Annotated in this window: 45 protein-coding genes (2 of these 45 cut by a window edge); 31 read left to right on the forward strand and 14 right to left on the reverse strand. The window is 63.7% G+C overall.

The window, feature by feature from the left end; genetic code table 11:
- Nucleotides 1-1,503 carry the 5' portion of a catalase gene (locus tag RT460_RS00455; RefSeq protein ID WP_313316502.1) on the reverse strand. Its footprint begins 882 nt before the window's first position, so the window shows 1,503 of its 2,385 coding nt (coding positions 1-1,503); its start codon is at nucleotides 1,501-1,503; the stop codon falls past the left edge of the window.
- Nucleotides 1,504-1,642: 139 nt separating this feature from the next.
- On the opposite strand from RT460_RS00455, the gene RT460_RS00460 reads away from it, so the two are divergent.
- Nucleotides 1,643-2,803: a zinc-dependent alcohol dehydrogenase gene (locus RT460_RS00460; protein ID WP_313316503.1), complete on the forward strand. Its 1,161-nt coding sequence runs from the start codon at nucleotides 1,643-1,645 to the stop codon at nucleotides 2,801-2,803.
- A gap of 36 nt (nucleotides 2,804-2,839) precedes the next feature.
- Here RT460_RS00460 and RT460_RS00465 read toward each other — a convergent pair whose 3' ends face one another.
- The 5 genes from RT460_RS00465 to RT460_RS00485 all read right to left on the reverse strand — a co-directional run bounded on the left by RT460_RS00465 (nucleotide 2,840) and on the right by RT460_RS00485 (nucleotide 9,062).
- Entirely contained in the window at nucleotides 2,840-3,085 is a 246-nt protein-coding gene (locus RT460_RS00465; RefSeq protein ID WP_313316504.1) for a hypothetical protein, read from the reverse strand.
- A 263-nt stretch (nucleotides 3,086-3,348) separates the two neighbouring features.
- Nucleotides 3,349-3,987, reverse strand: a complete 639-nt coding sequence (pdeM, locus tag RT460_RS00470; RefSeq protein WP_313316505.1) for a ligase-associated DNA damage response endonuclease PdeM — start codon at nucleotides 3,985-3,987, stop codon at nucleotides 3,349-3,351.
- Nucleotides 3,980-6,463 carry a ligase-associated DNA damage response DEXH box helicase gene (locus tag RT460_RS00475; RefSeq protein WP_313316507.1) on the reverse strand — a complete coding sequence of 828 codons (2,484 nt, stop codon included), beginning with the start codon at nucleotides 6,461-6,463 and terminating at the stop codon, nucleotides 3,980-3,982. The genes pdeM and RT460_RS00475 overlap by 8 nt, the downstream gene beginning before the upstream one ends.
- A complete protein-coding gene (locus tag RT460_RS00480) occupies nucleotides 6,463-8,067 on the reverse strand; it encodes an ATP-dependent DNA ligase (protein ID WP_313316509.1) in 1,605 nt (534 codons plus the stop codon). The genes RT460_RS00475 and RT460_RS00480 overlap by 1 nt, the downstream gene beginning before the upstream one ends.
- Nucleotides 8,067-9,062: a ligase-associated DNA damage response exonuclease gene (locus tag RT460_RS00485; protein ID WP_313316510.1), complete on the reverse strand. Its 996-nt coding sequence runs from the start codon at nucleotides 9,060-9,062 to the stop codon at nucleotides 8,067-8,069. The genes RT460_RS00480 and RT460_RS00485 overlap by 1 nt, the downstream gene beginning before the upstream one ends.
- A gap of 375 nt (nucleotides 9,063-9,437) precedes the next feature.
- On the opposite strand from RT460_RS00485, the gene RT460_RS00490 reads away from it, so the two are divergent.
- The 20 genes from RT460_RS00490 (at nucleotide 9,438) to RT460_RS00585 (ending at nucleotide 34,904) form a co-directional block, all read left to right on the forward strand.
- Nucleotides 9,438-9,707: a flagellar biosynthetic protein FliQ gene (locus RT460_RS00490; RefSeq protein WP_313316513.1), complete on the forward strand. Its 270-nt coding sequence runs from the start codon at nucleotides 9,438-9,440 to the stop codon at nucleotides 9,705-9,707.
- Nucleotides 9,708-9,711: 4 nt separating this feature from the next.
- Complete coding sequence (gene fliR / locus RT460_RS00495; protein WP_313316515.1) at nucleotides 9,712-10,503, forward strand: flagellar biosynthetic protein FliR; 792 nt, start codon at nucleotides 9,712-9,714, stop codon at nucleotides 10,501-10,503.
- A 167-nt stretch (nucleotides 10,504-10,670) separates the two neighbouring features.
- The gene (locus RT460_RS00500; RefSeq protein WP_313316516.1) at nucleotides 10,671-12,797 is read left to right on the forward strand and encodes an EAL domain-containing protein; all 2,127 of its coding nucleotides are present in this window, start codon (nucleotides 10,671-10,673) and stop codon (nucleotides 12,795-12,797) included.
- Nucleotides 12,798-13,150: 353 nt separating this feature from the next.
- On the forward strand, nucleotides 13,151-14,281 hold the full coding sequence (gene flhB, locus RT460_RS00505; RefSeq protein WP_313316517.1) for a flagellar biosynthesis protein FlhB: 1,131 nt from the start codon (nucleotides 13,151-13,153) through the stop codon (nucleotides 14,279-14,281).
- Nucleotides 14,282-14,298: 17 nt separating this feature from the next.
- A complete protein-coding gene (flhA, locus tag RT460_RS00510) occupies nucleotides 14,299-16,380 on the forward strand; it encodes a flagellar biosynthesis protein FlhA (RefSeq protein WP_313316664.1) in 2,082 nt (693 codons plus the stop codon).
- Nucleotides 16,381-16,519: 139 nt separating this feature from the next.
- Nucleotides 16,520-18,223, forward strand: coding sequence for an AAA family ATPase (locus RT460_RS00515; RefSeq protein WP_313316518.1), 1,704 nt, complete (start codon nucleotides 16,520-16,522; stop codon nucleotides 18,221-18,223).
- Complete coding sequence (locus tag RT460_RS00520) at nucleotides 18,210-19,094, forward strand: MinD/ParA family protein (protein WP_313316519.1); 885 nt, start codon at nucleotides 18,210-18,212, stop codon at nucleotides 19,092-19,094. The genes RT460_RS00515 and RT460_RS00520 overlap by 14 nt, the downstream gene beginning before the upstream one ends.
- On the forward strand, nucleotides 19,091-19,840 hold the full coding sequence (locus RT460_RS00525) for an RNA polymerase sigma factor FliA (protein ID WP_313316520.1): 750 nt from the start codon (nucleotides 19,091-19,093) through the stop codon (nucleotides 19,838-19,840). Before RT460_RS00520 ends, RT460_RS00525 begins: the two co-directional genes overlap by 4 nt.
- A gap of 12 nt (nucleotides 19,841-19,852) precedes the next feature.
- Nucleotides 19,853-20,245 (forward strand): chemotaxis response regulator CheY, encoded by a 393-nt coding sequence (gene cheY, locus RT460_RS00530; RefSeq protein WP_293717281.1) that lies wholly within the window; start codon nucleotides 19,853-19,855, stop codon nucleotides 20,243-20,245.
- Nucleotides 20,245-20,865 carry a protein phosphatase CheZ gene (locus RT460_RS00535; protein ID WP_313316521.1) on the forward strand — a complete coding sequence of 207 codons (621 nt, stop codon included), beginning with the start codon at nucleotides 20,245-20,247 and terminating at the stop codon, nucleotides 20,863-20,865. The genes cheY and RT460_RS00535 overlap by 1 nt, the downstream gene beginning before the upstream one ends.
- 3 nt (nucleotides 20,866-20,868) lie before the next feature.
- Nucleotides 20,869-22,725, forward strand: a complete 1,857-nt coding sequence (locus RT460_RS00540; RefSeq protein ID WP_313316522.1) for a chemotaxis protein CheA — start codon at nucleotides 20,869-20,871, stop codon at nucleotides 22,723-22,725.
- Nucleotides 22,726-22,870: 145 nt separating this feature from the next.
- Nucleotides 22,871-23,611, forward strand: a complete 741-nt coding sequence (locus tag RT460_RS00545) for a flagellar motor protein (protein ID WP_313316523.1) — start codon at nucleotides 22,871-22,873, stop codon at nucleotides 23,609-23,611.
- Between the two features lie 3 nt (nucleotides 23,612-23,614).
- Nucleotides 23,615-24,547: a flagellar motor protein MotD gene (motD, locus tag RT460_RS00550; RefSeq protein WP_313316524.1), complete on the forward strand. Its 933-nt coding sequence runs from the start codon at nucleotides 23,615-23,617 to the stop codon at nucleotides 24,545-24,547.
- Nucleotides 24,547-25,329 (forward strand): ParA family protein, encoded by a 783-nt coding sequence (locus RT460_RS00555; RefSeq protein ID WP_313316525.1) that lies wholly within the window; start codon nucleotides 24,547-24,549, stop codon nucleotides 25,327-25,329. The genes motD and RT460_RS00555 overlap by 1 nt, the downstream gene beginning before the upstream one ends.
- Nucleotides 25,326-26,285 carry a chemotaxis protein CheW gene (locus RT460_RS00560; protein WP_313316526.1) on the forward strand — a complete coding sequence of 320 codons (960 nt, stop codon included), beginning with the start codon at nucleotides 25,326-25,328 and terminating at the stop codon, nucleotides 26,283-26,285. The genes RT460_RS00555 and RT460_RS00560 overlap by 4 nt, the downstream gene beginning before the upstream one ends.
- A gap of 198 nt (nucleotides 26,286-26,483) precedes the next feature.
- Nucleotides 26,484-26,792 (forward strand): STAS domain-containing protein, encoded by a 309-nt coding sequence (locus RT460_RS00565; RefSeq protein ID WP_313316527.1) that lies wholly within the window; start codon nucleotides 26,484-26,486, stop codon nucleotides 26,790-26,792.
- Nucleotides 26,789-27,154: a response regulator gene (locus RT460_RS00570; RefSeq protein ID WP_293717289.1), complete on the forward strand. Its 366-nt coding sequence runs from the start codon at nucleotides 26,789-26,791 to the stop codon at nucleotides 27,152-27,154. The genes RT460_RS00565 and RT460_RS00570 overlap by 4 nt, the downstream gene beginning before the upstream one ends.
- 36 nt (nucleotides 27,155-27,190) lie before the next feature.
- Nucleotides 27,191-29,155 (forward strand): chemotaxis protein CheA, encoded by a 1,965-nt coding sequence (locus tag RT460_RS00575; protein WP_313316528.1) that lies wholly within the window; start codon nucleotides 27,191-27,193, stop codon nucleotides 29,153-29,155.
- A gap of 506 nt (nucleotides 29,156-29,661) precedes the next feature.
- On the forward strand, nucleotides 29,662-31,902 hold the full coding sequence (locus RT460_RS00580; RefSeq protein ID WP_313316529.1) for a methyl-accepting chemotaxis protein: 2,241 nt from the start codon (nucleotides 29,662-29,664) through the stop codon (nucleotides 31,900-31,902).
- Between the two features lie 770 nt (nucleotides 31,903-32,672).
- Nucleotides 32,673-34,904 (forward strand): methyl-accepting chemotaxis protein, encoded by a 2,232-nt coding sequence (locus RT460_RS00585; protein ID WP_313316530.1) that lies wholly within the window; start codon nucleotides 32,673-32,675, stop codon nucleotides 34,902-34,904.
- Between the two features lie 197 nt (nucleotides 34,905-35,101).
- Here RT460_RS00585 and RT460_RS00590 read toward each other — a convergent pair whose 3' ends face one another.
- The 3 genes from RT460_RS00590 to RT460_RS00600 form a co-directional block, all read right to left on the reverse strand.
- Complete coding sequence (locus RT460_RS00590; protein ID WP_313316531.1) at nucleotides 35,102-36,481, reverse strand: FAD-binding oxidoreductase; 1,380 nt, start codon at nucleotides 36,479-36,481, stop codon at nucleotides 35,102-35,104.
- 24 nt (nucleotides 36,482-36,505) lie between these two features.
- Nucleotides 36,506-37,540 carry a GNAT family N-acetyltransferase gene (locus RT460_RS00595; protein ID WP_313316532.1) on the reverse strand — a complete coding sequence of 345 codons (1,035 nt, stop codon included), beginning with the start codon at nucleotides 37,538-37,540 and terminating at the stop codon, nucleotides 36,506-36,508.
- A gap of 114 nt (nucleotides 37,541-37,654) precedes the next feature.
- Nucleotides 37,655-38,407, reverse strand: a complete 753-nt coding sequence (locus RT460_RS00600) for a class I SAM-dependent methyltransferase (RefSeq protein ID WP_313316533.1) — start codon at nucleotides 38,405-38,407, stop codon at nucleotides 37,655-37,657.
- A 348-nt stretch (nucleotides 38,408-38,755) separates the two neighbouring features.
- Here RT460_RS00600 and RT460_RS00605 point away from each other — a divergent pair, with 348 nt between their 5' ends.
- The 8 genes from RT460_RS00605 (at nucleotide 38,756) to RT460_RS00640 (ending at nucleotide 47,905) form a co-directional block, all read left to right on the forward strand.
- Nucleotides 38,756-39,523 carry a flagellar brake protein gene (locus RT460_RS00605; RefSeq protein WP_313316534.1) on the forward strand — a complete coding sequence of 256 codons (768 nt, stop codon included), beginning with the start codon at nucleotides 38,756-38,758 and terminating at the stop codon, nucleotides 39,521-39,523.
- Between the two features lie 141 nt (nucleotides 39,524-39,664).
- Entirely contained in the window at nucleotides 39,665-40,159 is a 495-nt protein-coding gene (locus RT460_RS00610; RefSeq protein ID WP_313316535.1) for a chemotaxis protein CheW, read from the forward strand.
- A gap of 201 nt (nucleotides 40,160-40,360) precedes the next feature.
- Entirely contained in the window at nucleotides 40,361-40,666 is a 306-nt protein-coding gene (locus RT460_RS00615) for a hypothetical protein (protein ID WP_313316665.1), read from the forward strand.
- A gap of 82 nt (nucleotides 40,667-40,748) precedes the next feature.
- Nucleotides 40,749-43,124, forward strand: a complete 2,376-nt coding sequence (locus RT460_RS00620; protein WP_313316536.1) for a methyl-accepting chemotaxis protein — start codon at nucleotides 40,749-40,751, stop codon at nucleotides 43,122-43,124.
- 119 nt (nucleotides 43,125-43,243) lie between these two features.
- On the forward strand, nucleotides 43,244-45,400 hold the full coding sequence (locus tag RT460_RS00625; protein ID WP_313316537.1) for a methyl-accepting chemotaxis protein: 2,157 nt from the start codon (nucleotides 43,244-43,246) through the stop codon (nucleotides 45,398-45,400).
- Nucleotides 45,401-45,411: 11 nt separating this feature from the next.
- Complete coding sequence (locus RT460_RS00630) at nucleotides 45,412-46,257, forward strand: CheR family methyltransferase (RefSeq protein ID WP_313316538.1); 846 nt, start codon at nucleotides 45,412-45,414, stop codon at nucleotides 46,255-46,257.
- A complete protein-coding gene (gene cheD, locus RT460_RS00635; protein WP_313316539.1) occupies nucleotides 46,254-46,853 on the forward strand; it encodes a chemoreceptor glutamine deamidase CheD in 600 nt (199 codons plus the stop codon). Before RT460_RS00630 ends, cheD begins: the two co-directional genes overlap by 4 nt.
- On the forward strand, nucleotides 46,850-47,905 hold the full coding sequence (locus RT460_RS00640; protein ID WP_313316540.1) for a chemotaxis response regulator protein-glutamate methylesterase: 1,056 nt from the start codon (nucleotides 46,850-46,852) through the stop codon (nucleotides 47,903-47,905). The genes cheD and RT460_RS00640 overlap by 4 nt, the downstream gene beginning before the upstream one ends.
- Nucleotides 47,906-47,917: 12 nt before the next feature.
- On the opposite strand, the gene RT460_RS00645 is transcribed toward RT460_RS00640, so the two are convergent.
- Entirely contained in the window at nucleotides 47,918-51,466 is a 3,549-nt protein-coding gene (locus RT460_RS00645) for a transporter substrate-binding domain-containing protein (RefSeq protein ID WP_313316541.1), read from the reverse strand.
- A 121-nt stretch (nucleotides 51,467-51,587) separates the two neighbouring features.
- Nucleotides 51,588-52,274 (reverse strand): response regulator transcription factor, encoded by a 687-nt coding sequence (locus tag RT460_RS00650; protein WP_313316542.1) that lies wholly within the window; start codon nucleotides 52,272-52,274, stop codon nucleotides 51,588-51,590.
- A gap of 169 nt (nucleotides 52,275-52,443) precedes the next feature.
- Here RT460_RS00650 and RT460_RS00655 point away from each other — a divergent pair, with 169 nt between their 5' ends.
- On the forward strand, nucleotides 52,444-52,761 hold the full coding sequence (locus tag RT460_RS00655) for a hypothetical protein (protein ID WP_313316543.1): 318 nt from the start codon (nucleotides 52,444-52,446) through the stop codon (nucleotides 52,759-52,761).
- Between the two features lie 289 nt (nucleotides 52,762-53,050).
- Here the strand turns inward: RT460_RS00655 and acnB are convergent, their stop codons facing one another.
- Genes acnB through RT460_RS00670 form a run of 3 tightly spaced genes read right to left on the reverse strand, consistent with a single transcriptional unit; the run spans nucleotide 53,051 to nucleotide 56,321 of the window.
- Nucleotides 53,051-55,654 (reverse strand): bifunctional aconitate hydratase 2/2-methylisocitrate dehydratase, encoded by a 2,604-nt coding sequence (acnB, locus tag RT460_RS00660; RefSeq protein ID WP_313316545.1) that lies wholly within the window; start codon nucleotides 55,652-55,654, stop codon nucleotides 53,051-53,053.
- A gap of 38 nt (nucleotides 55,655-55,692) precedes the next feature.
- Complete coding sequence (locus tag RT460_RS00665; protein WP_057628412.1) at nucleotides 55,693-56,091, reverse strand: type II toxin-antitoxin system VapC family toxin; 399 nt, start codon at nucleotides 56,089-56,091, stop codon at nucleotides 55,693-55,695.
- Nucleotides 56,088-56,321: an AbrB/MazE/SpoVT family DNA-binding domain-containing protein gene (locus tag RT460_RS00670; RefSeq protein WP_313316546.1), complete on the reverse strand. Its 234-nt coding sequence runs from the start codon at nucleotides 56,319-56,321 to the stop codon at nucleotides 56,088-56,090. The genes RT460_RS00665 and RT460_RS00670 overlap by 4 nt, the downstream gene beginning before the upstream one ends.
- A gap of 474 nt (nucleotides 56,322-56,795) precedes the next feature.
- Here RT460_RS00670 and acnA point away from each other — a divergent pair, with 474 nt between their 5' ends.
- Nucleotides 56,796-57,671, forward strand: the beginning of a protein-coding gene (acnA, locus tag RT460_RS00675; protein ID WP_313316547.1) for an aconitate hydratase AcnA. The gene runs 1,890 nt beyond the window's last position; the window shows 876 of its 2,766 coding nt (coding positions 1-876); its start codon is at nucleotides 56,796-56,798; its stop codon lies off the right edge, out of view.

Genomic DNA, 57,671 nt, shown 5'->3' on the forward strand with positions numbered 1-57,671 from the left:
CGAAACCCTGCCCCGGTGCACGGCCTGGCGATGCATTCCGTCGCGCTGGTTGTTGTGCACGCTGGCCACAGGTGCATTGATGGGTATCTCATGGAAATTGGGGCCGCCCAGCCGACTGATCTGCGTGTCGACGTAGGAATGGATACGCCCGGCCAGCAATGGGTCGTTGCTGAAATCAATGCCCGGGATCACATGCGCAGCGCAGAACGCGGCCTGCTCGGTTTCGGCGAAGAAATTGTCGGGGTTTCGGTTCAGTACCATGCGCCCAATGGCCTGGACCGGAACCAGCTCCTCGGGCACAAGCTTGGTGGAATCAAGCACATCGAAGCTGAAGCGGTCGGCCTGTTCTTCGGTGAATACCTGGATGCCAAGCTCGTACTCCGGGTACTCGCCGGCTTCGATGGCTTCCCACAGGTCCCGCCGATGGAAGTCAGGGTCGGCGCCTGAAATCTTGACCGCCTCGTCCCACACCAGCGAATGGGTGCCCAGCTTGGGCGTCCAATGGAACTTGCAGAACACCGACTGCCCTTGCGCATTCACCAACCGGAAGGTGTGCACGCCGAAGCCTTGCATCATTCGGTAACTTCGGGGAATCGCCCGGTCGGACATCTGCCACAGCAACATATGCGTGGATTCGGGCATCAGCGACACGAAATCCCAGAAGGTATCGTGCGCGGAAGCAGCCTGCGGCATCCCATGGTGCGGCTCCGGCTTTACCCCATGCACCAGGTCGGGGAACTTCATCGCATCCTGGATGAAGAACACTGGCATGTTGTTGCCAACCAGATCCCAGTTTCCCTCGTCGGTGTAGAACTTGACGGCAAAGCCGCGCACATCTCGGGCCGTGTCCTTGGACCCGCGCTCACCAGCCACGGTTGAAAACCGGGCGAACACCGGGGTTATCTTGCCTGCCTGTTGGAATGGCGCGGCACGGGTGAGCTCGGACAGATCCTCATAAGCCTCGAAGTAACCATGCGCCCCGGATCCTCGTGCGTGCACGATGCGCTCTGGAATCCGCTCGTGGTCGAAATGGGTGATCTTCTCCCGAAGGATGAAATCCTTCAGCAGCGCCGGCCCACGCAAACCTGCCTTCAGGCTGTTCTGATTGTCAGCGACAGGAACGCCCTGGTTGGTGGTAAGCCGCTGTGCCATCGCGTCGTTGCGAACCCGCGACAACGGGCCCGTGGTCGCATCCTGGCCGGGAGCGGCGGCCAGGCCTGACTTGTCGGTGATATTGGCTTCGCTGGTGGTGCTGCCACCCGCTGCGGTGGATGGCGCCTGCGCATGTTCGCCTTCGGGTGGCGTGATGGCGCCTTCGCGGCCATGTTCGGCTGCTTTCTGAGTATTGTATGGCCGCTGCGAGGACCACGCATTCACCTGTGCCGCGATGCTGTCCACCTCACGCAGCGGCGTACGCGAGCCCGGGTCTGCCGGGCCGCTGTCCGAGCGCGCTGCGGATGCTTCGGCGGGAGCGCTGCTTGCTGTTTTTCGCTTGCTGGCCATCGTTGGATTCCCTTGTGGAGGAATTTCTCACCTTAGTCAGCAGCGGTGAAACAGGTGTGATCCATATGCGCGTCTGGCTCACGATGAGTTGACCGCCAAGCGTGCAGGTTCGGAGCTCCGCCCAAGCCAAAGGATTCCGATGAAAGCCCTCACCTACCAGAGCGCCAACCAGGTAAGCGTAGAGACCGTACCCGATCCCATGCTTGTGGCGCCCGATGACATGATCCTGCGTGTGACGGCCACCGCGATCTGTGGTTCGGACCTGCATATCTTCCACGGCAAAATCCCCGGCATGCAGAACGGCGATGTGCTTGGTCATGAGTTCATGGGCATCGTCGAAGAGGTCGGCAAGGACGTGACCCGGGTCAAACCCGGTGATCGCGTGGTCATCCCGTTCGTGATTGCCTGTGGCCACTGCTTCCATTGCCTGTTGAGCGAGTACTCCGCCTGCGAGACCACCAACAGCGGCCCGGGCGCCTCGCTCAACCGCAAGGGCATCAAACCGCCGGCAGCCTTGTTCGGCTACAGCCATCTCTATGGCGGCGTAGCCGGTGGCCAGGCAGAGCTGGTGCGGGTACCCAAGGCAAATGTGGGGCCGTTGCCGATCCCGTCCATCCTGAGCGATGAACAGGTCCTGTTCCTGTCCGACATCCTGCCTACCGGCTATCAGGCCGTGGTCAACGCTGGCGTGAAGCCCGGCTCGACCCTGGCGATCTTCGGCGCAGGCCCGGTTGGCTGCATGGCAGCGGCGTGCGCGCGCATGCTCGGTGCCGAAACGATATTCATGGTGGATCACAACGCTTACCGCCTGGCGTTTGCCCAGGCAAGTTACGGGGCCATCCCGGTCAACTTCGACGAGGTTGATGCCGCCGAAGTAATCATCGAGTCCACTGCAGGTCGCGGGGTAGATGCCAGTATCGACGCGGTCGGGTTCGAAGCCAAAGGCAGTGCCACCGAGACGTTGTTGACTGCCTTGAAGCTGGAGGGGTCCAGCGGCAAGGCGCTTCGACAATGCATTGCCGCAACCCGCCGGTGCGGCACGGTCAGCGTACCCGGCGTCTACGCCGGATTCATCCACGGCTTCCTGTTCGGAGATGCCTTCGACAAGGGCCTGACTTTCAAGATGGGGCAGACCCATGTACAGGGCCTGATGCCGGAATTGCTGGAGGCTATCGGCGAAGGCCAGCTGTCCCCCGAGATGATCATCTCCCACCGAATGAAACTGGCCGATGCGGCCCGCGCATACGAGATTTTCGATCAGCGCCTGGAGGAATGCCGCAAGGTTGTACTGACGCCATGACAACGAAGCGGGCCCCCTTGCGGGGGCCGGCCAGAATCAACCGACGATCAACGACCAAGGCAAGCCAGACCCGTTGAACCGGTACCTGAAGCCCTCGCAATCAATCTGCTGTGCAAGGTTTCCCTCTTCATCCATCAAGGTATTCACCTCGACCATGCGATCCATCCCGCCGCCGGGGCGTTTGCCCGGGATGTCCAGCACGGTTCTCAAGCTTCGTTGCTCCGTCGAAACGACCTTGACGGGACGTCGCTCGCGCCCGGGCCCTTCCAGATAGAGTTTCATGCTTTTCACAGCCTAGTCTCCTGATGTTGCCCCCTTCTTCCGGCAGATCGTATATAGGACCGGGGATGTGAAGATCGGGCCAAAATCACCGGGAAAAGCCGTGTTTTGTGATTGCCTGCAAAAAAACCCGACCGCTTTCCAGCATTCGCGCCGTGACACCAATGCAGGCCAAAGCGCTGAGTCTCCATTCATCGTTCGCAAGCTTCCGCGAGCCGAAGCCGCAGCGCTACCCGCGACCCTCGGGCATCCGCCACTGCGCGCAGTCAATCAAGCTGCACAAGCTCGCGTCCGTTGCAGAGCACGCTGCCTCGCGCTTGCCGATAGTCCACTCGAAGACCACCGGTGAACAGGGAGAATGCCGGCAACACGGTGCGCTCCTGGCCGATCCAGAACAAGGGGTGCGCTGGCAATGCAGGCAACTTCAGTACAGGGTGCAGATGGCCGCAAAGCACATGCCCTGATGCACCAGCGCGTGTCGCAGGCGCATGGCGGAATACGAAAGGGCCTTCATGCGTGCCGTCCGCAATCAACCGCGCCCCCGCAACATCAGCATCCAACGCCCGGTCGTGGTTGCCTGGCACCACGCACACGTTAACCTGCCCATGCGCCTGGCGGAATGCCTGCCAAGCGGCATCACTGGCAGCTGAGCGCTGGCCGTGCAGAAAGTCGCCCAGTATCCACAGTGAAGCCGCCGCGGTCATATCCAGCAAGCCGGCCAAACGGGCCAGGTCGGCACGCGTGCCACCGCTCGGAACCGCGATGCCGGCCCGGCGCATCACCGCGCCCTTGCCCAGGTGCAGGTCGGCCACGATCAGCCTTTGCCGTGCAGGCCAGTAGAGCGCCCTGTCGGCCAACAAGATCATCGGCTCACCGCCCAGCAGCAGCTGCAGGCTTTCAGCCATGGCGTTGCTCCAGGCGCTGTGCCGCGCGTTGCACCCGCTGTTTCCAGTCCTCGCTGCTCAAGCTGCCACGCCGGGATTCGGCCCACAGGGGAAAAGACAGTGGCGTCAGCGTTCGCGGCCGGGTCAGCAGCAGCTGGCGACCCGCGCATTCGTGCACAACGCGCTGCAAGGTGGCCACGTCCAAGCGTTGCTCCAGCACCTCACGCTCGGCCTGACGCAGAAGGATATGGCCTGGGTCATATTGGCGTAGAACGTCGTAGAGCAGACTGCTGGACGCCTGTAGCTGGCGGAGACTGCGCAATGCGCGGCCTGGCAACGAGGGTGGCAACAGCCCGGCTACGCGCGCGATCTCGCGGAACTGGCGCCGTGCCAGCTCGCTCATGTTCACCGCCGCGCGCAGATCGCGCAGCAGCGCTTCCGGGGACAACATGGCAGCTAGTGTCTGTTCGTCCAGTTCCAATGCGGATGTCGTCGAGATGGCCAGGCCATAGTCGTTCACCGAAAAGCCGAAGGTGCTGGCAACGCGTTGACTCCAGCGCAGCGACAGCACCGCTGCCAGGCCTTCGTGAACGGCACGGCCGGCGAATGGGTACAGGAACAGATGCCAGCCGTCACGCGTCTTCAGCCACTCGGCCAGCAGCTGTCCCTGTGCAGGCAATGCGGACAGCTTGGACTGCAACGCCAGCAAGGGACGCAACGCCCTCAGTTCGGGCGTAGCCGGCGGGTCGGCCAGCACCTGCGCAACATGTGCGGCCAGGTCCGTGGACATCGGCATGCGCCCTCCCTGCCACCGCGGCACCACACCGCTGCCTTGCTTGGCAGGCCGCACGTACGCGGTCATGTCCTGCAATCGCAGCAAACGCAGGGTGCGACCCGCGAACTGGAATACATCACCCGGGCGCAGGCGCGACAGAAAGCTTTCTTCGACACTGCCCAGTGCCCCCCCCCGCGCCATCCGCACCAACAGCGCACCGTCGCTGGTGATGGTGCCGATCGACAGCCGGTGGCGGAACGCCACCCGACGTTCGGTGACCTTGTAGACCCCTTCCTCGTCGCGACTGACGCGACAGAATTCCGGGTAGTGCTGAAGGGCGTTGCCGCCCTGGGTGATGAACTGCAACACCTGCGTCCAATCTTCGGCGGACAGGTCCGCATAGGCATGGGTGGTGCGCACCTGCGCAAGCAACTGGTCTGCATCGAAACCACCGGCCAGGGCCAGCGTTACGCAATGCTGGGCAAGCACATCCAGCGACAAGGTCAACGGCTGCCGCGACTCCACCTCGCCCGCACGCAGCGCCTGCCGTGCTGCTGCATACTCGGCCAGCTCCAGCGCATGGGTGGGCACGCAGATGATGTCGCCGGCCTGCCCCGGCCGATGCCGCGCCCGTCCAGCGCGTTGCAGCAAACGTGCCATGCCCTTGGGACTGCCCAGTTGGATCACCTGGTCCACGGTCGGGAAATCAACACCAAGGTCCAGGCTGGAGGTCGCCACCACGCAACGGATACGGTCTTCGCGCAGCCCCTGCTCCACCAGCCGCCGCAACGTGGGATCCAGTGAGCCATGGTGCAGCGCCAGCGCTTCCGCGTTCTCCAGCCACACCGCTTGCAGCGCCTCGTACCACAGCTCGGCCTGGGCCCGGGTATTGGTGAACAGCAGGGTCGTGCGGGCCTGCGCGATCTGCTCCACCACCGCCTGCATCTGCGACAGGCCAAGATGGCCCGCCCAAGGAAAACGCTCGCCCTGCTGTGGCAGCAGCGTCTTCATGTGCAAGCCGCGCGGCGTGGCTGCACGTATCAGCGCGGTATCGGCCAGATGCGGCAGCAGCACCTGCCGTGCCTGCTCAAGGTTGCCCAAGGTCGCCGACAAGCCCCAGATGCGCACCGCCGGCAACCAGCCGCGCAGCCTTGCCAGGCACAGCTGCAGCAGCACCCCGCGTTTGTTGTCCAGCAGCGCGTGCCATTCGTCGACGACGATGGCCTGCAGCGATGCAAGTTGCGCCTGGGTGTCGGGGTAGCTCAACAGCAGCGCCAAGGATTCGGGCGTGATCACCAGCACGTCCGCCTTCCCTTGCCGGGCCAGGCGCTTGTCGCGGGCGCTGGCGTCACCGGTGCGCATGGCCACCGTCCACGGCAAGCCCAGCCCGTCGATGGGTTCGTGCAGGGCGCGCACGGTGTCACTGGCCAGCGCACGCAAGGGCGTAATCCACAGCACCCGCGCGCGCGCGGTGCCGGGGTTGCGCCGTTTCGCAGGCTTGGTCGGCGGCGGCGGCAGCTCCGCCAGTGCCTGCAGCAAGGGGCCGCCGATCATCGCCAGGGTCTTGCCGCTGCCAGTGGGTGTGACCAGCAGACCGGACTGACCATCGCGGTAACGTCGCCACACTTCCCGCTGGAACGGGGCGGGCTTCCACCCGCGTAGTGCAAACCACTCGGTCAGTGCCTGCTCGAAGCGCTTGACCCCGGCAGCGCGTCCGGCCATCACTGCGCCACCTTGCGCAGGGTCTCCAGCACATCGGCTTCGCTGGCGGGCTTGTCCCGCCGCCAGCGCAGGATGCGTGGAAAGCGTACGGCCACCCCGGACTTGTGCCGCGCCGAGAGGTTGACTGCCTCGAAACCCAGCTCGAATACCTGCTGCGGTTCGACCGCCCGCACCGGGCCGAAACGCTCGGTGGTGTGGGCGCGTATCCAGCGGTCAAGTTCGGTGATTTCCTTGTCGTCCAGCCCCGAGTACGCCTTGGCGATCGGCACCAGCTTGTCGCCATCCCAGACACCGAAGGTGTAGTCGGTATACAAGGTGCTGCGGCGCCCGTGACCGCTTTGCGCGTAGAGCATCACTGCGTCGATGGTGAGCGGATCAACTTTCCACTTCCACCAATCACCACGTTTTCGCCCATGTCGATAAGGTGATTGGCGGCGCTTCAGCATGAAGCCCTCGACCCCGCGCTGCCTTGCCTCGTTGCGCAGTGCGGCGGCGGCCTGCCAATCCGCCAGCTGCACCTGCGGCGACAGCTGCAGTAGCGGCGAGTCGTGGGCCTTGAGCAGGTTGGCCAGCTGCTGCCGGCGCTGCTGTAGGTCCTGTCCACGCAGATCGTGGCCGTCGAGCTCCAGCAGGTCATAGGCCAGCACCCGCACCGGCGTCTGCGCCAGCACCTTGGGCCCGGGCTTGCGCCGTTGTATGCGCGTCTGCAGCGCGGTGAATGGCAGCGGCTTCTCGTCTTCGCTACGCCAGGCCAGCAGTTCGCCATCAATCACGGCATCGTGGGCGAGCCGGGCCAGATCAGCCTCGATCTCCGGGAAGCGCCCATCCATGCGTTCCTCGCCACGCGACCACAACACGATATCGTTGCCACGGCGGATCAGCTGCACGCGGATGCCATCCCACTTCCATTCCAGCAACCAGTCATCGATTGCGCCTAATGCCGCCGGATCGCCCTCCAACGCCGACGCCAGGAAGAACGGATACGGCAAGGCCGTGTCCCCCGGTTGCGGCCCCTGTGCCAGCAAGGTCTGCATGAAGCCCGGCGTGGGTGAGGTGAAGCCGAGCATGCGCTGTGCCAATACCGACACGTCCAGTCCCGAGAGCTCCGATAAGGCTTTCTGCACCAAACCCTGCGATACCCCAACCCGCAATGCGCCGGTCAGCAGTTTGTTGAACACGAAGCGCTCGCGCATCGGCAGTTGCCGCCAGGCCGCGACGATCACCGCCCGGCGCTGCTCCGGCGGCGCATTGGCCACAGGCAGCAAGCGCTGCTGGATCCATTGCGCAAGACCGACGTCCTCCGCTGCATCGGGCGAATCATCCAACAGCAGCGCCAGCGTTTCCGCCAGGTCACCCACCTGGTCGTAGCTGGCCTCAACCAACCAATCGGGCAGCCCGCTCTCCTGCGCCACCCATTGGCGCAGCTCGCTGCTGTTTGCGATGCGCGCCTTGGCGCCGCCCACCTTTCCGCCGGTCAGCAACCACAGCGCCCAGACCGCATCTTCGGCGGGCACGTGACGGAAGTAGTCGACCAAAGCGGCACGCTTTTCCAACAGCGACGTGCTGCGGTCCAGTCGCTGGTACAACGCGGCGAACGCCCGCATCAGTCCTCCTCGCCCCGCAGCAAGGCAAAGGTGGTGGCGTGTAGCCCGCCCTCGTTGAGCGTGCGTACCAGCGCATCGGTATTGCCATGGGTAGCCACCACGCGCTGCGCTCCGGATTGTCTTACCGTCTGCAGCAATGCCGGCCAATCCGCATGATCGGACAGCACGAAGCCACGATCGTAGTTGCCCCGACGGCGGTTGCCGCGCAATTGCATCCACCCGGAGGCGAAGCCTTGCTGTGCCCGGCGGAACCGTCGCAACCAACTGCTGCCTGCCGCAGACGGCGGTGCGATGATGAGGCGGCCGGCGAAGTCCGCGCCCCGCGCTTCGTCGGCCACGCGCTGGGTTTCAATCATGGCGATGCCGGCGCCCCGGTAGACCTGCACCCCGTTATCGACCGCACCGTGCAGCCAAACCGGCGCGGTCTCGCCCAGCGCAAGCAGTTCGGCAAGCACACGCTGCGCCTTGCCCAGGGCGTAGCAATAAAGGATGGCGGCCTCTCCCTGCGTTCCGCATTCGTCACGCCATGCGGCGATCTCGGCAACAACGGATGGCGTATCGGGCCAGCGATAGATCGGCAGCCCGAACGTGCATTCGGTGATGAAGGTGTCACAGCGCACCGGCTCGAAGGCTTCGCAGGTGGGATCGGGCTGGCGCTTGTAGTCGCCCGATGCGACCCAGACCTGCCCGTCGACCTCGATCCTCACCTGTGCCGATCCCAGCACATGCCCCGCCGGATACAGGGATACGGTCGCCGCGCCCAACCTGAAAGGCTCACCATAGGCATGGCAGACATAGCGCTGCGCACCAAGACGCCACTCCAGGATGGGCAGGCTGGCATCGCTGAGGTGGTAACAGCCCATGCCAACGCGCGCGTGATCGCCGTGACCGTGGGTGATCACCGCCCGCGCCACCGGCCTGCCAGGATCGATGTAGAAGTCACCGGCGGGGCAGTACATGCCTTCGGGCCGCAATACGACCAGGTCACCACTCATCCGCTGCCTTCCTACGCGAATCGATGACCAGACCATGTCACGACGCACGTGTAGGGACCGTGGGCTCCCATTAACGGAATGTCGATGCCGTATCCCGGGAAACACGTTGCTGGCACATGGCCGGACCGCGCCTGCCGGGCACCCGATTCGCCCTGTATCGGGACTGGCTCATTCATGGATACCCCGTCGTCCTTCCCTGTTTCGCGCTGGCGGGCCTGCACGCCAGCGGCGAGCACTACCGGGCCAGCCGCGCAAGCTGAGCCCCGCCCAGCTGCAAGCGGGGCCGGGGCGCGTTCCGGCATGCGCACCCTCCCCCTGCCGGGCGGCGGAAAACCGGCGCCGGTGGACTGGCACCGCTCTTGCATCTGCTGGGCCATGAGCCCCGAACTTGCCCTGACCGAACTGCGTGGAGGCCTGGTAGCCACCTTGTGGGTTGCCGGCCCCTTGTTGCTGGTTGTCCTTGTCGTCGGCGTAGTCGTCGGCATCATCCAGGCAGCCACCCAGCTCAACGAGCCCACTATTGCCTTCGTGGCCAAGGCCGGCGCGTTGACTGCCGCGCTGTTCGCGCTTGGCAGCCTGCTGCTGGGCCATCTGGTCGAATTCACCATCCTGCTGTTCCAGCGCATACCGCATCTGATCGGTTAGCCGGATGGACGCCGTTACCCGGATGGCCATCGACGGCCAGCAGGCCTTCGCCATCATCGGCACCACCTTGTGGGTGATGCTGCGTATCGGCGCCATGCTGATGGCGATGCCGATGGTCGGCACCCATGCCGTGCCGGCGCGGGTGCGGGCGATGCTGGCGATCGCGCTGGCCGTGGCATTGGCACCCGTGCTGCCGCCGGTGCCACTGTTCGAGGGCTTCAACTCGACCATCGTGCTCAGCATCCTGCGCGAGCTCGCGGTTGGGGTGAGTATCGGCTTTCTCTTACGCTTGATCTTCGAAGCCGGCGCCATGGCCGGCGAAATGATCGCGCAAAGCACCGGCCTGGCCTTCGCCCAGATGGCCGATCCCATGCGTGGCGGTAGCTCGGGCGTGATCGGCCAATGGTTCTACCTGATGTTCGGCTTGCTCTTTTTTGCCGGCAACGGCCACCTGGCGCTCATTTCGCTGCTGGTGGACAGCTACAAGGCGCTCCCCATCGGCACCGCCCTACCCGACCCGCACGCCATGCTGGCATTGGCACCTACGCTGGCCTTGCAGATTTTCCGTGGTGCGCTTTCCCTTGCGCTGCCGCTGGTGGTGGCCATGCTGGCGATCAACCTCGCATTTGGTGTGCTGGCGCGCGCCGCCCCCGCACTCAACCCGATGCAGTTGGGCCTGCCAGTCGCGCTGTTATTGGGCATGGCGTTGTTGACCCTGCTTGCGGGGGAAATGGGGGCTCCCGTGCAGCGCCTGTTCGATCAGGCATTTGATGCAGCCCGTCAAGTGACAATGTGACGCCCGGCACAGCTCGGCGTCGCAGCGGTTGCATTCGTCGACAGCCCTCTTGCTGCCAAACTGTTACCCGAGGATAGTCCTACAGTAGCCATGGGCGGCAGGGGACAGAAAGCCGCACGGCACTTCGCTACCGCGTTCGTGGAGCGAACACCAAAAGGAGGGGTTTGATGCTTGAAGGCAGCTACAACCCGCTGTTTGTGGTTCTGTCCATCCTGGTTGCCATCCTCGCCTCTTTCACGGCATTGGACATGGCCTCGCGGGTTACAGCCACGCAACCGCGACGCACGGCTGCACGCTGGCTGATTGCCGGCGGCGTGGCGATGGGCGCAGGTATCTGGTCCATGCATTTCGTCGGCATGCTTGCCTTCCGCCTGCCGATCCCATTGGGCTACGACCTCTGGCTGACGGTGCAGTCATTGCTGGTTGCCATCGGCGCATCGCTGTTTGCGCTCTGGCTGGTATCGCGCCCCACCCTGCCGCACCTGCGCCTGGCACTGGGCGCCCTGCTGATGGGGCTGGGCATCGCCTGGATGCATTACGTCGGCATGGCCGCACTGCGCATGCAGCCGGATATCGACTACGACCACCGCTGGTTCGCACTTTCCATTGTCATCGCGGTGGCCGCCTCCTGGAGCGCGCTGTACATCGCCTTCCGCCTGCGCACCGCCGAATATGCACTGCCACCGCGGCTGATTGCCTCGGCGGTTATGGGCCTGGCCATCGTAGGCATGCATTACACCGGCATGGCGGCCGCGCGCTTCCCCGAGGGGGCCGTCTGCGGCGCCGCCCGTAGTGGCGGCATTCCCACCGAATGGCTGGCGGCCTGCGTGGTACTGCTGACGGTCGGCGTGATGGGGGTGGTGCTGACCATTTCGCTGTTTGAACAGCGTATGCAGGCAAGGCTGTTGCACCTGCGCAACTCGATGCTGGCCGCGTCGCTGGACGATGCGCGCAAGGAGCTGTTCCACGCCAGCCAACATGACGCCCTGACCCGCCTGCCCAATCGCCAACTGGTGCACGATCGCATCACCCAGATGATCGAGGCCGGCGAACCGTTCGTGGTGATGTCGATCGACATGGATGGCTTCCGCCACATCAACGGCACGTTCGGCACCCAGACCGGCGATGCCGTGCTGGTCGAGATCAGCGAACGCCTGCGCCAGCTGTTGCCAGCCGAAGACCTGGTGGGCCGCATGGGCGGTGACCAGTTTGTCATCGCCAGCCCGCTGTCCAGGACCACGGACATCGACGCGCAGGCAGAGCGCATCATCCTGGCCGTCAATTCCGTGCGGATAGCCGGTCGCGACATGCGCATGACCGGCAGCCTGGGGGTGGCCAGCAACGAAGGTGCGACGGTGTCCGCACCGCAGCTGGTGGCAATGGCGGAAACCGCCATGCGCTGCGCCAAACAGTCCGGCCGCAACAGCCACGTGGTGTTCGCGGACTGGATGAACGACAGTGCCGAACAGGACGCCCGCCTGGTCGAGGACCTGCGCAAGGCCCTGGGCGGCCCGCAGTTGTTCCTGCACTACCAGCCGCGGGTGCACGCCAACACTGGCCGCATCAGCGGCGCCGAAGCATTGATCCGCTGGCGTCACCCCGAGCACGGGCTGATCCCCAGCGAACGCATCATCCGCCTGACCGAGCAAAGTGGCCTGATCGAGACCCTGGGCGCCTGGGTTCTGGACGAGGCCTGCCTGCAGATGCGTAGCTGGCAGGATGCAGGCAACGGCGACTGGCGCATCTCGGTCAATCTTTCGGGCCGGCAGCTGGGTGCGCAGGCATTGCTGGACGATGTCCGTCGGTCGCTGGAGCGCAGTGAGCTGGCGCCGTCCCGCCTGATCCTGGAGATCAGCGAAGGCGCGGTCATGCGTGATACCGAGAACACGATCGCAGTGCTGCGTAGTTTGGCGGGCTTGGGTGTGGGCATCTCGATCGACGATTTCGGCACCGGCTTTTCGAGCCTGCTGCACCTGAAGCGGTTGCCGGCGACCGAACTCAAGATCGATCGCGCCTTTGTGGCCTCGCTTGAGGAAAGCGATGAGGATGTGGTGATTGTTTCAGCCATCGTCGCGCTGGCCCATGCGCTGAACATGCAGGTCGTTGCCGAAGGTATCGAAACTCCCGGGCAGCGCTCCTATGTCGAACGGCTGGGCTGCGACCACCTGCAGGGCTTCCTGCTTGGCCGACCCGTCAGTGCGGAAAACTTCATGCGCCTGCACGGTGGCGACGCGCGCCATGCCGCATTGGACGCGCGGATGGCCTCGCTGCAGAACGCTACCGACGAGTCCTAGTAGCCGCAAAGTCAAACACATGTAGCGCCGAGCCATGCTCGGCATGCGTTTGGCGGGGGACGACGCCTTGCCGAGCATGGCTCGGCACTACACGGGGGGTGGCTGGGACGGCCCCTTGCCGAGCATGGCTCGGCACTACTTGGGGGTTGGCTGGGAAGGCCTCTTGCCGAGCATGGCTCGGCACTACAGGGGCGCTGGCTGGGAAGGCCTCTTGCCGAGCATGGCTCGGCACTACATGGGCGCTGGCTGGGAAGGCCCCTTGCCGAGCATGGCTCGGCACTACATGGGCGGTGCGCTGTGGCTCTGGAACGGTTCTTGCACGGCCCGGATGAGCCCTTCATCCAAGCCGTGCAATGTCCGAGAACGAACAGGCCGGGGAAAAAACCGAACTCCCCACCGAAAAACGTCTGCGAGAAGCCCGCGAGCAGGGCAATATCCCGCGTTCCCGTGAACTGGCCACCGCCGCCGTGTTCGTGGCGGCGGTACTGGCGCTGTATGCCATGTCCGGCAGCATGGGCAGTGCTGCCCGGGAATGGATGAAGGCTGCACTCCGCCCCGACCCAGGCCTGATTGAAACCCCCAGTGCCTTGTTCGGCCATGCCGGCTGGGCGCTGCTCAAGCTGATGCTGGCCTTCAGTCCATTGCTGCTGGTCTGCGTGGCCGCCGGTTTCATCGCACCGGTGTTGATGGGCGGACTGCGCTTCTCCAACAAGGCGCTGGTTCCAGACCTGAACCGGATGAACCCGATGACCGGGATCAAGCGCCTGGTGGGTGCCGAAGCCTTGGCCGAATTCGTCAAATCCCTGCTGCGGGTGCTTTTTGTCGGCACCGCCGCCGGCCTTTGCATCTGGCAAGGCGTCCATGCGCTGCGCTCGCTGTTGCAGCAGCCACTGGAAACGGCCATCGGTGACGGGCTGGGTTTCACCCTCAAGCTGCTGCTGGCCACCGCCGGGGCCATGGCCCTGCTGGCTGCCATTGATGCGCCTTACCAGAAGTGGAACTGGCTGCGTAAGCTCAAGATGACCCGCGAGGAGCTGCGTCGGGAACTGAAGGAAAGCGAAGGCAGCCCCGAGGTGAAGGGCCGCATCCGACAGATGCAGATGCAGCTGTCGCAGCGCCGGATGATGGAAGCAGTGCCCAACGCCGACGTGGTGCTGGTCAATCCCACCCACTATGCCGTGGCGCTGAAATACGAAAGTGGGCGCATGAATGCCCCCACCGTCGTCGCGCGCGGCGTGGATGAATTGGCCCTGCGCATCCGCCAGGTCGCAGACGGCAACAAGGTCGCCATCGTCTCCGCCCCACCTTTGGCACGCGCCTTGTATCGGGAAAGCCAACTTGGCAAGGAAATCCCCGTGAGACTGTATTCGGCTGTCGCCCAGGTCCTGTCCTACGTCTATCAGCTGCGCCAATGGCGCACCGGCCCCATGCCGCAGATGCCCTCGCTTGAGATCGAGGAATTTGCCAAGGGAGCCCAGCCATGAGCGCAGCAGCCCAAGGCATGTCCGCAGGCCGCCTGCTGCAGATGCTGCGCCAGGGGATCGGCGCACCGGTGATCGTGCTGGCCCTGCTGGCCATGGTCGTCGTGCCATTGGCGCCGCCGGTGCTGGACGCGTTGTTCAGCCTCAACATCGCGATCTCGCTGATGGTGCTGCTGGCGGTGGTCTACGTGAAGCGGCCACTGGACTTCACCATCTTCCCGATCGTGCTGCTGATAACCACGATGCTGCGGTTGGCATTGAACGTGGCATCCACCCGCGTCATCCTGCTCAACGGTCAGGATGGCCATGAGGCCGCCGGCAAGGTGATCGCCGCATTTGGCGAGTTCGTCATTGGCGGCAACTACGCGGTCGGTATCGTCGTCTTCGCCATCCTGACCATCATCAATTTCGTGGTGATCACCAAGGGTGCCGGGCGCGTTTCAGAAGTGACCGCCCGCTTCATCCTGGACGCCATGCCTGGCAAGCAGATGGCGATCGACGCCGACCTCAACGCCGGTTTGCTGACGCGCGAGGAAGCCAAGCTGCGTCGCGAGGAAGTGCGGGAGGAAGCCGACTTTTACGGCGCGATGGACGGCGCCAGCAAGTTCATCCGCGGCGATGCCATCGCCGGCATCCTGATCCTGTTCATCAATATGCTCGGTGGCCTGGCCGTTGGCGTGATGCAGCATGGCATGCCGTTCGGTGAAGCCGCTGCCACCTACACCCTGCTCTCGATCGGTGACGGCCTGGTGGCGCAGTTGCCCGCCCTGTTGGTTTCCAGCGCGGTCGCCATGCTGGTCACCCGCGCTTCGCGTGCGCAGGACATGAGCCAGGCCATGATGGGCCAGGTGTTTGGCCAGTACCGCGCGCTGGCCATCGCCGCCGGCATCATCGGCCTGGTCGGTCTGGTCCCGGGCATGCCCAATCTTGCCTTCCTCAGCCTGGCTGCCGTACTCGGCTTCCTGGCGTGGAAATGCTGGAAACGTGAGCTCGCCAAGGAAGCCAGCAAGGCCGCGGCGGCGGCTGGCGATGCGCCGCTCAACGCGTTGGGCCAGCCACAGCCAGCGCCAACCGCCGAACTGAGCTGGGACGAACTGCGCCCCGTCGATCCGCTCGGGCTGGAAGTTGGCTACCGCCTGATTCCGTTGGTGGACAAGAGCCAGGGCGGCGAACTGATGGCGCGCATCAAGGGCGTGCGGCGCAAGCTGACCCAGGACCTTGGCTTCCTGATTCCACCGGTCCACATCCGCGACAACCTTGAGCTGCCGGCAAGCAGCTATCGCTTGCTGGTACACGGCGTACCCGTAGCCACCGCCGACATCCATCCTGACCGTGAGCTCGCCCTGGACCCGGGCAGCGCGATGGGCAAGCTGGACGGTATCGCCGGCAAGGACCCCGCTTTCGGCCTGGATGCCACCTGGATCCAGCCGCATCAGCGCGCCCAGGCCGAATCACTGGGCTATACCGTGGTCGACCCGGCCACGGTGGTCGCCACCCACCTGTCGCACCTGATCCGCGAACACGCGCCGGAACTGCTGGGCCACGAAGAAGTGCAGCAACTGCTGGCCAACCTGGCCAAGACCGCCCCCAAGCTGGCCGAGGACCTGTCGCCCAAGGCACTGCCGCTGTCCACGGTTGCGCGCGTGCTGCAGAACCTGCTGGTCGAACGCATCCCGGTACGCCAGTTGCGCAAGATCGCCGAGGCGCTGGTCGAAACCGCAGCAGTCACCCAGGACCCCACCGCGCTCACCGCCGCGGTCCGCAACGCGCTCGGCCGCTTCATCGTGCAGGAGATCGCCGGGATGTCGCCGGAGCTGCCGGTGTTCACCCTCAACCCGCAATTGGAACGGGTCTTGCAGGAGTCCACGCAAGGCAATGGTGCCGCACTGGAACCGGGTCTCGCCGAACGCCTCCACCAAAGTCTTGCCGATTGCGTCGGCAAGCAGGAGGCCCGCAACGAGCCCGCGGTCGTGCTGGTACCGGCACCGGTCCGCGCCGCGCTGGCGCGCCTGGTCCGACACAGCGTTCCGTCGCTGTCGGTCCTGGCCTACAGCGAGGTGCCGGAAGACAAGCGGCTGAAACTGGTCGGAACGATCAGCTGACGCACGGTCCACCGGCGACGCGACAAAAAACAGACACCCGACCCGATCCCGCAACAACGCGCACGAAGGAGCCCGCCACGCCATGTTCCACATCGCCACCGCAACGCCTTCGTCGCAGCCCCACTCCCGGTACCAGAACATGAAGATCAAACGTTTCGTCGCCGCCGACATGCGCACCGCCATGAACCTGGTTCGCAAGGAACACGGGCCCGATGCCGTGATTCTTTCCAATCGCCGGATCGAAGAAGGTGTCGAGATCGTGGCAGCCGCCCACTACGACGAATCCGCCGTACAACAGGCACTGGAAGCCACCCGCCCGGCTGCACCCGCGCCGCAGAAGCCGCGCAGCGCAGCCGAAGCCATCATGGCGGCGGTAACCCGACGCAAGGCGCCGGTGCAGGAACCTGTGGTTGCCACCGCTTCGGCCGTGGCGGCCCTGGCCCGTTCGGCAGTAGGCGCGACCGGGCGCTCGATCGACAACAGTCTGGAACTGGCACCGCCCAGCCGTTTTGCATCCCTGCTCAAGCAGCCAACCCTCGACACGCCCGTCGCCAAGGCTGCCGTGCCGCAACAGGTTTACGCCACCCTGCCCGCCAGCGCCGACGAACCGCCGGTGGTGCCGGCTTTCCGTCCCGCTGGCAGCGCCGCCAAGACACCTGCATTGGCGGAGGACAGCGTCACCTTCTCCGCCGCGTTGGCTGCACCGGCCGCCGCGGATCGCCCGCAGGGCCGCGCCCAGTTCCTGATCGATCCGCCGCTGCCGGCCGAACCGGCGCAGGTCACCCAGGTCAACCCGGCCCCGCTTGCAGCCACACCCGTGGCAGCAGCGCCGGCAGCGCCAATCGAGGTTGCTGCCATCCCCGTCCCCGCCCTCATCCCGGCCCCGGCGGCAGTGCCGGTTGCCGCACCGGTTGTGGTGGCAAGTGCTGCGCGTGACGACGAGCAACTGGTGCAACTGCGCCAGGAAGTGGCCGGCATGCGCCATCTGATCGAGCGCGAGATGAACCGCTTCACCGATGAGCGCCTGCGTGGCAGTGCGGTGCGTGCGAACGCCCTGGACCTGATGGACGAATATGGCTTCGATGCAGGACTGGCACGCGACGTCGCCATCCAGATCCCCGCCGACACCGATCCCACCCGCGCCCGCGGTCTGATGCTGGGGCTGATCTCCCGCAAGCTGCCGATCGCCCCCAGCGACCCGATCGAAACCGGCGGCGTCATCGCCCTGGTCGGCCCGACCGGTGCCGGCAAGACCACTACCATCGCCAAGCTCGCCTCGCGCTTCGCCGAAGCTCATGCGGCCCGCGACGTCGCCTTGGTCACCACCGACACCCAGCGTATCGGCGCCCGCGAGCAGCTGTATGGCTTTGGCCGCCAGCTCGGCATCGCCGTGCACGAAGCCAATAGCGGCACCGACCTGAACCAACTGCTGCTCAAGCTGGCCGACTACAAGCTGGTGCTGATCGACACCGCCGGGCTGGGCCAGCGGGACCGCGCCCTCACCGCCCAATTGCAGTGGCTGCGCGCTGCCGGCCAGATCCGCACCCTGCTGGTACTGCCGGCCAACACCAGCTTCCAGGACATGGATGAAGTGGTCCGTCGTTTCAGCGCGGCCAACCCACAGGGCGTTGTGCTGACCAAGCTGGACGAGACCGGCCGCTTCGGTTCTGCCCTGTCCGTGGCCGTGGATCACCGCCTGCCGGTGACCTGGGTGACCGACGGCCAGGACGTTCCGGAAGACCTGCACCGGGCCTCCGCCGCAAATCTTGTACTTCGCCTTGAAGATTTGCGCCGCGCGGCCGATATGCCCTGCAACCCGGAGTTGAACAATGCAGTCGCGTGAGTACGCCAAGCTGACCACTACCTTCCCGCTGTCGGCCACGCGCCGCGAACCGGCTGGCCCGGTACGCACCATCGCAGTGACCGGTGGCAAGGGTGGCGTGGGCAAAACCAACGTCTCGGCCAACCTGGCCGTGGCGCTTGCCGGCATGGGCAAACGCACGCTGCTGCTGGATGCCGACCTGGGCCTGGCCAATATCGACGTGGTGCTGGGCCTGCAGCCCAAGCACACCCTGGCCGACTTGGTCGCCGGGCGCGCCACCCTGGACGAAGTGATCATCGAAGGCCCGAACGGCGTGCTGGTCGTGCCTGCAGCTTCCGGCCGTCGGCACATGGCCGAGCTGCAACCGGCCGAACACGTGGGCCTGGTCAACGTTTTTTCCGAGCTCGAACGCGAGCTGGACGTGATGATCATCGACACCGCCGCCGGCATCACCGACAGCGTGCTGACCTTCTGCCAGGCCGCACAGGACACCGTTGTCGTGGTCTGCGACGAGCCGGCGTCGATCACCGATGCCTATGCACTGATCAAGGTGCTCTCGCGCGAACGCGGCGTGGACCGGGTGCAGGTAGTGGCCAACATGGCGCGTGACCCCAACGAAGGCCGCGCCCTGTACGAGAAGCTGGTCCGCGTCTGCGAGAAGTTCCTGATCGATGTCTCGCTCAACTACCTGGGCTGCGTGCCACAGGACGACTGGTTGCGCCTGTCGGTGCAGCGCCAGCAACCGGTGGTGAAGCTGTACCCGTCGGCGCCGGCGTCGTTGGCCATCCAGGAAATCGCGCGCCGCACCTCCCGTTGGCAGGCCCCGACCGCGCCACGCGGCGGCGTCGAGTTCTTCCTTGAACGCATCCTGCAGCAGAAGGTGAGCGCATGAACAACGCCGCTGCCCAATACCGCGAGATCCAACGCACCGCGGCCAATGAATGCATCGCCCGCCACGCGGACCTGGTCCGTCGCATCGCCCATCACCTGGCCGCGCGACTGCCGGCCAGCGTTGAGGTCGATGACCTGATCCAGGCCGGCATGATGGGCCTGATCGAGGCCTCACGCAGCTACGACGCCGAACAGGGCGCCTCGTTCGAGACCTATGCCTCGATCCGCATCCGCGGCTCGATGATCGATGAAATCCGCCGTGGCGACTGGGTGCCGCGCTCGGTGCACCGTCGCGCCCGCGACGCCGCCGCGACGATCCGCCGCCTGGAACAGGCCTCCGGCCGCGCCGCCAGCGCCAGCGAAGTTGCCCAAGCCATGGACATCCCGCTGCCCGACTACCAGCGACTGGTGGAAGACGCATCGCGCGGCCAGGTCCTGAGCCTTGAATCGCGCATCGAGGACCAGGGCGAGCTGGATACGCCCACCACCGGCGGCCCTACCCCGCAGCAGGTACTTGAGCGCAGCCAGTTCGGTGCCGAATTGGGCAAGGCCATCGGCCTGTTGCCGGAGCGCGAGCAGCTGGTGTTGTCGCTGTACTACGAGCAGGAACTGAACCTGAAAGAGATCGGCGCGGTGCTCGGCGTGAGCGAGTCGCGGGTTTGCCAGATCCACGGCCAGGCGATGTTGCGCCTGCGTGGTCGGCTGAAGATTTTCGAGTCGGCCGATGCCGGGCTCGAGGAACACTAAGAGGAATATCTTTTGAACAAGAACATGCGCATCCTGATCGTCGACGACTTTTCGACCATGCGTCGCATCGTCAAGAACCTGCTTGGCGATCTGGGCTTCACCAACACCGCCGAAGCCGAGGACGGGCATGCCGCGCTGGCCCTGCTGCAGAGCCAGCCGTTCGATTTCGTGGTCACCGACTGGAACATGCCGGTGATGACCGGCATCGAACTGCTCAAGGCTGTCCGCGCCGACCCCAAGCTCAAGACCCTGCCGGTACTGATGGTCACCGCCGAAGCCAAGCGTGAGCAGATCATCGAAGCCGCCCAGGCCGGCGTGAACGGCTACATCATCAAGCCGTTCACCGCGCAGACACTGGAAGAAAAGCTCGGCAAGATTTTCGAACGCCTGGCAGCGAGCGCCTGATGGACGCGCTGGCGCAATCACTCAGCGACAAATCCGCCCTGGTGCAACGCCTGCAGGATGCGCTGGCCGCCCTCGAGAACGGTGACGAAGCCGCCTGGCGTCAGGAAATCGACGCACTGGCGGCACTGCGCACCCAGCCAATGATGGCCGGGCTGGGGCGTCTGGCCCGCGAGCTGGGCCAGGCCTTGGGCGAGCTGCCCAGCGTACCCAGCGACGCCGGCGAGCTGGATGACGCGTGCGCGCGTCTGGACCACGTAGTGGCGATGACCGAACAGGCCACCCACCGCACCCTGGACCTGGCCGAGGAATGCCGTGCGCTGACCGAACGCCTGCGCGCCGAGGGCCTCAACGGCGACCAGGACCAGATCCTGGATCGCATCCGCCACAACCTCACCGAAGTCGCCCTGACCCAGAGTTACCAGGACCTGACCGGGCAGATCATCCGCCGCGTGGTCGGCATCGTCCGCCGCGTGCACGAAGGTTTCGGTGCGCTGGGCCTGCCGCCGCAGGAAGACGACGCGCGCAACAACGGTCTGGCCGGTCCCGCCGTGAATGGACTGGATCGCCATGCCGTGTCCCAGCACGACGCAGACGACCTGCTCTCGGATCTGGGGCTGTAAACCATGAGCACGTTCGCCGACGACATCGCCGCCGATTTCATTCTCGAAGCGCAGGAGATCCTCGATCGACTGGGCGAACAGCTGGTTACGCTGGAACAGGCGCCAGAGGATGCCGACCAGCTCAACGCCGTCTTCCGTGGCTTTCATACGCTGAAGGGCGGCGCCGGCTTCCTGGCGATCACCCCGATGGTCGAACTGTGCCACGCGGCTGAAGAAGCGCTGGGCATGGCGCGCTCGGGCAAGGCACAGTTGCTTGCCCATCATTTCGACGCTGCCCAGCAATCACTGGATTGGTTGCAATCCATGCTCGATGCCGTGTCCGCAGGCACCGAACCGGGGCACGCACCTGCCAACCTCATCGCCCAGTTCGATGTGGGTGCCGCGCCGGTGGCAGCACCGGTAAAGGCCGCAGCACCCGCTGGCGATGATGGCTTGATCAGCGAGGATGAGTTCGAGGCCCTGCTCGACCAGCTGCACGGAACAAACGCGCCCAGCGCCGTCGCGGTCAACGCCGCCGACAGCGAACTGATCAGCGAAGACGAGTTCGAAGCATTGCTCGACAAGCTGCACGCCGGCGCAGCGCCGGGCGCATCGGCTGCGCCCGTGGCCAACGCAAAGACGCCGGCGCCGGTGGCATCGACACCGCCCAGGCCGGCCGCAGCACCGTCTCCGGTAGCGCCCAAAGCGGCCCCGGCCAAGGCGGCCGAGCCGGAGCACACCGTGCGCGTGGATACCAAGCGCCTGGATGCCATCGTCAACCTGATCGGCGAGCTGGTGCTATCACGCAACCGCCTGAAAACGCTGCGCGCCCGCCTGAAGGACGAGGAGCTGGATCGCGCGGTATCGACGTTGGACATCGCCACCGCGCGCCTGCAATCGGCGGTCATGCGCACCCGCATGCAGCCGGTCGGCAAGGTTTTCTCGCGTTTCCCCAAGGTCGCACGCGACGTTGCACGTTCGCTGCAGAAGGAAGTGGACCTTGAACTGATCGGTGCCGACACCGAGCTTGACCGCAACCTGGTCGAGGCGCTGGCCGACCCGCTGGTGCATCTGGTGCGCAACGCCATCGACCATGGCGTGGAAGCGCCGGACCTGCGCGAAGCCCAGGGCAAGCCGCGCATGGGCCGGGTGCGTCTGTCCGCACAGCAGGAAGGCGACTACGTCAGCATCGAAGTGCAGGACGACGGCGCCGGCATCGACCCCGAGCGCCTGCGCGCCAAGGCGCGGGAAAAAGGCCTGATCGACCCGGAGGCCGCTGCGCGACTGAGCAGCGAGGAATGCCTGCACCTGGTCTTCCTTCCCGGCTTCTCGACCAAACAGCAGGTGACCGATATATCCGGCCGCGGCGTCGGCATGGACGTGGTGCAATCACGCATCCGCGAACTCAGCGGGCAGATCCAGATCCAATCGGAACTGGGCCGTGGCAGCCGCTTCCTGATCCGCGTACCGCTGACCCTGGCCATCCTGCCCACTTTGTTGGTGCAGGCCGGCCAGGATGTCTACGCGCTACCCTTGGCCCGCGTCATGGAAGTACTGCATGCACCGGCTACCTCGCTGGGCTGGTTTGATGGTCGTGCGGTGCTGGACCGCAAGAGCCATACCCTGGCGCTGGGCGACCTTAGACAATGGCTGGGCGTACCCCCTACGCCCGCACCGCTGCTGACGATTGTCGTGCTGCAGATGGGCGAAGCCCGCTTCGGCCTGGTCGTGGACCAAGTCCGCGGACGCGAAGAGGTGGTGATCAAACCCCTGCCGCGCGCTTTGCGCGGACTGACCGGATACGCCGGCGCCACCCTTATCGGCGACGGCCGCATGGCCCTGATCCTGGATGTGGATGGGCTGCGTGGGGGACAGGGGTAAGCAATGCAGACGCAGGAAACCGCAGACCCTGCGATCCCGCGATCCAACTAGGACAACGATCCAACCGCCCCTCTCCCGCGCGCGTAAGAGGGGCTAGCCAAGCCTCCCGATTCAAGACCGCTCCAACCAGGCCGATATACGCACCATGGACCGACTCAGCATCATTGGACTTTTCCTCGCCCTCGCCTCATTGGTCGGCGGCAGCATCCTCAAGGGCGCGGGCCTGTCCTCATTGTGGTCACCGGCCGCCTTCGTGATCGTGATCATCGGCACCATCGCCGCAATCCTTCTGCATACCTCGCCGTCGGTGTTCAAGCACGCCTTCAAGATCGTACGCTGGGTGATCAAGCCACCCGCCAGTGACCGCCGCGCGCTGGTGCAACAGATCGTGGACTGGAGCAACATCGCGCGCCGCCAGGGACTGCTCGGGCTGGAGCCGCAGGTGGACCTGCAGGACGACCCGTTCATCCGCAAGGGCCTGCAACTGGTGGTCGATGGCGTGGAGCCGGACACCATCCGCCACATGATGGAAATCGAGCTCGGCAGCCAGGAGCAACAAGACCTGGCGGCCACCAAGGTATTTGAAGGCATGGGCATCTATGCCCCTACCCTGGGCATCATCGGCGCCGTGCTTGGCCTGATCGCAGTGATGAAGAACCTGGCGGATCCCAGCAAGCTCGGCCACGGCATTGCCGCCGCATTCACCGCAACCATCTATGGCATCGCCTCGGCCAACCTGTTGTTCCTGCCGGTCTCGGCCAAGCTCAAGGGCGTGATCGCCAGCAGTAGCCGTGAGCGGGAAATGATCATCGAAGGCCTGATCGCTATTGCCCAGGGTGAAAATCCGCGCAATATCGAAAACAGCCTGGCCGGCTTTGTGAACTGAGCCATGGCACGTCGCAAACACCACGAAGAACACGCCAATCACGAAGCATGGGCCATCCCCTATGCCGACCTGATGACGCTTCTGCTTGCCTTCTTCGTGGTCATGTACGCCATCTCGTCATTGAACGAAGGCAAATACCGGGTAATGGCCGACGCACTGACCACGGCCTTCGGCGGCGCGCCCCGCACCATTACGCAGGTGCAGGTTGGCAACATGCAGATCCAGGGCGGTGGCCACGATACTCCGTCGGTGATCCGCTCCCCCAGCATGACTGGCGGTGCGATGGCCGATCCCACCCAGCTACCCTCGATGGCATCGCATATGCGCATGCCGGTATCGGCGCACAACCGCGAGCAGTTGCAGCGCGCCGAGCGCCAACTTGGCCAGATCGCCAACCAGCTGAGCGAGGCATTGGCGCCCCTGGTCAAGCAGGGCGTGATCACGGTACGCCGCACCGAGCTGTGGATCGAGGTGGAGATCAACAGCGACATCCTGTTCGGTACCGGTTCGGCCGCGCTCGGCAACGAAGCACGCGACACCTTGGGCAGGCTGGCCGACGTGCTGCTCGATGCTCCCAACGGTGTTCGCGTTGAAGGCCACACCGACAACCTCCCCATCGCAACGGCGCAGTTCCCCTCCAACTGGGAGCTGTCGGCCGCCCGCGCCGCCAGCGTGGTGCACCTGTTCGCCGACCACGGCGTGCAACCGCAGCGCCTTGCAATGGTGGGCTATGGCCAGTTCCGCCCGCGCGAAAGCAACGACGCACCTGAAGGCCGCAACCGCAACCGGCGGGTGATGGTCATCATCCTGGCCGACCAGGCCGGCGCTGCAGGCCTGCCCGACAATGCCACTGCACGTAATGAAGAACCCGCCCAGACCGGCGGCGGCAGCTCAGCTGGCGCGGCGGTACCGGCTGTCATAGAAGGAGTCCACTGATGCGTACTTGGGCCATTGCCAACCAGAAGGGTGGCGTCGGCAAGACCACCACGACCCTGTCGCTGGGCCGCGGGCTTGCCGCACGTGGCTACAAGGTTCTGCTGATCGATCTGGACCCGCACGCCTCCTTGACCCGTGCCTTCGGCGTACCCGTTGAACCCGTGCCCCAAGGCGTGCAGGAGCTGTTCGCTACCCCGCCCCACGCCATCGCCGAGCTGAGCCAAGGCAGCACCATCCCCGGCCTGGACTGTCTATGCGCGCAAGCCTCGCTGGCGACGCTGGAGCGACGAAGCGCCAACCAGCCGGGTCTCGGCCTGGCCTTGCAACAGGCGCTGGCACGTCACGGCGACCGCCACGACTACATCCTGCTGGACTGCGCGCCAACGCTGGGCCTGTTGATGATCAATGCACTGGCGGCAGCTGATCGCCTGATCATCCCGACCCAGGCCGAACCGCTCGCCTTGCACGGGCTGGATGGGATGGTCCGCACTGGTGAAATGGTCGAACGCTCGCGCAAGCGCGCTTTGCCGATTTCCGTACTCCCCACCCTGTTTGACCGCCGCACCCGGGCCGGCAATGAAACGCTGAAGCAGATGCAGGACACGCACGGCTCACGCGTCTGGGAAGATGCCATCCCGATCGACACACGCATCTGCAACCCGGCCGCGCTCACCGTGCCACTGCACGGCGAGGACTACCCGGGGCGCGGCATGGCCGCCTATCGCCGCGCACTCGAATGGTTGCTGGCCGATGAAGCCGCGCAATTGGAGCGCGCGGCATGAGCAACAACGACATCCTCGACGACTACCTGGGCGAGCTGCTGCTGGAGGTGGCCCCAGCCGCAGCGGCTGTGGCGATCGCCAAGCCAGCTGCGGACATCCCGGGAGATACGCCGGAGCTGGAGGCCGCATTCGAAGCAGCATTGGCCGAGATCGAAGCCGCCAAGACCCCGCGCGCCACGCCCATCGCGCCCGGTGACAGCGATGAGCTGCAGGCCATCTTTGACGATGCACAAGCCGCTGCCAATGCCGCCAGCAAGGGCCGCGAACCGACCTGGGATGACCTTCCCGATGAAGTCATCTACGAAGCCGGCGCTGCAGAAAGCGCCACGCTGGCGCATAGCGACAGCCCCGCCCTGCACGCGGCATTTGAAGTCGCCGCCGGTCGGCCTGAGCCCATCGCCCCGTCCGCGTCATCCGCCTCGGTATCGGCTGCAAGGCCTGTCGCCAGCGCAGCGCGACCGGTCAGCTGGCAGGAACTGCAGGCACAGGCGCAACGCCCCCCTACGCCGACCGCCCATCAGCGCCGTGCCAGCGAACGCGCGTCGCGCTGGCTGCGTTTGCGCTGCGGTCGGCAGACGTATGCCCTTGAGCTGTTGAAAGTCCAGGAAGTCGTGTTGCCCGTCCCCTTGCTGGCACTGCGCGGCACCGCCGAGGAAATGCTGGGCCTCATGAACCTCCGCGGCCAGGTGGTACCGGTCATGGACCTTTGCACCCACCTGGGCATGACCAGCACCAGCGAAGACGGCCAAACCCGCATCGTCGTACTGGAAGAAAATGGCGAGACCCTGGGCCTGCGTGTATCGGCGGTCGAGGACGTTGCAAGCCTGACCGACTCGCAGATCGAGCCACCCGACACCGCACGCATCTGCCAGATATCCAACGAGCTGTTCCGCGGCGTCGCCCGCCTGGGTGCGCAGCCGATGATCCTGCTCGATGCGACCCGGCTGCTGCAGTGATCCCTTGAGCCACCTCCCTTTCGCCTGCCAAAGCGGGAGATTGCACGCCGAGACCTGCCCCAACGCTAGGGCCGGAACAGCTCCCTTCGCCGGCACGCAGCAACAAAAAGGTGCGCGCGTTAACACTATCGAGCGCAGCCCTAAAGATCCCCGGCACCACGCCGCTATCCCTCCCAGTAACGTTTGTTCGGAGCAACGATGAGCACTGTGGCCTTGTCGCAGGATCTCGGTATCGAGTCCACCAGCCATCTGAAGCAACACCTGGCCCCCTACCTGGCACAGGCTGGTGAGCTGCGCCTGGACGCCAGCCAGGTCAGCCGCGTGCACACCGCCGCGATGCAGGTGCTGTGCGCCTTCGTGCAGGCGCGTCGGCAGGCCGGCAATGCCACCGCTTTCGACAACGCTACCGACACCTTCCGTGACGCCGCGCGCCTGCTCGGTGTCCTCCAGGCCCTGGGCCTGGAAGCAACCCCTGACACTCTGAAATCTGTGGAGAACGCTGCATGAGCGCACGAATCCTGGTGGTAGACGACTCGGCGTCGATGCGCCAGATGGTCGCATTCGCCCTTACCTCGGCCGGCTTTTCTGTTGAAGAAGCCGAAGACGGCGCCGTTGCCCTGGGCCGCGCCAAGGGCCAGCGCTTCAATGCCGTGGTCACCGACGTCAACATGCCGAACATGGACGGCATCTCGCTGATCCGCGAACTGCGCCAACTGCCCGACTACAAGTTCACGCCGATGCTGATGCTCACCACCGAATCGGCAGCCGACAAGAAGTCCGAAGGCAAGGCCGCCGGTGCAACCGGTTGGCTGGTCAAGCCGTTCAACCCGGAACAGCTGGTTGCCACCGTACAGAAAGTCCTGGGCTGATCTGCCCACCTGCCCCACCCGATCGGATACCGCGCCATGAGCATGGACCTGCAACGTTTCCACGCCACCTTTTTCGAGGAAAGCCGCGAAGGGCTGGATGCGATGGAGGCTGGCTTGCTGGCGCTGGAAGACGGCCTGCAGGACCCTGAAATCATCAACTCGGTGTTCCGCGCCGCCCACTCGATCAAGGGCGGTGCCGGCACGTTTGGTTTCGAGGCCATCGCCGCGCTGACCCACGTACTGGAAACGCTGCTCGATGAACTGCGCAGCGGCAAGCGTGCGCTCGAAGGCAATGCCGTCGATGCCATGCTGGGTTCCGTTGACGTGCTGCGCGCCCTGCTGCGCGAAGCCGAGCACGGACAGGCTGCCGACCCGGCCGCGGTCAAAACCGTTACCGATCGACTGCAGGGCGTGCTTGCGGGCGATGCCCCGGTTGCCACGGCCATCGCCAAGCAGGACGAAACACCAGATGCGTGGCAGATCGGCTTCGTTCCGGCGCCCTCGTTGTTCATGAGTGGCAACGATCCGCTGCGCATCATCCGCGAGCTGGAAACACTCGGCTCGCTGCATGTCGAACCGCGCATGGAACGCCTGCCCGGCTTCGAGCAGCTTGACCCGCTTGAAGCCTACCTTGCCTGGGATCTCGGGCTGGTCGGCAAAGTGCCCCGCAGCCGCATCGAGGACACCTTTGCCTGGGTCGTGGACGACTGCGAGCTGGACATCCGCCCCGCTGCACCGCCCAGCCTGGCGGTGAAAGCGTCGGAACCGGCCGTCGCTGCACCGATCGCCGCTGCGGAGGCCGCCAAGCCTGCTGCCGCAGGCAACCACGACGCCGAAACCTCGATCCGCGTCAGCGTCGACAAGGTCGACGCGCTGATCAATCTGGTCGGCGAACTGGTCATCACCCAGGCCATGCTCAAGCAGGTCTCCGGTGGTTTGGACCCGGTCCATGCCGAACGCCTGTTTGCCGGCCTGGATCTGCTCGAACGCAATACCCGCGACCTGCAGGAAGCGGTGATCGGCGTGCGCATGCTGCCGGTGGATGCGGTGTTCCGCCGCTTCCCGCGTCTGGTGCGTGACCTCTCCAGCCGTCTGGGCAAGCAGGTACGCCTGCGCACCATCGGCGAAGGCACCGAACTGGACAAGGGGCTGATCGAAAAGATCGCTGACCCCTTGGTCCACCTGGTCCGCAACTCCATCGACCACGGTCTGGAAATGCCAGACGTGCGGCGGGATGCTGGCAAGGACGAGACCGGCACGATCACCCTTGCTGCCTCCCATCAGGGCGGGCACATCGTGATTGAAGTCAGTGACGATGGCCGCGGCCTGAACCGTGACAAGATCCTGGCCAAGGCGATCGAACGCGGCATCAACGTGCCCGACAATCCCACCGATGCGCAGGTCTGGGATCTTATCTTCCAGCCGGGCTTCTCCACCGCTGATGCGGTGACCGACCTGTCCGGACGCGGCGTCGGCATGGATGTGGTCCGTCGCAACATCCAGGCATTGGGCGGTGAAGTGCAACTGGAGAGTCGCGGCGGTGCCGGTACCCGCGTGTTGATCCGCCTGCCGCTGACGCTCGCCATCCTTGATGGCATGACCGTATCGGTCGCCGGCGAAACCCTGATCCTGCCCTTGGCCTATGTGCTGGAAGCACTGCAACCACAGGCAGACGACATCCGCACCATGGCCGGTGAAGGCCGTGTGCTGCGCGTGCGCGGCGAATATCTGCCAATCCTGTCGCTGGGCGACTACTACGGCTACCCCACCGCACCGGCAGCCGACCCGCTGGTCGTCGTGGTCGAAGGCGATGGCCAGAAGATCGCGCTGGAAGTCGATGAGTTGCTTGGGCAGCAGCAGGTCGTGGTCAAGAACATCGAGAACAACTATCGCCGCATCAGCGGCGTGTCCGGCGCTACCATCCTCGGCGATGGCCGGGTGGCCCTGATCGTCGACATCGGTGGCCTCGTGCGCTCGTTGCGAGCCCCGCAGGCGGCCTGAGCAACCAAGGCATACCCCGAGCGTTGCAACCGGAATGACTGGCAATCGTCAGCCTGAATGCTGTCGCGCCTGCGGTAAGCCCCCGTCGGTCACCCCGCATGCGACGTCCGCCGCGGCCGTCAGCCGCTTGCGCCCCTGCAAAACCTTCCTGGCTTGGTAGGAACGGCGTAGTCCGGGAGCCAACGGCTGCGTCGGGCCATGGGCGAACGTCGCCTGCGAATTCGCCGCAGGCATCTATTCGCTTTACCCCTGGCATAACCGGGTTTGCGCCGAGCTCATCGCCAACCGGTTCGGCAGGCGGGGTGCCCTTGGCCAATCAACGCCAGGCAGCTTCCCGAAACCCTACGCTCAAGCCCGTAAGAGCGGCGCTTCAGAAACGCCGCCAGCGCGCCGATACCGCAAATCAAGCACGGCAAGCAACCGCGTCCAACCCCAATCTCCCACCGCCCGACGCGCCGGCATCCTGCCGGCGCAGCAACACCTGCACGCCAACGGAGGCGTCCGCAATGAACTGGTTCAAGAACCTCTCCATTACCCGCAAGCTGGTTTTCGCTTTCTGCGTCACTGGCTTGTTCACCCTGCTGCTGGGTGTGTTTGCCCTGTGGCGCATGAACGTGGCCAACACCCAGATCGAGCAGGTCAACCAGAACTGGATGCCGTCTGTCCAGGCGCTGGGTGAAATGCGCGCGCAGCTGGGCGAATACCGCACCTACGAGCAGGCGCAGCTCACCTACCAGGGCGACAGCAGCCAGTTGGCGGACTACGACAAGCGTCTGGCGGACACCCATGCGCTGATTTCAGCAGCGGAAAAGGCCTACGACGATATCGACGCCGACCTCGGCGCCGAAGAAGACGCCATGTACAAAAAGCTCCAGGAGCTGCGTGCCGGCTACTTCGAGGCCCATGAGCGCATCGCCGCAGCCATTGCGATGGACGACTTCGATAGCGCCCGTGCGATCTCCAGCGGGGACTCGCGCAAGCTGCGCCGGGCACTGTTCGACCAGCTCAAGCAACTGTCGCAGTTCAACCAGACCGAGCTGGACAAGCAGACTGCGGTATCACGCCAGGCCTACTCGCGCTCAGTGATGGCGGTGATTGCCGGCATTGCCATGGCACTGCTGGCGGCAACACTGCTGGCCTGGGCAATCATCCGCTCCATCATGGCACCGCTGGCCGACGCAGTGCGGGTGGCTGACGATGTCGCCGCCGGAAAACTTGATCGCCGTATCGACGTCTCGCGCAAGGATGAAATCGGAAAGCTGCTGGATTCCATGCAGCGCATGCAGGCCCAGCTGCAGGCCGTGATCGCCGCACAGCGCGAAATGGCCCAGCAGCATGACGCCGGCTTCATCAGCCACCGCATGGACGAGACCGCGTTCCCGGGCGACTACGGTGTCATGGTCAAGGAAAGCAACACGCTGGTCGCCTCGCACTTGCAGCTGATCCAGTCTGCCCTGGACATCATCCAGCGCTATTCCCAGGGCGACCTGTCGCAGGATATCGAGCGCCTGCCTGCCGAAAAGGCGGTGATGACCGACACCGTCGATGCAGTGAAGGCAAGCCTTGCCGCAATCAATGGCGAGATCAAGCGCCTGGCCAACGCCGCTGCCCTGGGTGACTTTTCCCAGCGTGGCGACGCCGATGCCTACCAGCATGACTTCCGCGACATGGTGTCCGGCCTCAATCAACTGATGCAGACCACGGATGGCAACCTGCAGGAAGTCTCCAAGCTGCTGCAGGCCATCGCCCGCGGTGACCTCACCGTCCGCATGCAGGGCCAGTTCCACGGCGTGTTCGCCCATATGCGCGACGACGCCGACGCAACCGTCGATCAGCTGACCAGTATCGTCGGGCGCATCCAGCAGGCGGCCTCGGCGATCAATCTGGCCGCAAGTGAGATTGCAACCGGCAACAACGACCTCTCGCGCCGCACCGAACAACAGGCAGCCAACCTGGAAGAAACCGCCGCCTCGATGGAAGAGCTGACCTCCACTGTCCGCCAGAACGCCGAGCATGCCCGCCAGGCCAACCAGCTGGCGATCGGCGCGCACGATGTGGCCAGCCGCGGTGGCACGGTTGTCGACCAGGTGGTCACCACCATGGGCGATATCGAGGCTTCATCCAAGAAGATTGCCGACATCATCAGCGTGATCGACGGCATCGCATTCCAGACCAATATCCTGGCGCTGAACGCCGCCGTGGAAGCCGCTCGTGCCGGCGAACAGGGTCGCGGCTTTGCCGTGGTTGCCAGCGAAGTCCGCACGCTCGCGCAGCGTTCGGCCTCCGCCGCCAAGGAAATCAAGGACCTGATCCAGGACTCGGTCAACAAGGTTGGCGAAGGCTCTGCGCTGGTCAACCAGGCCGGCACCACGATGGGCGACATCGTTGGATCGGTACAGCGTGTCAACGACATCATGGCTGAGATTTCCGCTGCATCGCAGGAACAGTCGGCCGGCATCGAGCAGGTCAACCAGACCGTGATGCAGATGGATGAAACCACGCAGCAGAATGCGGCATTGGTCGAAGAAGCAACCGCGGCGGCGCGTGCCATGGAAGACCAGGCTGCGCAGCTTATTGCCGCTGTGGCTGCATTCCAGCTGCAGCAACCTGCAGTCGCGGTTGCCGCGCGCGCCACTGCACAAAGCGTTCCTGCAGCAGCGAGCGTCCGCCGCGATGGCACTGCCCCAAAGCGGGTGAGCGCGCCGGTGACGGCCATGGCAAGCGGTGGCGACTGGCACGAATTCTGAGCCAACGGCCGCTGGGTTGATTGCTCCATTCAAGCCCCCGCCGCATGCGGGGGCTTTTCTTTGCGCCTTCCTCTGGGAGGCAAGCGACACCAACTGGAGCCGCACGAAGTATCAAAGCATCAATGCGGAGGTTCGCAGCCGTGATGGCAAGGCCTGTGATCCATGACCAGCAAACAGCACCCAAAAAGGAGACGCAGCTGACCATGGGCCCGGTCGAGCACCGGGTGGGCGGAACCGTTGCCTCGCAATCGGCAAGATCATCCACTGTCTGGCTTCCCGGGGTGCGCTGCCCCTGACCGGCGCTACGGCAGCTGAGCTCGGTCGCCCCCAAAGCCCAAACTTCCACCGTAGCTCCGCCTTCCAGCGAAGGCGCATTCCTTTAGCTGCCCTCTTTCATTTCTCCGTTGCTGCAACCATCCCAAAAAAATATCGAATTATTTTTTTCTCGCAGCAGTTGAAGCGAAATGGCTGTTACTCAATCCCCCACCACAAAACCCGTGAAATCGAGGATCACAGCACAGTGTCTTACGGCGCGCCATCAAGCATTTTTCGTCAACATCTTGAACGCCTCAGAGAAGTGAAAGGTATGTGATGATTATCACTGAACTCTTAAGAAAACCCTGCTAACCGGCGATCTACAGGCCGTCAAACCAGCGCCGCTATCGGCTTTGACAACACCGCAACTGCGCTGATGTACGCACGCCGTGTAGGGCCCGATACCAGGGATGTGGGCCGCACGGAACAACCGCTGACGATCTGGAGAGAAAGAGATGGAGTTCTTCCGTAACCTGAGCATTGCCCGCAAACTCGCTATCGCTTTTACCCTGACCACCGCCACTACCCTGGCCATGGGTGGCTTTGCCGTCGTGCGCCTGAACCACGCCACTGCGCAGCTCGACGAGGTCACCACCCGGTACATGCCCGCCGTGCAGCACCTGGAGCGGATCCGCGCCGATCTGGCAGAGATCCGTATCGCCGAGCTTTCGCAGCTTGCTCATCTGGACGAACCGCAGTTCCTGGCCGAGTACAACCAGCGCATCAGCGACCAGCGGCAGAAGCTCGCCGAGCATCGCAAGCTGTACGAGGCCCTGCCCGCCAGCACCGAGCAGCAACGGCTGTACGCGCAGATGCAGACCACCCTGGATGCGTACTTCAGCGCCCATACGTTGATGGAAAAAGCCATCAGCGAGGGGCAGAACGAACTCGCACAGACCATTTCCAATGATCAGTCCAGGATCAGCCGCCGCGATCTGTTCGAAGCTGTCGAACAACTGTCAGCCTATGTCGCGTCCACACTGGACCGGGAAGTCGCTGAGGCCAATGCCGCACAGACACGCAGCACTGCCATCATCTTCACCTGCATGGCATTGCTGGGCCTGTTGTCGGTCGTCCTTGCCGTGGTGATCGTACGCTCGATCGTCGGCCCGGTAGGCGCTGCAGTCCGCGCCGCCGACGAGGTAGCCAACGGCCGCCTGGACGGCGTGATCGACGCCAACCGCAAGGACGAAATCGGCAGCCTGCTCAGTTCGATGCAGCGCATGCAGGGGCAGCTCAAGGCTGTGATCGCCGCGCAGGCGGAAATGACCCATCAGCATGACCTGGGCCAGATCAGCCATCGCATGGATGAAAGCCGCTTCCCCGGCGAGTTTGGCCGCATGGTGGGTGGCGTCAATGCCTTGGTCGCCCAGCACATCGGCGTCAAGATGAAAACCGTGGAGGTCATGCGTCGCTACGCCCGTGGCGACCTTTCGGTAGACATGGACCGCCTGCCGGGGGAAAAAGCGGTGATCACCGATGCGATGGATGGCACCAAGGCCAGCCTGTCGGCGATCAACTCCGAGATCAAGCGCCTTGCAGCTTCGGCCGCTGCAGGCGACTTCAGCCAACGCGGCGATGCCGAGCGCTTCGAGTACGACTTCCGCGACATGATCGAGGGCTTGAATGCGCTTATGCACACCACCGACGACAACCTCGCGCACCTGTCTCGCTTGCTGCAGGCCATCGCCCAGGGCGACCTGACCTCGCGCATGGAAGGCGATTTCCACGGCGTCTTTGCGCGCATGCGTGACGATGGCAACGCCAGCATCGACCAGCTGGCGGCTATCGTGATGCGCATCCAGGCCAGCAGCGGCAGCATCAGCTTGTCGTCCAGCGAGATTGCCACTGGCAACAACGACCTGTCGCGCCGCACCGAACAGCAGGCTGCCAACCTGGAAGAAACCGCCGCGTCGATGGAAGAGCTGACCTCCACCGTCCGCCAGAATGCCGAGCATGCCCGCCAGGCCGACCAACTGGCCCGCGGTGCAGCCGGGGTGGCCGCCCAAGGCGGTGAGGTCGTCGGCCAGGTGGTCACCACCATGACGTCGATCGAGCAGTCCTCACAGCGCATCGCCGACATCATCAGCGTTATCGACGGCATCGCGTTCCAGACCAACATCCTGGCACTCAATGCCGCCGTGGAAGCGGCGCGTGCAGGCGACCAGGGCCGCGGCTTCGCGGTGGTAGCGTCGGAGGTTCGGACGCTGGCGCAACGCTCCGCTGCAGCCGCCAAGGAGATCAAATCGCTGATCGACGACTCCGTCGGCAAGGTCAGCGAGGGCTCGCAGCTGGTCCGCCGCGCAGGTGCCACGATGGATGAAATCGTAGCCTCGGTGCAACGCGTCACCACCATCATGAGCGATATCGCCGCCGCGTCGCAGGAGCAGACTGCTGGCATCGAGCAGGTCAACCAGACCGTGATGCAGATGGATGAAACCACCCAACAGAACGCCGCCCTGGTGGAAGAGGCGACTGCCGCAGCCCGCTCGATGGAAGACCAGGCGCGCCAGCTGACCGATGCCGTGGCCCAGTTCCGCTTGGCCGATAGTGTGAGCGCTTCGCTGGCGCGGGTCGCCGCCAGTGTCGCGCCACCGCAACCCAAGCCGCGCCCGGCGTTGCGGGCCATTCCCACCGCACCTGGCCGCAGCCCGGTAACCGGCGGCGAGAACTGGCAGGAGTTCTGAGGCATGCACCAGCGACGGGTTGGATACCGTACCCGACCCGTCGCTGGGCAGATCCTGGGGAGGAGCGCCCGGCACATGACGCTTCCACCCAAGCAGCCGCCGGCACTTCCCGGCCAGCACCATCACGCCAACACGCTGCTCACGATCGCACTCCACACATCCGTCGCTGAACTCACATCGCGCTTCGACTTGGCGACCTAACTGTCCCTGTCCGCGTCCACCAGTGAATCCACATCGGGAAACACGTTATGCGGGTCGTACCGGCGCCGAAGGACCTGCAGACGCTCCCAAGCCTCGGCTGAAAAGCAGCGGCTCACCTGCGCGCCCCACGCCTCCAGGTCGAACTCGTTGATGTAGCTGGCCGGCGCCACCGACGCGAGCTCTTCATGGACCGACCTCAGCCAACCGTTGTTTTCGACATCGTCGGCTTCCTCGTTCCACTGCGCATAGACCGAAGCCGACAGCCGTCCGCGCACGGAATATGCCGCATCCTCGAGCGCGTGCGGGGGGCGAGGTATCAACAACGCAAAAGTCGATGCGGAAGGGCGCTCCGCTAGCCGATGCAACAAACCTTCGGCCAGGTCAACCACGTTATCGCCAATGAAGTTGTCCGCACGGTAGCGTCGACACACCATGGCCAGCCGGGTCTGTTGATAGATCGGCTCGAAACTCGCCAACTGCGCTGAACTGCAGGCCCCCAGGTAGCTTTCGAGGCGCTCTTGCAGTACGTTCAACAGTCGCGAAGCAGTATCCTGATCGTCGCAGAAAGCCGTGACACCGAACGATGCAGGCAGGCCGGTATCTCCACCAATTGCTATCATCGGTTGTACGCGGTGATCCAGCGGATCCTCGCATATCGTCGCCAGTACCGCCGCAATGCACCCTGGATCGAGCGCATAGTTCCGGGCAAGCATGACCTTCGGTGACGGCCAGCAGCGCAGATGGAAACAAACGACCACGAAGAACAGGCACGGCCCACCCCCACGCGCAGCCCAGAACAAATCGCTGTTCTCTCTATCGCTCAGGTGAAGTAATCGCCCGTCGGCCATCACCACATCCAGGGCGAGAATGTTGAAGGTACTCATGCCACCCCAGGCATCGCAGTTGATCCCAAGGCCACCGCCTAGAAGAAACCCGCCAATTCCCACATTCGCGCCGTGACCAGTTGGGAGCGCCAGGCCATGTACGCCCAAGGCGGCGGAAAGTTGCGCACTTGTCACCCCCGGACCGGCACGTGTGATCCGCTGTTCGGCGGCAACCCGGATCTCGTTGAGTGCGGACATGTCGAGCAGCAACCCGCCTCGGCGAAGAAAGCTGCCAGCGTAGCTGTGGCCAGACCCCTTCACCGCAACACCCAGTCGGTGCGACCGCGCGAACTCGATGCTCTTGATTACGTCATCAATACTGGCAACGCGGACGATGTACTCCGGGCAGCGTTGGAAGTCACGTTTGTTCCATGCCGTTCCGTAGTACCAACTGGCGTACTCGGCGTGGTGGCGCGACCTGACCTTTCCTTCCAACGTTTGTGAAAAGGCCCGGAAGTCGTCGGGCAAGATCCTTGCGTGGTGATGTTCCATGGTTGGCTCCCGGAGTTCCGTGGGTCAAGCGGATGTGCGGACGCCGCAAAGTGCACGGGTCACGGAATACAGTGGCAACGGCTGCAGCCCCAATCGCGTTTTAATCCGCTCATTGAGGCGTCCTGCTTCAACGGTCCTCATGCCCTCGCGCAATGCCCATTGGTAGGCATGGGCAAAACATATGGTGTAAGGGCTGTAGTCGGTCAGGTCATAGCGCATGCCTGCGGACCAGATGCACAGCAGGTCCCCATCGATGAAACAGATCAGCCCACCTACTACCTCGCCTGCGTCCTCGACAAGAACCAGGCGCATGATTTGGCCGCATTCAATGACAAAGCGCGCCAGCTGTTCCGCCGGGAAGTACTGCGGCGTGCCATTGCGCGCAGTTGTCTGCTGGCACAGCGCCGTGAGCTCGCGCAGCCGACGATCGAAAGGCGGCGCAACTACGCTGATCGCCCCCTGCCCCGCCCCGAACTTGCGCAGCTGTCGGGTCATTTCATAGCGACCATCTTTCGGCAGCGTACGCACAAGCACGTCAAAGCTGTCGACCTCGGCGAGGTCCATGAAGTAGCGGTCAACCAGGTAGCGCGTCTCGAACCCCGGCATAGCCGCCAATTTCTGCGCGTGTTCTTCAACAACGTTCAGAAGGCCTGCGTACTGGGCGCCACACTCCAAAGCGAGTTCATGCAGCGCCGTCATCAGCGCCTGGACTGCAGCATAGGAACACGCGAGCGCACGCGAATCAAAGCAATGCATGACATGACTGAACAACGCCGACTGTCCCGCCTCACTCTGGATTCTGGCCGTCCTTTGCAGCAAGCCAAAAGGATCTACCGAGGCCACAGACTGGAGGTAGGCTGGAAGAAAGCCCACCAGTTCACCAGCATCGCGCGCCAGCAGGTAGTACGCAGCCTTGATGGGCAACAGCGGTGCGCGCTCAGCTGCGCACAGGAAACCCCAATCGTAGAAAAACGACGCGTTGCAGGCACGATGAAACCGGCGAACCTCGCCTTCATCCAGTTCCAGTACCGAACGCCGGATCTCGACTTCAATCGTCATCGACTCCTCCGGATCGCTTGCGACGCCGGTCGACTTGCCAGCGGCGGTTACGAATGACCCACGTCAAACCCAGGCGTGACGCGCTGCCAGCGGCAGCACGACGTCAGTGCGGTTTCAGCGCTTGCGGCACTGGATGATGGCGGCGTGCGGCTGGGCCACATAGGCCTGCAACGCCTGCGGAACAGGTTCCATGCCGTGGCCTGGCGCGAGTCGTGGATTTGACCACTCAATCATATCGGCGCCCGCCTCGTGCAGTGCCGCCTCAATCGCTTCCTGCGACCAGTACCAGGCGTGGACGCTTGCGTTCTGGCTTCCATGGTGCAGATCCAGCCGCAACCTGCCACCGTCGCGATACGGCTCGGCAACATCGTCGGGCGAAAGCGAGAAGCCACAGCCACTGTAATAGTCCGGCGCCGGTGCATAGCGAGGATGAAGTGGCAAGGCGACAAGCCGGCCACCAGGCCTGAGCGGCGCCATCATCTCGGCAGCCATCTGCTTCAATTCCGGGATCGTCGTGGCGTACGGGAACACATAGACCGCTAGTACCACATCGAAATTTCGCTCGCATCCTTCATCGATAACGCCGCAGAAGCCGATGTCCAGATCTTCGCGCCGGGCACAACGCCGCGCATAGTCCAACATGCCTTCGGCCAGGTCATAGCCCACGACTTGCCGGGCACCAGCATGCTTCATCAGGCGGGAGTAGTAGCCGCTACCGCAGCCGTACTCAAATGCATCCAGCCCCCGCAGGTCGCCGATTGCTGCAAAAACACTGGGGGTTTCTATATGGCGACGGAATGGCCACGTGGCCATGTCCTCGTAGAGCGCACCCAACTGATCAAACTGATAAGCCGCTTCCTTGCTCATGCGCCGTCTCCTTTCGTCAAGGGTACTGCTGAGAATGCGCGATGCTGCGGGATCGCGGCATGTTAAACCGTGATTCCAGTTCTAGATCAGCACATTTACGGCTGCAGCATCCAGTTTGGCGCGATCCCTTGAGCCCCAACGGACCGTCAAAATTCCGCCACTGCCGACACGGATCTCAAAACCAGGCCTGCTGTCCGACACTACTGGGCGCTCTTCTTACTCCTGCAGTGATCGACAACAACAAATCTCGTAACAGCCAGCCTAAAGATGCTAAAAAGGCGGCCGTTATCACAGTTTGTGACGCCCCATTCTGTGGGCGTTGCCTTACGGTCATCTTGCAGCGCGTCCATGCCCGAACACGCATCGTCAGTAACATCGGCCTCCCTTCACGCCGGCAACCTGTATGCCGACGACCGCTACATGGTGCGCAATCGCCACCAGATACGTCATCTGCTGCAGGCAATGATCGACCAGCGCTCCATGGTCACTGTTCATCCGGATGGGCGCGACCAATCTTTCCCGTCGGCAGTGCTGGAGGTAGATGGGGACGGTCTCATCCTTGACGCCAGCCCTGTTCCTTCGGTGAACCACGCGGTGGAAACCGCAACCAGCCTGCTGTGTTTCGGGCAGGTGGACAAGGTGAATGTCCGCTTCCACTTGCACGGGCACCGGCGGGTTGACCGCGATGGGCATGTCGCATTCGAAGCCGCCCTTCCCGAGGAAGTGCATCACCTGCAACGGCGCGAGTTCTACCGCCTGGAAACACCGGTGGGTGATTCGCCCTACTTCGACTTGCCGGATCCTGAAGGTAACGACGCCATACGCCTGCGGGTCCTGGACATCAGTGCGGGTGGCATCGCCTTGCTGCTGCCTGCCGAGCAGACCCTGCTTAATCTGCAGGCCCGCTATACCGGCATCCTGGACATTCCGGAAGCCGCGCCCTTCACCACCGCCGTAATCGCCTGCAATCTGCGCCAGCAGAAACAGCCAAACGGGCTGGAGATGACCCGGGTAGGCCTGCGCTTCAGCGACCTTCCCCGCGGCGCCGACAATCTGATCCAACGCTACATCTTCCGGATCGATCGGTTGCGCAAGGCCCGCAGCAACGGGGATTGAGCCCTGCCCACCGCCCTGATCGCTCGCTCGCCCATGCGATCGTTCCAGTCGCGCACGCGCCACACCTAAAGTCCCTGCCCCCGGCGCCGATACCGGTGCAACAGCCGCACGCACCGGCATACCGCCAGGACCAGGACCGCCATGAACGATACCCGCACCACCACCGCCGAAGGCACCGGCGGCGAGTACCTCAGCTTCACCCTCGGCAACGAGCACTACGGCGTGGACATCCTCAAGGTCCAGGAAATCCGTGGCTACGACTCGGTCACCCGCGTGCCAGATGCCCCCGACTACATCAAGGGCGTCATCAACCTGCGCGGCACCATCGTCCCGGTCATCGACCTGCGCCTGAAACTGCGCCTGGACGAAGCGCGCTATGACGCGTTCACGGTGATGATCGTGCTCAACGTTGAAGACCGCGTGGTCGGCATCGTCGTCGACAGCGTCTCCGACGTCATCCCCCTCGCCGCCGAGCAGATCCGCCCCACGCCGGAATTCGGCGCCGCCGTGGATACGCGCTTCATTTCGGGCATCGGCACCCAGGACGACCGCATGTTGATCCTGCTCGACATCGAAACCCTGCTGGATACCGCCGACCTTGGCCAGTCCAACAGCGTCGAAGAAGTCGCGGCCTGAACCCCCAACCTTGAGCGCCATCACAAATCCGAACTCCCGGCTTAAGCCGGCGTGAGCACGGCCGATAGCGCATGCATGCCTGCCCTCCCCGACAGGCCCACCGTCATCCCGGAGATATCGATGTACAAGTCCCTGCTTCCGCTGCTTACCGCTGCCGCCCTGGCAACCACCTCGTTCGCCGCTGCGGCCGACACCGCCGAAATGATCCCGCCGGAGAACGCTGCCCGCTTCGCCGGCCGTGACGGCATGGTCTGCGGCAAGGTGGAGAAGGCCCGTTACGCCGAAGGCTCAGAAGGCCAGCCGACGTTCCTGCACATGGGTGGTGCATTCCCGCGCCATACGTTTTCGGCACGCATTTCCGGCGCCAACCGCGGCAAATTCAGCTTCCCGCTGGAGACGCTGGAAGGCAAGACCGTATGCGTGATCGGCAAGATCGAACGCGAAGCCTCGCGCGCGGAAATCGAAGTCAGCTCACCCTCGGGCCTGAAGCTGGCCAACATCAAGTAATCCTGCCCGTGTACACGCCGGAGTAGCCGGCGTGTCCTTCCGTGCGGCATACGCATGGAGCTGTTCCCGGAGAAAGCGCAAGATGCATTGGATCAACTCGCTGAAACTCAAGCCAAAGCTGATGCTTACCTTTGGCGTCGTTCTGTTCGTCATGTTGCTGCAGGGTGTCGTTGCCTACCGCGGCCTGCACTCACTGAACAGTGTCACCACCGACCTGGCCGAAAACCGCATGCCCAGCCTGCGCACCACCGGCGAGCTCAGCGGCATGGTCAGCGAGTACCGCAACGCGTCCTACCAGAGCCTGGTCAGGGCCAGCGACGACGTCAAGGCCGATGCCAAGGCGCGCGCGACCGAGTTGCGCAAGGAGATCAACGACACCATCGCGGGCTACCCCAAGCTCATCGATAATCCGGAACAGAAGAAGCTCTTCGAGACCTTCGCCCAGGACTGGAAGGCGGCAGAAGGATCGTATGACGCAGTCACCGAGATGCTGGAGCTGCAGCTTCCCGACGACGCCATTGATACCTTCGTCGGCGAAACCCGCAACCTGCACCGCAAGGCCTATGTCTCCCTGCAGGCCCTCGCCAACAACGACAACGCTCGCGCCCAATCTTCGGCCAGCCAGGCCTCGGAGACCTACACCGCTTCTGCCGTGCTGATAGTCATCGCCGTGCTGGTGGGTGCTGTCGCCGGGCTGGCGCTGGTGTGGCTGTTTGCGCGCTCTCTGGTCGGCTCGGTGCGCGGCGCAGTCGAAGTCGCCAACGAAGTTGCAGGCGGCAAGCTGGACGGGCATATCGACGTATCTCGCAGCGACGAAGTCGGCGACCTTCTGCGCGCCATGCAGCGCATGCAGCGCGACCTGCGTGAGCGCATCGAACGCGACCAGATCGTCGCCAATGAAAACCTGCGCATCCGCACCGCCCTGGACTATTCGTCGACCGGCGTATACCTGACCAACAACGATTTGGAGATCGTCTACGCCAACCGCGCCCTCCAGGACAAACTGTCCGAGTACGGCGAGCAGATTGCAGCCGAACTCAGCCATTACGATGCCAGCAAGCCGCTGGTCGGCCAGCACGTAACCGCGCTGGAGTACCGTGGTGAAGTCGATGGTAAGGTCATCGAAGTCCTTGAAAAGACCGGCGTATTCAAGCGTGAGATGCAGTTCGGCGACACCCAGTTCGCGCAGACCATTTCGATGATCCGTGACGAGTCCGGCGCACCGGTTGGCAACGTCGTGGAATGGCGCGACCGCACCACCGAAGCCGAAGTGGAGAAGGAAGTTGCGCGGGTCATCGCGGCAGCCGCGGCGGGCGACCTCAGCGGACGCGTCGACACCGTGGGCAAGGAAGGGTTCTTCCTGCAACTCGCCGGGCAGATCAACAGCCTGCTCGATGCCAATGCCAGCAGCCTGGAGCAGATCTCTGCCCTGTTGTCGGCCTTGTCGCGCGGCGACCTGACGGTGCGAATGCATGGCGAGTACCAAGGCGTATTTGCCAGCATGCGTGACGACGCCAACGCCACCGCCGAACAGCTGACCGGCATTGTCGGCCGCATCAAGCAGTCGTCTGTGTCGATCAATGCAGCGGCTACGGAAATTGCATCCGGCAACAATGACCTGTCGCGCCGCACCGAACAGCAGGCGGCAAACCTGGAAGAGACCGCCGCCTCGATGGAGGAACTGACCTCCACGGTCCGCCAGAACGCAGAATCGGCTCGGCAGGCCAATCAGCTGGCCATCGGCGCGGCATCTGTCGCGTCGCAGGGCGGCGACGTGGTGAGCCAGGTGGTCACCACAATGACCCAGATCGAACAGTCCTCCCGCAAGATTGCCGAGATCATCTCGGTCATCGATGGCATTGCCTTCCAGACGAACATCCTTGCGCTGAACGCTGCGGTCGAAGCTGCCCGTGCGGGCGAACAGGGCCGCGGCTTTGCCGTGGTGGCCTCCGAGGTGCGTACGCTGGCCCAGCGTTCGGCCGGCGCAGCCAAGGAGATCAAGGGCTTGATCGACGACTCCGTCGGCAAGGTTGCCGATGGTTCTGCGCTGGTCAAGAAGGCAGGCACCACCATGGGCGAAATTGTCGCCTCGGTGCAGCGCGTCACCGACATCATGGCTGAGATCTCTGCCGCCTCGCAGGAGCAGTCGGCCGGCATCGAGCAGGTCAACCAGACCGTCGTACAGATGGACGAAACTACCCAGCAGAATGCCGCACTGGTAGAAGAAGCGACTGCCGCCGCCCGTTCAATGGAGGAACAGGCTGCCCACCTGGCCAATGTTGTTTCCGTCTTCCAGCTTGAGGAGAACGGCGTTGAGTCCCCAGTGGTTCCGTCCCTGCGCGAACACGCCCCCCGCCCTGCCCAAACATCATCGGCGATTACCCCAACGCCGCGCCGTCGCGTAACTCCGCGAACGGCCGTCGCCGAAGTAACCGAGTCAGACTGGCAGGAGTTCTGACCCCCCAACCCCGGCTTAGGCCGGGGTTGTTGTTTATACGCCTCAATTCGGCCCGCGCGCGGCCGATAACACGATATCCCCCATGCAGTGCCGGTACCGCAAGGTGACTGGCGGACCCGATGAACGTCTACAAGCTCTGGAACAGCTACATTTCCAACCTTTCGGTCAGGCGCAAACTGAACCTGTTGACGGCATTGATCGCCATCGGCGTCATCGCCCTGTCGGTCATCGCCGCACGCATGCAATACCTGGATCTGTATGAAACCCGCAAGGCTGCGCTGCGCGCCCAGGTCGAGATGAGCTATGGCGTGCTTGACCACTACGCCAGGGAAGCGGAAAGCGGCGCCATGCCGCTGGATGATGCCCAGAAGTACGCGCTCGCCGCACTGCAACGAATGCGTTCAAACGGTGATGTCAACTATTTCAACGTCTACAACACCCATTACGCGCTGCTGATGCACCCGTTCCGCGCCGACCTTGTCGGCAAGGGAATGAAGGACTTCCGCGACGAGAACGGGGTCCGCCTGTACTACGACCAGGTCGAGGCCGCGCGCAAGGGTGGCGGCTATGTCGCCTACAGCTGGGCCAAACCGGGCCAGGATGGCGTAGTGGCCAAACTGGCTTATGCCGGCATGTACACACCGTGGGATTGGGTGATCTCCAGCGGCGTCTACATGGATGATCTGCAGGCCCAGGCGTTGCAGTTCACTGCGGTGATGACGGTGGCCGGCGGCGTGCTTGTCTTGCTGGTGGTACTCCTGAGCTGGGTCATCGGCAACCGCATCGTCCTGCCCCTGCGCCAAGCCACCACGGTCGCCACCGCCATCGCCCACGGGCGCATGGACAACCCCATCGATACCCCGACCAGGGACGAGGCCGGCCAGCTTCTGGCCAGCATGGCGCATATGCAGGAGCAGCTACGCGCCGTGATCGTTGCCCAGGCCGAAATGGCCCGTCAGCATGATGCGGGCATGATCAGCTTCCGCATCGACGCCAGCCGCTTCCCGGGTGATTACGGGGTGATGGTCGAAGAGACCAATGAACTGGTCAGCAACCATATTGCCGTCAAGATGCAGATCATTGAGCTCGCCCAGCGTTACGCAGTTGGCGACCTGAGCCAGGACATGCCACCGCTGCCGGGTGAAAAGCGGGTCATCACCGACACCATGGCCGCCATCAAGCGCAATCTTGCGGCGATCAACAGTGAGATCAAGCGCCTTGGCAGCGCTGCGTCGGCTGGCGATTTCAGTCAGCGCGGCGACGAAGATCGGTTCTCGCATGATTTCCACGCCATGGTGCATGCCCTGAACACCATGATGGAGGTCAGCGATCACAACCTGGGCGAGGTTTCACGGTTGTTGCGGGCCCTCGCCAACGGCGACCTGACGGTCACCCTTAGCGGCCATTCGCAAGGCGTTTTCGCGCGCATGCGGGAAGATGCCAATAGCACCGTCAACCAGCTTGCCGGAATTGTCAGCGGCATCCAGAAGTCAGCTGACAGCATCAACCTTGCGGCAGGCGAGATCGCCAGCGGCAATGCGGATCTGTCGCGCCGCACGGAAATGCAGGCGGCCAACCTGGAAGAAACGGCAGCTTCCATGGAGGAACTGACCTCCACCGTTCGCCAGAATGCCGATTCGGCCCGGCAGGCCAACCAACTGGCGATCGGCGCGGCCGGTGTAGCGCAGCGCGGTGGCCAGGTGGTTGAAGACGTCGTAACGACCATGGGAAGTATCCAACAGTCCTCACGCCGGATCGCCGACATCATCAGCGTCATCGACGGCATCGCCTTCCAGACCAACATCCTTGCCTTGAATGCCGCGGTGGAAGCGGCACGTGCGGGCGAACAGGGGCGCGGATTTGCAGTGGTTGCCGCCGAGGTTCGCACCTTGGCGCAGCGGTCGGCGGGCGCAGCAAAGGAGATCAAATCGCTGATCGACGACTCGGTCGAACGGGTGGATGAAGGCTCGCAGCTTGTGCAGCAAGCCGGCGCGACCATGGGCGAGATTGTTACCGCCGTGCAGCGCGTCACCGACATCATGGCGGAGATATCGGCGGCCTCCCAGGAACAGTCAGCCGGTATCGAGCAGGTCAACCAGACGGTCATGCAGATGGACGAGACCACCCAGCAGAACGCCGCCCTGGTCGAGGAAGCCACCGCTGCTGCACGGGCGATGGAAGAACAAGCGTTGCTGCTTGACCGCGCGGTCGCCGTTTTCCAGTTGCATACCCATACGGCAACCCCGCTGCCGGCCGTTCTGCCGTTGGCGAGCTGAAAGAGCGCACGATGAGCCATCTCGAAAGCAATGAACGCGACTTCGAGTTCAACGACCGCGACTTCCGTCGTGTCTGTGAGCTCATCCATGCGCGCGCGGGCATCGCGCTGGCCCCGGCCAAGCGCGACATGGTCTATGGCCGGCTGTCGCGCCGATTGCGCAGTTTGGGCTTGCATTCGTTCACTGACTATCTCGACCGACTGGAACAGCACGGTGGTGAAGAATGGCAGTCATTCACCAATGCGCTGACCACCAACCTCACCTCGTTTTTCCGTGAACCACACCATTTCGACAAGCTGCGCGAAGAACTGCAGCACAGGGCAGCGCAAGCCCCATTGAAGCTCTGGTCCTGCGCGGCCTCCACCGGCGAAGAGCCGTACTCAATGGCGATCACCGCTTGCGAGACATTCGGTACGCTCACGCCACCCGTACGTATTCTGGCCACCGACGTTGACACCCAGGTGCTGGCCACCGCTAGCCAAGGCGTCTACGCCATCGACCGCATCGCCAGTCTGGACCCGGAACTGAAGCGACGCTATTTCCAGCGCGGTAGTGGCCCGAACGAAGGAAAGTGCCGCATCAACCCGGCATTGCGCGCGCTTGTGGAGTTCCGTCAGCTCAATCTACTGGCGCCTCGCTACGATGTTGGCGGGCCGTTCGACGCGCTTTTCTGCCGCAACGTGATGATCTACTTCGACAAACCCACGCAGCGCGGCATCCTTTCTCGTCTGGTCGAGCACATGGGCGACGATGGCCTGCTGTATACCGGCCATTCGGAAAACTACCTGCACGCCGCGGACCTGATTCAACCCTGCGGCCGCACGCTGTACCGTCGCACCCGAAGGAACGGCGCATGAGATCATCCCACCAGCATCCCGACGAGGTGATGCGCTACCGCGACAGCCGCTTCCAGACGATCGCCGCCAAGCTGCTCCCCACCCAGTACCTGGTGGTGGATGACGATACCGCGCTGACCACGACGCTGGGCTCCTGCGTTGCCGCCTGCATCCGCGATCCGATCCTGGGCATCGGAGGGATGAACCACTTCCTGCTGCCTGAAGGCAATGTCGGCGACGGCGCCCCTGCCCGCTATGGCAGCTACGCGATGGAGTTGCTGATCAATGACCTGCTCAAGCGTGGCGCCCACCGCAAGCGGCTGGAAGCCAAGGTGTTCGGCGGCGCCAATGTGCTCAAGGGTTTTACCAGCAATCCGGTTGGCACGCGCAATGCCGAGTTTGTGCGGCAATACCTGAGCGCGGAGCACATTCCCATTGTCGCCGAAGACCTCTGCGGCATTCATCCGCGCAAGATCTGGTTCTTCCCGATCACCGGCCGTGTCGTGGTGCAACGCCTGCCCCATGCGCACGACGCCGAGGTCGCCGCCACCGAATCGGCTATCCGTGCGCGTCTGTCGCGTACCCCGGTCAGCGGCGGCGTGGAGCTGTTTGAATGATGCCGCAAGCGCCTTGCCGGGTACTGATCGTCGACGATTCGGCGGTGGTGCGCCAGGTTTTGACCGAGATCCTGTCAGCAGATCCCGCCATCGAGGTTGTTGGTACCGCCGCCGACCCGCTGTTGGCCCGCGAAAAGATCAAACGGCTGAATCCCGACGTGCTGACGCTGGACGTAGAAATGCCGCGCATGGACGGGTTGGCCTTCCTGGAAAACCTGATGCGCCTTCATCCGCTGCCGGTGGTGATGGTGTCCTCGCTGACCGAGCGCGGCGCCGACACCACGCTGCAGGCGCTGGCGTTGGGCGCAGTTGATTTTGTTTCCAAGCCCAAGCTTGACGTGGCGCGTGGCCTGGATGCCTATGCCGAAGAGATTCGCAGCAAGGTCAAGATTGCCGCACGCTCACGCGTACGCGCGATCAGCCCACTGATACGGCGGCCGCCGCAACAGGCAACTGGCCCGGCCCATATCGGTTTCCGCACCACCGACCGACTGATTGCCATCGGCGCCTCGGCCGGTGGCACCGAAGCCCTGCGGGTGGTGCTGGAGGCCATGCCTGCCGACGCACCGGCCATCGTCATGACCCAGCACCTGCCGGCCAGCTTCAGCACCGCGTTTGCCGAGCGTCTGGACCGGCACTCGGCAATGTCGGTACGCGAGGCCAGCGACGGCGAGGCGATTCTGCCCGGGCATGCCTATCTGCCGCCGGGCGGACGGCATCTGCGGGTGATACGCGACGGCGCACGCTGGCGTTGCCGCGTAGACGACACCGCCCCGGTCAACCTGCACAAACCTGCCGTCGATGTCCTGTTTCAGTCTGTCGCGCAAAATGCAGGTGCCAACGCCATCGGCGCGATTCTCACTGGCATGGGCGAAGACGGCGCCAGGGGCTTGCTGGCAATGAAGCTTGCCGGCGCCCCCACCCTCGCCCAGGACGAAGCCAGCAGCGTGGTCTGGGGTATGCCGGGCAGCGCGGTGAGGCTGGGTGCCACCGATGAGGTGCTCCCGCTGGAGAGAATCAGCGAGCGCCTGCTGGCATTGGCGCAGCGCTGAGTACGGTGTAAGTCACACTCCATTCGCCAGGGCGAGCGGGCCATGGTCTGGCAAGTGCGCCAGCAACCGCTCCAACTCTTCGGCGACCTGCCGGGCGCCGGCGCGCACCGCGTCGGTGTGGACAGGCTGCTGCTTGCATAGCGCTTCGGCCAGCTCGCAGGCTTCGACGACAGGCTGTGCATTGAAAATGCGTGCCCCGCCCTTGATGCGATGAAATACGTTCGACAGTGCTTCCACGTCCATGCTTTCCGCCAGCGCTGCCAGTTCTCGCAGATCGACCTGGTAACTGCGGCGCGCCTCGGCAAGCAACGCCATACGTACTTCGCGGTCGCCACCGGTAAGTTCCGCAAGTATGGCTTCCACATCGCTCTGGTAAGCGCTCGCAAACAGCTCCTCGCGCTGTTGTACGACGGGCAGCCCCAGCAGCAACTGCGACAAGGTGGACAAACTGACCGGTTTGAACAGACAGTCATCCATGCCGGCCAGCCTGCAGCGCTCCCGCTCCTCGGGCTGCGCATTGGCCGTGAAGCCCACGATCACGCTGCGCGGTAACCCATAGCGCTGCTCCTCATGACGAATGGCGCGGGCCATGTCATATCCGTTCATCATCGGCATGCTGCAGTCCGTTATGACGACATTGACGCCACCCTGGCGCCATGCGAACAGGCCTTCCTCGCCATTGCCGGCGCAGACCACGTCCTGATCGAAGAAGCGAAGCTGCTGCTCCAGCAGGGCGCGGTTGGCGGGCTGATCGTCGACCACCAGAATTCTCAGCCGCGGATACTCGCGCGCCTTCTGTACGACAACATCCTGCGTCTGCGGCAGCTCCGGCAGCATGCTGAATGGAATATCCAGACACGCCACCGTTCCTTGTCCCGGCACGCTGCTCACGGCGATTTCGCCCCCCATCAGTTCGCATAGGAACTTGCAAATGGGCAGGCCCAATCCTGTTCCACCCCGCGCACTGCGTTCGTGATCCACCTGCATGAACGGCTCAAACAGGCGCTCTACTTCCTGGGATTGAATGCCGATGCCCGTATCGGCCACCTTCATCCGCAGCTGAAGGTGTATGCCGTCGGAGATGTCGCCTTCCACATCGATGCGTATCGAACCGCTGTCGGTGAACTTGATCGCGTTCCCGACAAGGTTGGAGAGAATCTGCTTGAACCGCATCGGGTCCACCAGCACATCCCGATTGACGGTCGCATCCAGGCGCAGGTCCAACGTCAATGACTTCTGCCTGGCCAAACCATCAAACACACGCGCGACGGACTCGACCAACTCGCGGATGTTGGCGCGACGCGGGCTCAGGCTGACATGCCCGGATTCGATCCTCACCACATCCAGAATGTCACCTATCAGCTCCAACAGCCCTTGTGCTGAGTCGTAGGCGACCGCTATCGCGGCACGATCCAGGCGACCTTGGTCCGCGTTCTTCAATGCCAACTCAAGCATACCGATCACCGCGCTCATCGGCGTGCGTATCTCGTGACTCATCGTTGCCAGGAACGTCGTCTTCGCACGGCTGGACTGGTCGGCAGCCTCCAATGCTGCCCGCAACTCCTCATTGAGCTGGCGACGGTCACTGACATCGATCCAACCACAGATGACGCCACGCACAATGCCCTGCGCGTCTCGATACGGATGGATCCAGTGATAGATGCTCAGCGTGCGTCCTGGAACATGCAACGTCCTATCCACTTCCAGTGGCTTGCCATGCTCCATCACCCACAAATAGTCATCGTGGAAGCCCGCACCTTCGCCTCGATCTATCTTCACCCCTTCCAGCGCGGTCTTGCCGACAACAGTTTCGAGCGTGGTACCGAAGGCATCCAGGTAATTGGCATTGCAGGTCAACAAACGCGCAGCCCTGTCACGCACATAGATCGGATGCGGGGTGCCATTGATCAAGGATTCCATGAAGGTCAGCTGATCTCCCAACGCGGTCTCGACAGCGCGCCGACGCCGATTCTGCGAGCGCACGTGGAGGTTCCAGCCGGCCAGAAGCAGCAGAATCCCAAGCCCGCCGCCCGAGATCCTGTAGATCAGCCCACGGTAGTCCGTCCACCGCGCCGCGCCGACGTCCGCACGCGGACGCCAGCGGTTCTGGAACATGTCCACTTCATCCGGCGGAATACTACGCATGGCCTTGTCGATGATGCTGGCAAGCTCGATATCCTGCTTACGGGTCGCGAACGCGAGCCGCGCGGGCAAGTTCTCCAGCATGCCGGATACCTTCAGCCGTCCGTCATGCAGGGTGGTAACGTAGTACTGCGCCAAGGGCAACAACGCGACGGTGGCGTCGGCCTTGCCGGCGGCGACCATGTCCATGGCCTCGGCGATGGTTTCCGCATCGATGAACTCGTAGTCGGCAGTGGGTACCAGCAGCTCGCGCAGCGCATGCTCAACCGGCAGCGCGATGCGTTTTCCACGCAGTTGATCACCGCTGGTCAATCCCGGCGACGTCGTCCTGGTCACGATGCCGTAGGCCGTCTGCGTCAGCGCGCCAGAGAAGCGCAGGTCGCGCTCACGCTGCTCGGTGGGTACGAGCATGGTGATGTCGGCTTCATCCTCGGCCAGCGCACGCATCTGTGCTGCCACCCGTGGAACGCGTATCAACTCGAAATCGAGCCCTGTCCGTGCAGTGACGGCTTTAAGAAGATCTGCAGTGATCCCACTGAAGCGCCCTTCCGCATCGAAGTAGGACATCGGCGCCGTATCATTGCTGACAACAAAGCGCACAGAGTGGTGCTGGTTCAACCATCGCTGTTCGGACGGTGTCAACGCCAGCTTGGCCGGTGACAGAGACACGCCGCCGCCGGACCAGCGTTTGAGCAACTCCACTTCATGTCGCTCGCGAATCTGGGCCAGGGCCACGTCAAGAATGGACCGAAGGCGAGAACCACCGGGATGCAACGCGAACGCGAACCCCGCCCCGGCATCAGGCAGCCGCGACTCCAATCGTACATAGCTGAAGTAGCTCAAGTTGAATAGATAGTTGCTGGAAACCTCATCACCCAGATACAGATCAGCCGCACCGAAGGCGAGCTCACTCAAGGCCTGCTCACCGGTGGAAAAAGTCATCAGCTTTGCGCGTGGAAAACGCGTCCGAACCAGATCAATGGGGAGGTAATCCTGCGCCATGGCGATGCGCAGGCCGTCCAGCTGAGGAGGTATCTGACGCGCTTCGCTCCCGCGCACATAGAGCGCCGGCGCCGACTCAAGATAGCGCTGGCTAAGAAGCACGTCGCGAGCTTGTTGCTCAAAGACGTTGGCGCTTCCCACCATATCCACCTCGCCAGCCAGCAAGGCATCCAATGCAGCCGCACGATCCTCATACCGGACCACCCGAAGGCCAACATGCAACTGACGCCCGACCGCCCCAAACACGTCAGCGGTGATGCCTTCATAGCAATCCTCGCCGCACACGATCTCCATCGGCGAGTGGCTGGGCATCGCCACACCCAGCACCAGTTCACCCTTGTCACGCAGCCACTGCCAGTCCGCGTTGGACAGCGCCGGGGCTTCGCGGATTGGGCTGGATCGGTCGATCAAACGCAACGTAGCTATGTCGCCCGCCCGTACGGCTGCGATGCTCGTACTCGCCCAGGCCAACAATGCAAACGCGAACAAGAACAATGCCCTCGAACAGCGGATAAGCGGCGACAAAGCCCGCTCCTGCTCAGGTCTCAGCAAGGCTGTGCTGAAGCTTGAAAAGCTCCGCATCGGAACGCACCCCCAGCTTTCTGTATGCGGACTGTTTCTGCCCGCTGATCGTCTTCATGCTACGCATGAATTTTCGGGATATCTCCGAAACGGACATGCCGTCCAGACAGCAGCGCAGTACTTCGCGCTCCTTTGGCGACAAAGCGGGGTCATCCAACAAGCGCTGCTCACCGTGCATCTCGACCATCGGTCGGCGCAAGGTACCCGGGAGTTCCCCCAAGCGAAAAAGAAGTTGCGGCGACACGTAGACATGACCCTGTGCTACGCGCCGAATGGCCTCCACCAGCAGTTCGGCGTCCTCTGACTTTCCAAAGAATCCATGCGCTCCAGCAGCCAGTGACAGGTTTACTACCGACGGCGTCTCCGCAGAAGACGCCACAAGAACCCGCATCGAAGGAAAACGGCGGCGGATCAGTCCAATCAAATGCAGCCCGTCCAGCTCCGCTGCTCCCAACGCGTAATCCAGTACCAGTAGATCAACCGACAGGCGCGCCAGCGAGGCGATCAACTCACGGCTACTGGAGAACGTACCGACCACCCGGAAGTCCGGTTCGCGGGAAAGACGCAACTGCAGCGCCATCTGGATGAGCGAGTGGTCATCAACAACAGCCACCCGCAGCGGAGATACAACTGACCATTTCACGTTACTACTCCTTTTAACGGCAGCACCCGACCGATATCGCGGATCCAGCAGAAGTGCAGCCTCTGCTTGCCGCTTGCCAGTCAACGAAAGCTCACAGATCACGCACCATCACCGCCAGCCCGCACTGAATATCGACTCGCACCACGAGCCAGTGAAGGAGGTTTTGCCCATGAGCAGCCTTTTCATGCTGGCAGAGCTACCTCATGCGATTGATGCTGGGAAGAACGTTCGAAGATCAAACTCCTTATTGGCCCGTCTGCCCGTGCGTGATTCTCTCGTCGAGCTTGCGGGAAATTGCCCACCCGCACCGACACGAAGTTCCAATTCAAAGCGGACCAACCCCGTATTCTTCCCACGCATTCCTTCAATGGATTATTCAGGGGATCAGCCAGGAGTTCTGTCAGGGCATATCGCCTTGCGAATAGGGCTGTTGTTGGAACACCAGCTCACCAAACCCGCCCCACATCCCCGCGAGCGCATCGTATGAATCCGCTATCGCTTGGTACATAGGACTCGTCTGAATTTTTCCGATCTGAGACCCTCTCCCTGGTCGCTTCGTGCTCGGCACTTTCCGCCGCCCACGCCCGCGACGTAGCCACCGGAGCACCTGGTCCCTACGTCATCTGGATCAGGGAACCTGATGGTGATTGTTTGCAGATGTATCCCGCGACTTTCCAAGCCATGAACTTCGCGGCTTTTGCCACTCCTGTCGGCGCAACAAAAAACCCCGGCTTGCGCCGGGGTTTTTCGTTCAACCACTACTGCTCAGCTACAACTCAAGCGTTGACCGAATCGGCCACGTTCTTGTAATCGCTGATCTGGTCGAAGTTCATGTAGCGGTAGATCTCGCTGCCAGCCGAGTCCAGCACGCCGATGTCGGCCATGTACTCTTCCTTGGTCGGGATGCGACCCAGACGCGAGCAGATCGCGGCCAGTTCGGCCGAACCCAGGTACACGTTGGTGTTGCGGCCCAGACGGTTGGGGAAGTTGCGAGTTGAGGTCGACATCGCCGTGGAGCCTTCGCGGATCTGCGCCTGGTTGCCCATGCACAGCGAGCAGCCCGGCATTTCCATGCGTGCGCCAGCTGCGCCGAAGGTGCCGTACACGCCTTCCTTGGTCAGCTCGGAGGCATCCATCTTGGTCGGCGGTGCAACCCACAGACGGGTCGGGATGTCGCGCTTGCCGTCCAGCAGCTTGGCTGCGGCACGGAAGTGACCGATGTTGGTCATGCACGAACCGATGAACACTTCGTCGATCTTGGCACCGGCTACTTCGGACAGGGTCTTCACGTCGTCCGGGTCGTTCGGGCAGGCCACGATCGGCTCATGGATGTCGGCCAGGTCGATCTCGATGACGGCGGCGTACTCGGCGTCGGCGTCGGGCTCGAGCAGCTGCGGGTCAGCCAACCAGGCTTCCATCTTCTCGACGCGGCGGGCCAGCGAACGGGCGTCCTGGTAACCCTCGGCAATCATCCACTTCAGCAGGGTGATGTTGCTGGTCAGGTACTCGATGATCGGCTCCTTGTTCAGGCGCACCGAGCAACCCGCCGCCGAACGCTCGGCCGAGGCATCGGACAGCTCGAATGCCTGCTCCACCTTCAACTCCGGCAGGCCTTCGATTTCCAGGATGCGGCCGGAGAAGATGTTCTTCTTGCCAGCCTTGGCCACGGTCAGCAGACCGGACTTGATCGCGTACAGCGGGATGGCGTTGACCAGATCGCGCAGGGTCACGCCCGGCTGCATCTTGCCCTTGAAGCGCACCAGCACCGACTCCGGCATGTCCAGCGGCATCACGCCGGTGGCAGCGGCGAAGGCAACCAGGCCCGAACCGGCCGGGAACGAAATGCCGACCGGGAAACGGGTGTGCGAGTCACCACCGGTACCGACGGTGTCCGGCAGCAGCATGCGGTTGAGCCAGCTGTGGATCACGCCATCGCCCGGACGCAGCGACACGCCGCCACGGGTGGAGATGAACTCCGGCAGGGTGTGGTGGGTCTTCACGTCCACCGGCTTCGGGTAGGCAGCGGTGTGGCAGAACGACTGCATCACCAGGTCGGCCGAGAAGCCCAGGCAGGCCAGGTCCTTCAGCTCGTCACGGGTCATCGGACCGGTGGTGTCCTGCGAGCCCACCGAGGTCATCTTCGGTTCGCAGTAGGTGCCCGGGCGCATGCCTTGCTGCGTGCCATCAACGATGGGCAGACCACAGGCGCGGCCAACCATCTTCTGTGCCAGCGAGTAGCCCTTGCCGGTATCGGCCGGCTGCACCGGCAGGCGGAACAGATCGGTCACCGGCAGGCCCAGCGCTTCGCGCGCCTTGGCGGTCAGGCCACGGCCAATGATCAGCGGAATGCGGCCACCGGCGCGCACTTCGTCGAACAGCACTTCGCTCTTGACCTGGAACTCGGCGATCACTTCACCGTTCTTCAGAGCCTTGCCGTCGTACGGACGCAGCTCGACGACATCGCCGTGCTCCATCTTCGACACGTCAAGCTCGATCGGCAGTGCGCCGGCGTCTTCCATGGTGTTGTAGAAGATCGGGGCGATCTTCGAACCCAGGCACACGCCGCCGAAGCGCTTGTTCGGAATGAAGGGGATGTCTTCACCGGTGAACCACAGCACCGAGTTGGTGGCGGACTTGCGGCTGGAACCAGTGCCAACCACGTCGCCGACGTAGGCAACCAGGTTGCCCTTTTCCTTCAGCGACAGGATTTCCTGGATCGGGCCACGCTTGCCGTCTTCTTCCGGCACGAACGGTGCGTCCGGGCGCTTGTTCTTCAGCATCGCCAGGGCGTGCATCGGAATGTCGGGACGGGTGGTGGCGTCCGGCGCCGGCGACAGGTCGTCGGTGTTGGTTTCGCCCGGCACCTTGAACACGGTGATGGTCAGACTCTGCGGCACTTCCGGCTTGCTGGTGAACCACTCGGCATCGGCCCAGCTCTGCAGCACGCCCTGGGCATTGGCGTTGCCAGCCTTGGCTTTTTCCTGCACGTCGTGGAAGGCGTCGAACACCAGCAGGGTGTGCTTCAGGCCATTGGCGGCGATGGCGCCCACTTCTGCGTCGTCCAGCAGCTGGATCAGCGGTGCGACGTTGTAGCCGCCCAGCATGGTGCCCAGCAGTTCGGTGGCGCGCGCACGGCTGATCAGCGCGTTCTTCTCGCTGCCGAAGGCAATGGCGGCCAGGTACGAGGCCTTGACCTTGGCGGCGTCATCGACGCCGGCCGGCACGCGGTTGGTGATCAGGTCGAGCAGGAACTCGGCCTCGCCAGCCGGCGGGTTCTTCAGCAGCTCGATGACGTCGGCCGTCTGCTGTGCAGTCAGCGGCAACGGCGGGATGCCAAGCGCGGCGCGCTCGGCTACGTGGTGGCGGTAGGCTTCCAACATGACAACTCCCGGGTGTAACGGTTAAAGAATGGATGGGCTCAGGCTTGCGGCACGATCAGCTTCAAGCCCTTGAAGTAATCGCGATAAAACGTATCGTTCCAGGTGATCAGGCCGTCGCACTGAAGCAGTGCGTGGGCGCCCACCATGAAATCGTCGATGCGGCGGGTATCGCCGCTGCGTTGCCGGTGGCGGCGGTGCATCTCGCCGGCACGCAACGCGGATTTGGCCTCCAGCGGATTGAAATGGACGCCCATTTCTTCCAGCGCTTCCTGCACCTGAGCCCCGCCGCGCAGCGAGGCGCAGATCTCGGCCAGGGTGGTACCGCAGATGACCACCCGGCCGCCGACCAGGGCCTGCCGCAGGCAGGCCTCCACCGCGTCGGCACGGGGGCCATCGCTGAGCAGCTCGATCAGGACCGGGGAGTCGACGGCGATCATGCCTCGTCGGCCTCGTCACGGACGGTGCGCACGGCCTGCTCGGCCGACTCGAAACCGTCCAGCGCGAACTTGCCGCGGGCACGGGAAATGGCATCGTCCACACTCTTGCGCAGGATGATGCGGCTACCGTCCAGCTCGACCTTGAGCTGGGTGCCCTTGGTCAGGCCCAGGGCATCACGTACGGCCTTGGGCAGGGTGATCTGCCCGCGTTCAGCTACGGTGGCTTCCATGGGACCTCCAATGAAGTATGTACGAATTATACATACTTCCGCAGGCATACCCCAAACCGCCGCCGTTGCTGGCCGATCCGATCCTGCCGCCCCGGCAAACCCCGCCCGTAGTGCCGAGCCATGCTCGGCAAGGGCATTACCAGCAAACCCTCACCTGTAGTGCCGAGCCATGCTCGGCAGGGTCCGTACCGGTAAAGCCTCTGCCGAGCATGGCTCGGCACTACAGTTGAAGCCTCCGCGGAGCGCCTCTTGGCACCTCCGCTTGCGCCCATACCCCTGCCCTTCGTCAACACCTCCGCATGTACATGGGCGCAACATGCCGTTGCCTAAACTGTGGCCAGCAACCATGCGCCGGAAGGTGGGTGCTTCGTCCATACTCGGATGGCATTCACTGACAGGGCCCATGGCTCTGGAAAGCCCGCGCGGCGCCCCTGGCGCCGCCGCAAGCCATCTGCACTAAGAGGAGTCAGCTGTATGAGCGATACATTCTCCACCCGTAGCCAACTGGAGGTTGGCGGCCAGCAGTACACGTACTGCAGCCTTCCCAAGCTCGGCCAGAAGTTCGACATCTCCCACCTTCCCTACTCGATGAAGATCCTGCTGGAGAACCTGCTCCGGCACGAGGACGGCGGCCAGACCGTTGGTCCGGATCACATCGAAGCGGTCGCCCGCTGGAACCCCAAGGCAGAACCCGATACCGAAATCGCCTTCATGCCGGCGCGCGTGGTGCTGCAGGATTTCACCGGCGTGCCCTGCGTGGTCGACTTGGCCGCAATGCGCGATGCGGTGACCAAGCTGGGCGGCAATGCCGCGCAGATCAACCCGCTGATCCCCTCCGAGCTGGTGATCGACCACTCCGTGCAGGTGGACGTGTTCGGCCGCCCGGATGCATTGGACCTCAACGGCAAGATCGAGTTCGAGCGTAACCGCGAGCGTTACAGCTTCCTGCGCTGGGGCCAGAAGGCCTTTGAGAACTTCAAGGTAGTGCCGCCGAACACCGGCATCGTCCACCAGGTGAACCTGGAAAACCTCGCCCGCGTGGTGATGGAGCGGCAGATCGACGGCACCAACTGGGCCTTCCCGGACACCGTGTTCGGTACCGACTCGCACACCACCATGATCAACGGCATCGGCGTGCTGGGCTGGGGCGTGGGTGGTATCGAGGCCGAGGCCGCGATGCTGGGCCAACCCTCGTCGATGCTGATCCCGCAGGTGGTCGGCTTCAAGCTGACCGGCAAGTTGCCCGAGGGCACCACCGCCACCGACCTGGTGCTGACCGTCACCCAGATGCTGCGCAAGCTCGGTGTGGTCGGCAAGTTCGTCGAGTTCTACGGCGACGGCCTGCAGCAC

The sequence above is a fragment of the Stenotrophomonas sp. genome, assembly GCF_032061965.1.
In the GTDB taxonomy this organism is placed as follows: domain Bacteria; phylum Pseudomonadota; class Gammaproteobacteria; order Xanthomonadales; family Xanthomonadaceae; genus Stenotrophomonas.

What these genes read in the sequence shown, in the direction of transcription:
- RT460_RS00640 (WP_313316540.1), top strand. Translation starts at nt 46,850, where the DNA reads ATGATGCCGCAAGCGCCTTGCCGGGTACTGATCGTCGACGATTCGGCG.
- cheD (WP_313316539.1), top strand. Translation starts at nt 46,254, where the DNA reads ATGAGATCATCCCACCAGCATCCCGACGAGGTGATGCGCTACCGCGAC.
- RT460_RS00535 (WP_313316521.1), top strand. Translation starts at nt 20,245, where the DNA reads ATGGACGCGCTGGCGCAATCACTCAGCGACAAATCCGCCCTGGTGCAA.
- RT460_RS00560 (WP_313316526.1), top strand. Translation starts at nt 25,326, where the DNA reads ATGAGCAACAACGACATCCTCGACGACTACCTGGGCGAGCTGCTGCTG.
- RT460_RS00670 (WP_313316546.1), bottom strand. Translation starts at nt 56,321, where the DNA reads ATGGAAGCCACCGTAGCTGAACGCGGGCAGATCACCCTGCCCAAGGCC.
- RT460_RS00500 (WP_313316516.1), top strand. Translation starts at nt 10,671, where the DNA reads ATGCTTGAAGGCAGCTACAACCCGCTGTTTGTGGTTCTGTCCATCCTG.
- RT460_RS00625 (WP_313316537.1), top strand. Translation starts at nt 43,244, where the DNA reads ATGAACGTCTACAAGCTCTGGAACAGCTACATTTCCAACCTTTCGGTC.
- RT460_RS00615 (WP_313316665.1), top strand. Translation starts at nt 40,361, where the DNA reads ATGATCCCGCCGGAGAACGCTGCCCGCTTCGCCGGCCGTGACGGCATG.
- RT460_RS00520 (WP_313316519.1), top strand. Translation starts at nt 18,210, where the DNA reads ATGCAGTCGCGTGAGTACGCCAAGCTGACCACTACCTTCCCGCTGTCG.
- RT460_RS00490 (WP_313316513.1), top strand. Translation starts at nt 9,438, where the DNA reads ATGAGCCCCGAACTTGCCCTGACCGAACTGCGTGGAGGCCTGGTAGCC.
- RT460_RS00540 (WP_313316522.1), top strand. Translation starts at nt 20,869, where the DNA reads ATGAGCACGTTCGCCGACGACATCGCCGCCGATTTCATTCTCGAAGCG.
- RT460_RS00555 (WP_313316525.1), top strand. Translation starts at nt 24,547, where the DNA reads ATGCGTACTTGGGCCATTGCCAACCAGAAGGGTGGCGTCGGCAAGACC.
- RT460_RS00480 (WP_313316509.1), bottom strand. Translation starts at nt 8,067, where the DNA reads ATGCGGGCGTTCGCCGCGTTGTACCAGCGACTGGACCGCAGCACGTCG.
- RT460_RS00460 (WP_313316503.1), top strand. Translation starts at nt 1,643, where the DNA reads ATGAAAGCCCTCACCTACCAGAGCGCCAACCAGGTAAGCGTAGAGACC.
- RT460_RS00545 (WP_313316523.1), top strand. Translation starts at nt 22,871, where the DNA reads ATGGACCGACTCAGCATCATTGGACTTTTCCTCGCCCTCGCCTCATTG.
- RT460_RS00465 (WP_313316504.1), bottom strand. Translation starts at nt 3,085, where the DNA reads ATGAAACTCTATCTGGAAGGGCCCGGGCGCGAGCGACGTCCCGTCAAG.
- RT460_RS00585 (WP_313316530.1), top strand. Translation starts at nt 32,673, where the DNA reads ATGGAGTTCTTCCGTAACCTGAGCATTGCCCGCAAACTCGCTATCGCT.
- RT460_RS00620 (WP_313316536.1), top strand. Translation starts at nt 40,749, where the DNA reads ATGCATTGGATCAACTCGCTGAAACTCAAGCCAAAGCTGATGCTTACC.
- RT460_RS00515 (WP_313316518.1), top strand. Translation starts at nt 16,520, where the DNA reads ATGAAGATCAAACGTTTCGTCGCCGCCGACATGCGCACCGCCATGAAC.
- RT460_RS00485 (WP_313316510.1), bottom strand. Translation starts at nt 9,062, where the DNA reads ATGAGTGGTGACCTGGTCGTATTGCGGCCCGAAGGCATGTACTGCCCC.
- RT460_RS00565 (WP_313316527.1), top strand. Translation starts at nt 26,484, where the DNA reads ATGAGCACTGTGGCCTTGTCGCAGGATCTCGGTATCGAGTCCACCAGC.
- RT460_RS00475 (WP_313316507.1), bottom strand. Translation starts at nt 6,463, where the DNA reads ATGGCCGGACGCGCTGCCGGGGTCAAGCGCTTCGAGCAGGCACTGACC.
- fliR (WP_313316515.1), top strand. Translation starts at nt 9,712, where the DNA reads ATGGACGCCGTTACCCGGATGGCCATCGACGGCCAGCAGGCCTTCGCC.
- RT460_RS00595 (WP_313316532.1), bottom strand. Translation starts at nt 37,540, where the DNA reads ATGACGATTGAAGTCGAGATCCGGCGTTCGGTACTGGAACTGGATGAA.
- RT460_RS00610 (WP_313316535.1), top strand. Translation starts at nt 39,665, where the DNA reads ATGAACGATACCCGCACCACCACCGCCGAAGGCACCGGCGGCGAGTAC.
- RT460_RS00590 (WP_313316531.1), bottom strand. Translation starts at nt 36,481, where the DNA reads ATGGAACATCACCACGCAAGGATCTTGCCCGACGACTTCCGGGCCTTT.
- RT460_RS00665 (WP_057628412.1), bottom strand. Translation starts at nt 56,091, where the DNA reads ATGATCGCCGTCGACTCCCCGGTCCTGATCGAGCTGCTCAGCGATGGC.
- RT460_RS00600 (WP_313316533.1), bottom strand. Translation starts at nt 38,407, where the DNA reads ATGAGCAAGGAAGCGGCTTATCAGTTTGATCAGTTGGGTGCGCTCTAC.
- RT460_RS00525 (WP_313316520.1), top strand. Translation starts at nt 19,091, where the DNA reads ATGAACAACGCCGCTGCCCAATACCGCGAGATCCAACGCACCGCGGCC.
- RT460_RS00570 (WP_293717289.1), top strand. Translation starts at nt 26,789, where the DNA reads ATGAGCGCACGAATCCTGGTGGTAGACGACTCGGCGTCGATGCGCCAG.
- motD (WP_313316524.1), top strand. Translation starts at nt 23,615, where the DNA reads ATGGCACGTCGCAAACACCACGAAGAACACGCCAATCACGAAGCATGG.
- RT460_RS00605 (WP_313316534.1), top strand. Translation starts at nt 38,756, where the DNA reads ATGCCCGAACACGCATCGTCAGTAACATCGGCCTCCCTTCACGCCGGC.
- pdeM (WP_313316505.1), bottom strand. Translation starts at nt 3,987, where the DNA reads ATGGCTGAAAGCCTGCAGCTGCTGCTGGGCGGTGAGCCGATGATCTTG.
- flhB (WP_313316517.1), top strand. Translation starts at nt 13,151, where the DNA reads ATGTCCGAGAACGAACAGGCCGGGGAAAAAACCGAACTCCCCACCGAA.
- RT460_RS00655 (WP_313316543.1), top strand. Translation starts at nt 52,444, where the DNA reads ATGAGCAGCCTTTTCATGCTGGCAGAGCTACCTCATGCGATTGATGCT.
- RT460_RS00580 (WP_313316529.1), top strand. Translation starts at nt 29,662, where the DNA reads ATGAACTGGTTCAAGAACCTCTCCATTACCCGCAAGCTGGTTTTCGCT.
- RT460_RS00630 (WP_313316538.1), top strand. Translation starts at nt 45,412, where the DNA reads ATGAGCCATCTCGAAAGCAATGAACGCGACTTCGAGTTCAACGACCGC.
- flhA (WP_313316664.1), top strand. Translation starts at nt 14,299, where the DNA reads ATGTCCGCAGGCCGCCTGCTGCAGATGCTGCGCCAGGGGATCGGCGCA.
- acnB (WP_313316545.1), bottom strand. Translation starts at nt 55,654, where the DNA reads ATGTTGGAAGCCTACCGCCACCACGTAGCCGAGCGCGCCGCGCTTGGC.
- RT460_RS00575 (WP_313316528.1), top strand. Translation starts at nt 27,191, where the DNA reads ATGAGCATGGACCTGCAACGTTTCCACGCCACCTTTTTCGAGGAAAGC.